General features: G+C 60.2%; 37 protein-coding genes and 1 pseudogene (1 of these 38 cut by a window edge). 32 read left to right on the top strand and 6 right to left on the bottom strand.

Going from position 1 to position 45,917, the window contains the following annotated elements; translation table 11 throughout:
- Nucleotides 1-79: 79 nt before the first annotated feature.
- The 5 genes from rlmM to H7A19_14580 form a co-directional block, all read right to left on the bottom strand.
- Nucleotides 80-1,348, bottom strand: coding sequence for a 23S rRNA (cytidine(2498)-2'-O)-methyltransferase RlmM (gene rlmM / locus H7A19_14600; GenBank protein ID MCP5476058.1), 1,269 nt, complete (start codon nucleotides 1,346-1,348; stop codon nucleotides 80-82).
- Nucleotides 1,349-1,551: 203 nt separating this feature from the next.
- On the bottom strand, nucleotides 1,552-3,345 hold the full coding sequence (locus H7A19_14595; GenBank protein MCP5476057.1) for an acyl-CoA dehydrogenase C-terminal domain-containing protein: 1,794 nt from the start codon (nucleotides 3,343-3,345) through the stop codon (nucleotides 1,552-1,554).
- Nucleotides 3,346-3,412: 67 nt separating this feature from the next.
- Complete coding sequence (locus H7A19_14590; GenBank protein ID MCP5476056.1) at nucleotides 3,413-3,922, bottom strand: hypothetical protein; 510 nt, start codon at nucleotides 3,920-3,922, stop codon at nucleotides 3,413-3,415.
- 12 nt (nucleotides 3,923-3,934) lie between these two features.
- Entirely contained in the window at nucleotides 3,935-4,330 is a 396-nt protein-coding gene (locus H7A19_14585; protein MCP5476055.1) for an MAPEG family protein, read from the bottom strand.
- Nucleotides 4,331-4,338: 8 nt separating this feature from the next.
- Nucleotides 4,339-5,724: a DUF839 domain-containing protein gene (locus H7A19_14580; GenBank protein ID MCP5476054.1), complete on the bottom strand. Its 1,386-nt coding sequence runs from the start codon at nucleotides 5,722-5,724 to the stop codon at nucleotides 4,339-4,341.
- 722 nt (nucleotides 5,725-6,446) lie between these two features.
- Here H7A19_14580 and H7A19_14575 point away from each other — a divergent pair.
- The 21 genes from H7A19_14575 to H7A19_14475 all read left to right on the top strand — a co-directional run bounded on the left by H7A19_14575 (nucleotide 6,447) and on the right by H7A19_14475 (nucleotide 33,711).
- A complete protein-coding gene (locus tag H7A19_14575; protein MCP5476053.1) occupies nucleotides 6,447-9,125 on the top strand; it encodes a TonB-dependent receptor in 2,679 nt (892 codons plus the stop codon).
- Between the two features lie 977 nt (nucleotides 9,126-10,102).
- On the top strand, nucleotides 10,103-10,585 hold the full coding sequence (locus H7A19_14570; GenBank protein MCP5476052.1) for a transcription/translation regulatory transformer protein RfaH: 483 nt from the start codon (nucleotides 10,103-10,105) through the stop codon (nucleotides 10,583-10,585).
- 171 nt (nucleotides 10,586-10,756) lie between these two features.
- Nucleotides 10,757-11,212: a MarR family EPS-associated transcriptional regulator gene (locus tag H7A19_14565; GenBank protein MCP5476051.1), complete on the top strand. Its 456-nt coding sequence runs from the start codon at nucleotides 10,757-10,759 to the stop codon at nucleotides 11,210-11,212.
- A 69-nt stretch (nucleotides 11,213-11,281) separates the two neighbouring features.
- Complete coding sequence (locus H7A19_14560; protein ID MCP5476050.1) at nucleotides 11,282-12,730, top strand: O-antigen ligase family protein; 1,449 nt, start codon at nucleotides 11,282-11,284, stop codon at nucleotides 12,728-12,730.
- Entirely contained in the window at nucleotides 12,723-14,000 is a 1,278-nt protein-coding gene (locus H7A19_14555; protein MCP5476049.1) for a nucleotide sugar dehydrogenase, read from the top strand. The genes H7A19_14560 and H7A19_14555 overlap by 8 nt, the downstream gene beginning before the upstream one ends.
- Nucleotides 14,001-14,282: 282 nt before the next feature.
- Entirely contained in the window at nucleotides 14,283-16,007 is a 1,725-nt protein-coding gene (locus H7A19_14550) for an ABC transporter ATP-binding protein (protein ID MCP5476048.1), read from the top strand.
- A 250-nt stretch (nucleotides 16,008-16,257) separates the two neighbouring features.
- The gene (locus H7A19_14545; GenBank protein ID MCP5476047.1) at nucleotides 16,258-17,079 is read left to right on the top strand and encodes an FkbM family methyltransferase; all 822 of its coding nucleotides are present in this window, start codon (nucleotides 16,258-16,260) and stop codon (nucleotides 17,077-17,079) included.
- Nucleotides 17,080-17,164: 85 nt separating this feature from the next.
- Nucleotides 17,165-18,559 (top strand): MBL fold metallo-hydrolase, encoded by a 1,395-nt coding sequence (locus H7A19_14540; GenBank protein ID MCP5476046.1) that lies wholly within the window; start codon nucleotides 17,165-17,167, stop codon nucleotides 18,557-18,559.
- A gap of 173 nt (nucleotides 18,560-18,732) precedes the next feature.
- Nucleotides 18,733-19,395, top strand: coding sequence for a class I SAM-dependent methyltransferase (locus H7A19_14535; protein ID MCP5476045.1), 663 nt, complete (start codon nucleotides 18,733-18,735; stop codon nucleotides 19,393-19,395).
- Nucleotides 19,395-21,179: an asparagine synthase (glutamine-hydrolyzing) gene (asnB, locus tag H7A19_14530; GenBank protein MCP5476044.1), complete on the top strand. Its 1,785-nt coding sequence runs from the start codon at nucleotides 19,395-19,397 to the stop codon at nucleotides 21,177-21,179. The genes H7A19_14535 and asnB overlap by 1 nt, the downstream gene beginning before the upstream one ends.
- A complete protein-coding gene (locus H7A19_14525; protein MCP5476043.1) occupies nucleotides 21,113-22,390 on the top strand; it encodes a glycosyltransferase family 4 protein in 1,278 nt (425 codons plus the stop codon). The genes asnB and H7A19_14525 overlap by 67 nt, the downstream gene beginning before the upstream one ends.
- Nucleotides 22,387-23,415 carry an SDR family NAD(P)-dependent oxidoreductase gene (locus tag H7A19_14520; GenBank protein MCP5476042.1) on the top strand — a complete coding sequence of 343 codons (1,029 nt, stop codon included), beginning with the start codon at nucleotides 22,387-22,389 and terminating at the stop codon, nucleotides 23,413-23,415. Before H7A19_14525 ends, H7A19_14520 begins: the two co-directional genes overlap by 4 nt.
- A gap of 4 nt (nucleotides 23,416-23,419) precedes the next feature.
- The gene (locus H7A19_14515) at nucleotides 23,420-24,268 is read left to right on the top strand and encodes an ABC transporter permease (protein ID MCP5476041.1); all 849 of its coding nucleotides are present in this window, start codon (nucleotides 23,420-23,422) and stop codon (nucleotides 24,266-24,268) included.
- 133 nt (nucleotides 24,269-24,401) lie between these two features.
- Complete coding sequence (locus H7A19_14510) at nucleotides 24,402-25,703, top strand: ATP-binding cassette domain-containing protein (protein ID MCP5476040.1); 1,302 nt, start codon at nucleotides 24,402-24,404, stop codon at nucleotides 25,701-25,703.
- A gap of 116 nt (nucleotides 25,704-25,819) precedes the next feature.
- Complete coding sequence (locus H7A19_14505; protein ID MCP5476039.1) at nucleotides 25,820-26,857, top strand: aminotransferase class I/II-fold pyridoxal phosphate-dependent enzyme; 1,038 nt, start codon at nucleotides 25,820-25,822, stop codon at nucleotides 26,855-26,857.
- A complete protein-coding gene (locus tag H7A19_14500; GenBank protein MCP5476038.1) occupies nucleotides 26,854-27,594 on the top strand; it encodes a hypothetical protein in 741 nt (246 codons plus the stop codon). The genes H7A19_14505 and H7A19_14500 overlap by 4 nt, the downstream gene beginning before the upstream one ends.
- Before the next feature lie 309 nt (nucleotides 27,595-27,903).
- The gene (locus tag H7A19_14495) at nucleotides 27,904-28,926 is read left to right on the top strand and encodes a glycosyltransferase (protein ID MCP5476037.1); all 1,023 of its coding nucleotides are present in this window, start codon (nucleotides 27,904-27,906) and stop codon (nucleotides 28,924-28,926) included.
- Nucleotides 28,927-29,233: 307 nt separating this feature from the next.
- Complete coding sequence (locus tag H7A19_14490; GenBank protein ID MCP5476036.1) at nucleotides 29,234-30,274, top strand: glycosyltransferase family 61 protein; 1,041 nt, start codon at nucleotides 29,234-29,236, stop codon at nucleotides 30,272-30,274.
- A 77-nt stretch (nucleotides 30,275-30,351) separates the two neighbouring features.
- Nucleotides 30,352-31,704, top strand: a complete 1,353-nt coding sequence (locus H7A19_14485) for a glycosyltransferase family 4 protein (GenBank protein ID MCP5476035.1) — start codon at nucleotides 30,352-30,354, stop codon at nucleotides 31,702-31,704.
- Nucleotides 31,705-31,721: 17 nt separating this feature from the next.
- Nucleotides 31,722-32,597 carry a glycosyltransferase gene (locus tag H7A19_14480; GenBank protein MCP5476034.1) on the top strand — a complete coding sequence of 292 codons (876 nt, stop codon included), beginning with the start codon at nucleotides 31,722-31,724 and terminating at the stop codon, nucleotides 32,595-32,597.
- A gap of 16 nt (nucleotides 32,598-32,613) precedes the next feature.
- Entirely contained in the window at nucleotides 32,614-33,711 is a 1,098-nt protein-coding gene (locus H7A19_14475) for a hypothetical protein (GenBank protein ID MCP5476033.1), read from the top strand.
- Between the two features lie 81 nt (nucleotides 33,712-33,792).
- On the opposite strand, the pseudogene H7A19_14470 reads toward H7A19_14475, so the two are convergent.
- A pseudogene (locus tag H7A19_14470) lies at nucleotides 33,793-34,755 on the bottom strand (IS1595 family transposase).
- A 93-nt stretch (nucleotides 34,756-34,848) separates the two neighbouring features.
- Here H7A19_14470 and H7A19_14465 point away from each other — a divergent pair.
- From H7A19_14465 to H7A19_14415, 11 genes are all read left to right on the top strand, one after another.
- Nucleotides 34,849-35,334, top strand: a complete 486-nt coding sequence (locus H7A19_14465) for a transposase (protein MCP5476032.1) — start codon at nucleotides 34,849-34,851, stop codon at nucleotides 35,332-35,334.
- A gap of 579 nt (nucleotides 35,335-35,913) precedes the next feature.
- Entirely contained in the window at nucleotides 35,914-37,023 is a 1,110-nt protein-coding gene (locus H7A19_14460) for an acyltransferase (protein ID MCP5476031.1), read from the top strand.
- Between the two features lie 839 nt (nucleotides 37,024-37,862).
- On the top strand, nucleotides 37,863-38,759 hold the full coding sequence (locus H7A19_14455; protein ID MCP5476030.1) for a glycosyltransferase family 2 protein: 897 nt from the start codon (nucleotides 37,863-37,865) through the stop codon (nucleotides 38,757-38,759).
- Nucleotides 38,760-38,765: 6 nt separating this feature from the next.
- Complete coding sequence (locus H7A19_14450; protein ID MCP5476029.1) at nucleotides 38,766-39,740, top strand: glycosyltransferase family 2 protein; 975 nt, start codon at nucleotides 38,766-38,768, stop codon at nucleotides 39,738-39,740.
- The gene (locus H7A19_14445) at nucleotides 39,737-40,717 is read left to right on the top strand and encodes a glycosyltransferase family 2 protein (protein ID MCP5476028.1); all 981 of its coding nucleotides are present in this window, start codon (nucleotides 39,737-39,739) and stop codon (nucleotides 40,715-40,717) included. The genes H7A19_14450 and H7A19_14445 overlap by 4 nt, the downstream gene beginning before the upstream one ends.
- The gene (locus H7A19_14440; protein ID MCP5476027.1) at nucleotides 40,710-41,588 is read left to right on the top strand and encodes a hypothetical protein; all 879 of its coding nucleotides are present in this window, start codon (nucleotides 40,710-40,712) and stop codon (nucleotides 41,586-41,588) included. Before H7A19_14445 ends, H7A19_14440 begins: the two co-directional genes overlap by 8 nt.
- A gap of 281 nt (nucleotides 41,589-41,869) precedes the next feature.
- The gene (locus tag H7A19_14435; GenBank protein ID MCP5476026.1) at nucleotides 41,870-42,574 is read left to right on the top strand and encodes a polysaccharide deacetylase family protein; all 705 of its coding nucleotides are present in this window, start codon (nucleotides 41,870-41,872) and stop codon (nucleotides 42,572-42,574) included.
- A gap of 3 nt (nucleotides 42,575-42,577) precedes the next feature.
- A complete protein-coding gene (locus H7A19_14430) occupies nucleotides 42,578-43,513 on the top strand; it encodes a glycosyltransferase family 2 protein (GenBank protein ID MCP5476025.1) in 936 nt (311 codons plus the stop codon).
- 59 nt (nucleotides 43,514-43,572) lie between these two features.
- Entirely contained in the window at nucleotides 43,573-44,715 is a 1,143-nt protein-coding gene (locus H7A19_14425) for a glycosyltransferase (GenBank protein MCP5476024.1), read from the top strand.
- Between the two features lie 69 nt (nucleotides 44,716-44,784).
- A complete protein-coding gene (locus H7A19_14420; GenBank protein MCP5476023.1) occupies nucleotides 44,785-45,573 on the top strand; it encodes a glycosyltransferase family 2 protein in 789 nt (262 codons plus the stop codon).
- Nucleotides 45,570-45,917 carry the 5' end (the start) of a carbamoyltransferase gene (locus tag H7A19_14415; protein ID MCP5476022.1) on the top strand. The gene runs 1,410 nt beyond the window's last position, so only the first 348 of its 1,758 coding nucleotides appear in the window; its start codon is at nucleotides 45,570-45,572; its stop codon lies off the right edge, out of view. The genes H7A19_14420 and H7A19_14415 overlap by 4 nt, the downstream gene beginning before the upstream one ends.

Raw genomic sequence — 45,917 nt, 5'->3', positions numbered from 1 at the left:
TTAAGCCTGCACCAGCCCGATGACAACCGCCTAACGGTTCTGCGTCAGCGTAGAAGACCGAGGGAGGTGCAAGAATCTTTCAGCGCTTGCCGCGCGGCTTGCGCGAGCCTGACGACGGCGGTTTCCTGCCGGCGGCGGCTCTGGCGCCTGCAGGGGCTGCCTTGCGGCCGCTGGCTGGCTGGCCCGACTTCAACGGCGGAGCATTGGCCGCGGTCTGGCGTGGGCCTTTCCCGGGCCGTGTCGCTTTGGCGGCTGCCGGCGGCTGCGATCGGGTCGCTCGATCCGACAGACGGCTGGCGGCCGCCTCGCGCAGCTTCGGCAGCTGAATCTGAGCGCCGGGAATCACGGCAACGGTCAGTTCCTCACGATCGTGATAGAGCTGACGCGCCCGCACCGAAAAACCCATGCGCTGCAGCGGGCGCAGCACTGCCCTGGCCTTGTCCCAGGCGTCAAAGCGCTTCTTCATCGGCAGCTTGAGATTGAAGATCGCCGCCTTGCACCAGCCCGATTGCAGCCAGCGCGCCATGAGTTCGGCTACCTTGCCCGGTTTCTCGACCATGTCGCAGACCAGCCAATCCACCGGGCGCGGCGGGCGATAGCGAAAGCCATCCTCGCGCAGATGCTGCACCAGACCGCTGTGCATCAAGGCCGGCGCCATGGGGCCGTTGTCGATGGCGGTCACCCGAATCCGGCGCGCCACCAGTTGATAGGTCCATCCGCCCGGCGCCGCGCCCAGATCGACCGCAGTGCCGCCAGCGACCAGCCAGCGTTCGCGTTCGTCTGGACTCATCAATACCTGGAAAGCCTCTTCCAGTTTCAGCGTGGATCTGGATGGCGCTTCGCGCGGGAACTTGAGGCGCGGAATGCCCCCGGAAACGGGGGCGGCGCCGGCCGGCGGTGAAGGTCCGACCAGCGCATGCGTACCGGCCAGCATCCAGACTTGTGCCCGCCCTGTTCCGCCCGGACGGACCAGGTCGCCGAGTCGCGCCTGGAGCGCGCCCACGAGCGGCGCCAGTGGTTTGGTGGCCTCACTGTCGGGGGTGAGCACTGTCAGTGAGGAGAGCGGCCCCAGCGGCCGCAGAGCAGCGGAGATCGGACTGACCCGATCCTTCACGCTGAGATCCCTGAGCTCGGCTGCCACCTGTATCAGATCCCGCGCGAACACCAGATCCGCCAATCCCGGATGCGTGCCGGCGGCGCGCACCCGAACCACGGCCGACTGCTCGGAACGGACGCTCGCTGCAACCCCCTGCACCGCGAACCAGGCCGACAGCTCGTCCATCAAGTCGGGTTCGAAGCCGACCCGGCAGAGCAGGGCCAGCTCCGGCAGAGCAGATGTGTCCGTCATCGGTATCCATGCCGTCGTTGGCGGCCGTGCAGTTGCCGCAAGGGGAATGATTGTGCCGCAGCGGGCTACGTGACATCGCGAGGCCTGCCGTCACGTAGGCCCTGCGGGCCAACGTGACCTACGGACAAAAGCCATCGCGGACAGAGTCCGCTCCCACAGCCACCCCGCCACTGCAGGAGCGACCTCGCGTCGCGACCAGGCCCTCAGGCCAACGCAGCCTCGACGCTGGTGGTCAGCGACTCGGCGCCCGCGCGCACGCCGGCGGCGTGGGTCAGGGTGCGCGGCAGCAGGCGGTCGAAGTAGAAGCGCACCGTCGCCAGCTTGGCTTCCTTGAACTCGGCGGTACCGGCATAGCTGGCGCGAGTCGCGGCTTCAGCCTCGCGGGCCATGAAATAGGCCATGGTGACGTAGCCCGAATAGAACAGGTAGTCGACCGCCGCGGCGCCGATCTCCTCGGCATTCTGCGCGGCCTTCGTGCCGATTTCGCGGGTCAGGGCTTCCCATTCCTTGGCGTGCTTCGCCACGCTGGCCACGAAGGGGGCGATGGCGGCGTTGTCGCTGTGGGCCTGGCAGAAAGCGCCGATCTCGCCCAGGAAGTGGCGCAGACCGACGGCCTGCTGGCCCATGATCTTGCGGCCCAGCAGATCCAGCGCCTGGATCTGGGTGGTGCCTTCATAGATGGTAGTGATGCGGGCATCACGCATCAGCTGCTCCAGACCCCATTCGCGGATGTAGCCGTGACCGCCGAGCACCTGGATGCCGTGGCTGGTGCACTCGATCGCCAGCTCGGTGAGCATGGCCTTGCTGATCGGCGTGAGGAAACTCAGGATTTCGTCGGCGCGCTGCTTGACGGCCGGGTCGGTGTGCCTGGACACCAGATCGACTTGCAGCGCCGAATAGAAACAGAGCGCGCGGCCGGCTTCGCCGAAGGCTTTCTGGGTCATCAGCATGCGCCGCACGTCCGGGTGCACGATGATCGGATCGGCCGGCTTGTCCGGGCGCCGCGGTCCCGACAGCGCACGCATCTGCAGGCGGTCCTTGGCGTAGGCCAGGGCGTTCTGGTACGAGATTTCGATCAGGCCCAGACCCTGCACGCCCACGCCCAGGCGCGCCGTATTCATCATGGTGAACATGGCATTCAAGCCGCGGTTGGGCGGACCGATCAGATAGCCCTCGGCCTCGTCGAAGTTCATCACGCAGGTGGCCGAGCCCTTCAGGCCCATCTTGTGTTCGATGCTGCCCGGGGCCACCGGATTGCGCTCGCCGACGCTGCCGTCGCGTGCCACCTTGAACTTGGGCACGATGAACATGCTGATGCCCTTGGTGCCCGCCGGCGCATCCGGCAGGCGCGCCAGCACCAGATGCATGATGTTCTTGCTGAGATCGTGATCGCCCGCGGTGATGAAGATCTTGGTGCCGGAAATCCGGAAGCTGCCATCCTCGTTGGGCTCGGCCTTGGTGCGCATCAGGCCGAGATCGGAACCGCAGTGGGGCTCGGTCAGGCACATGGTGCCGGTCCATTCGCCGCTGAGAATGCGCGGAATGAACACCTCGCGCTGCCATTCCTCGCCATGATGGGTGAGCGCATCCACGGCGCCAGCGGAGAGCAGCGGATAGGTGCCCCAGGCCACGTTGGCGGATTCGATCATCTCCTTGAAGACATAGCCGACGCTCTCGGGCATGCCCTGGCCGCCATACTTCGGATCTCCGCACAGGCCGGTCCAGCCGCCCTCGACGAAGCGGTCATAGGCCTCCTTGAAGGCCTTGGGCGTGGTGACCGAGCGGCTTTCCTTGTCGAAATGACAGCCTTCCTCGTCACCGATGACATTGGTCGGCGTGAGTACCTGCTCGCAGAACTTGGCGCCTTCCTCAAGGATGGCTTCGACCAGTTCCCGGCTGACTTCTTCGCCGCCGGGCAGTTGCGCATAGATGCTGGGGGCATCGAGGACGTCAAACAGCACAAAACGCATATCGGTCAGCGGAGCGGTGTAGTTCATGAGTCTTTCCTTTCAGGAGCAGGCTTGAAGTTGGGTTTGGCAGATCGGGGGCAGTTGCGACAGGCTGCTAGCGGAAGGATCCGGGCTTGCCCGGCGTGGCTCGCAGTCGTCCGTCGTAGCGCAGATCGAAGCGGACGTTGGGTTCCGAGCACTTGAGCTCGCCTTCCAGCACATAGGTCATGGTCGAATCGGTGGTGAGCGTGGACAGTGCCGGTAGCGAGTCCACGCTGCCGAGATCGATGCGGACGATATCGCCCGAGATCGGCGGCAGGGTCTGGTCCAGTGGCTGGCTGCCCTTGGCCGCGGCGGTCTGATCCAGGATCAGACGCCAGTCGAAGCGTTGCAGCGTTACCGCCATGCTCGACGGGCTGTCGAAGCGCACCCGCGCCACGTATCGCCCGTCGACGGTTTCGATTTCCTGCAGGCTGATGGACGGCGGGCCCAAGACCCGGCGCGGGCCGGCGCAAGCGATCAGCGCCAATGCCAGCAAGGCCAACGCCGCCCAGCCCAGGACACGGCGAAGCTGGCCGGGTGCTTTCCAGCGAGTTTCGATACCAACACGCACAGATTCAGTCATGGCTACACCGCTTCAGTGGAACAGGGGTCGGATCAGCAAGGTCAGCGACAGGCCGAGAATGACCAGCCAGGTCACCAGTACGCCGTAGAAGCGGCCGACACTGTGCCCGGCGCTGGTGCTCATGCCCCAGGCGTGCAACAGCCGGGCAATGAACAGTGCCGCACCAGCCACATGGATGAAGACTGCTCCGATGCCGCCGGCCTCGGCCAGCGCCAGCAGGATCAGCGCGATCGGCACATATTCGCTGGCGTTGGCATGGATGCGCACCCGCCGCTCCAGCAGGCGGTTGTCGGAGACGCCAATGCCGATCTTGGCCGCGCGCCGCACCTGCACCACGCGAAAGGCCAGCACCAACAACAACAGTCCGCACAGCCCTGCATAGATCGATGTAATCGGAAACAAGCTCATATTGATCCTCAGCTACTCAGCCAATCTTCCCACGGCCCGGTGATGGCGACCGTGAATCCCGGTCGCTGGATGTTCGCGAACAGCCAGCGACCATCGGGTGATACGCAGCAACCGGCCCATTCAGAGGCGCCGAAGTCGACGCCTTTCACGCTGGTGTGGTTCTCGGCGATGGTGCGCACCCGCCCGTCGCGGCCCAGCCAGTTGAGCTTCATGTGCTGGCGCAACTTGCTGTCTTCGCAGACCACCATGCCGCCGCCCGGGCCTTCGCCGATATTGTCGGGGTAATCCATCAGCGAACGGTCGCTGACTTCGTACATCAGTTCCAGTTCGGCACTGCGCGGATCGTAGCGCCAGACCTGGCCGCCGCCGGCATCACCGCCGGAGGTCGAGGTGAACCAGATGCCGTCGCTACGTCCGAGGCAACCCTCAAGGCGCAGGAACAACGATCCGCCGCCGGCCAGTCCCTGGCTGAGTACGCCGCCCTGGTCACGGGTGCCTGGCGTATGTCCCAGCAGTGGATCGGCGATCGGTGCCCAGCGCACGCGCCAGCGCTGGCCCACGCGAACGCCGCGCCGCAGATCAGGACCGCCCTCGGCGCAGAGCATCTCCAGTGTGCCGCCCGCCGCCAGATCGCCCGGCTTGCGCGGCGTGTACCGATAGAAGCCGGCGGCGACCTCGCGATCTTCGGTCAGATAGGCCTGCCCCGTGTCGGCATCGAATGCCACTGCCTCATGCCTGAACAAGCCCATGTCGTAGATCGGGCGCGCCTGCGCCGGACCGCTGGCGCTGACTTCGAAGGCCAGCCCGTGGATCTGCCTCAGCCTTCGGGCGCGCACACTACTGCTCGCCGGCACTACCTGATCGCGGTCGATCACGATCTCCTCGCCGCTGATCCAGGTGCCCCAGGGGCTCACACCGCCGGAGCAGTTGACCAGCGTGCCAGTCAGCGCCGCCTCGGCGCCGAGCAGGCGTTCCTGGGCCAGATCCACGATCAGGCGCACGCAACCACCGCCGCAGTCGGCGTCATAGGCCGCATCAGGAGCGGCGAAGGCACCGTTAGCGTCCACCACCTCCTGGTTTCGAATCAGGGTGATGCGATCGCCGTCGCTGGCGACCACCCCCATGCCATCGGCGGCCGGCGGAATGCGGCCGCCGCCGTTCAGCGCGTCGCCGGTCCAGGCAAAGGAGAAATAGCGGAAGCCCTTGGGCAGGCGCAGCAAGGGCAATCCAGTGGTGGCGTCGGTAGCGCGCACCAGAGAATCGCCCGCCGACATCCCCCGCAATGGCGGATTACGGTGGCAGGCCTGCAGCGCGCCGAGTCCGCCGCCCAGAGTCGCGGTAAGGCCGAGTCGGAGGGCATGACGAAGGAACTGGCGGCGCTGAGCGGCGGGCATGGGCCTCGGAGGAGATACGCGAGAGTATGGAGAATACGACAGCGGGCTGGCCCTCAGGGCAACGGCACGCAGTCGATCCACATCAGCGGGACGCTGGCCGGGCGCGGTCTTGATGGACTTCGGCTATCCGCATCGCCGCTGCTGGCAGCTGCTGCAGAGCAAATCGCCATCGCCTGGAGAGTCGAGCTGGTGCCCTCAGGCGCTGAAAGACCGCCGACGAGGACGGGGGAAACATTAAATTTTTGCTGTGAAGGCTTAAATTCGGCGGTCGAAGGCTACCTCTGATCGGCAAATCATCGGCGACACCGACAGCGTCCCATGGTCCCCTTTGCGCAGGTTCAGCCTGCCCCATGTTGGCCCCGCTCATCCGCCGGCCGCTGCGATCGGACCCGATCGCGAGGCGCGGAATCGGCGAAAGCGCGGGGCCACGCATTTGTTTCGTAACACATTTTTTGCGCCACGTCGGGCCTTGTCGGTGGCAGCCATCCATACGATCGAAGCGCCGACTGCAGCAGATGCCAAGGACTGAGCAAGCATCCTGAGCACCCGGGAAGGCCAATCAGGAGAAATGTTGCAAAAACACAACAGCACGAAGGCACTTTTGCAACCGTTAGCTTTTTGTTAGTGTCCCCCTCGCTCAGGGATGGGGCTAGGACGAAAGTCCTGTCAGGAAGGCAAAAAGTCCCGAGAAGTATCCGTGAAGTCTTTTTGGAGAGTGCTAAATGAGCTTGCAACTTCGTGAACTGAATCGCGCCATCACCGCCGCGCTGGCGTTTGGCTCGGTGGCTGCCCTGACGGGAGTCCCGGCTTTCGCGCAGGACGACGATAGCGACACCGCACAGATGGAGACCGTCGAGGTCACCGGTTCGCGCATTAAGCGCACGGATGCCGAAGGCTCCGTTCCGGTCACCGTGATTGATCGTCAGGCGCTGGAACTCAGCGGCGACGTGTCGGTTGCCGACTATCTGCGTAACACCACTTTCAACTCCTTCGGCTCGTTCCGCCCGCAGTCCGGTTCGTCGGCGCAGTCTTTCGCCGAACTGTCCCTGCGTGGTCTGGGCGGCGCCCGTACCCTGATCCTGATCGACGGCCGTCGTGCACCGACCGCCCCGCAGGTGGGTCAGGCACAGGATCTGAACACCATTCCGCTGGCCGCCGTCGAGCGCATCGAGATCCTGACTGATGGCGCATCCGCCATCTACGGTTCCGACGCCATCGGTGGTGTGGTCAACGTGATCACCCGTCGCGACTTCACCGGTGTCGAAATGACCATCGGTGCCAGCGACCCGAAGAACTCGGGCGGTGAGACGGAAGAAGGTTCGGTGATCTTCGGTGCAGCGGGCGACCGCGGCAGCGTCATCGCCGGCGCTTCCTACAGCAGCCGCGGCATCATCTTCCAGGGCGATCGCCCCTGGTCGCAGGGTGGCGCGTCCACCTTCTCGAACAACCTGATGGTCGCCAACCCGGCACCGGGCACGCTGTACGGCTTCGTGCCGGGCGGCTTCGTGGCCAACCCGACCAACGGTTCGGTCCCGGGTAGCGCTGCCTGTAATGCACCCGGCTTCTTCACCGGTGGTTCGGGTTCGTCGCAGCGCTGCTTCTACGACTTCACCTTCGTCGCTGCTGACGAAGCGGAACTGCGCAACCAGTCGCTGTTTGCTCGTGCCAACTACGAGATCAACGAAGACTGGTCGACCTACATGAACGCGAGCGTGAGCCGCGTCAAGTCCTTCGGTCGTTATGCGCCGGTGCCGTCCTCGCCGTTCCCGGGTGGCCAGCCCTTCATCCCGGTCGGTTCCCCGAACCATCCGGCGATCCGTCTGCCGGGTCAGGGCTACAATCCGGATACCCCGTACTTCCTGCGTCACCGCTTCGCAGCACTGGGTAATCGCGACACCTCGACCGATGCCAACACCTACTACTTCGAACTCGGTTTCGATGGTCGTATCGGCAACTTCGACGTCAACTTCGGTGGTCGTCACGTCGAGTCCAAGTATCTGGAACTGGGTCGCAACTACGTTGTCGGCGCCATCGCCGCGCAGTTCATTGCCGACGGTCGCTATGACATCTACAACCCGTTCGCCAACCCGCGTGACGTTCTGGATTCGATGATCGCTACGATCAACCGCGAAGGCGGCACGATCATCGAGGAACTGTACGCTCAGGCCAACGTCGATCTGTTCGAAATGAACGGCGGCGTGGCTGGTCTGGCCTTCGGTGCCGAGTACCGCGACGAGTCCTACGAGGACATCTTCGACACCCTGCAGTCCTCGGGCCAGATCGTCGGTTCGGCCGGTAACTCGGCTGCCGGTGGTCGTTCGGTCAGCGCTGCTTATGTCGAAGCGCTGTTCCCGGTGCTGGACAACCTCGAGTTCAACCTGGCGGCGCGTTATGACCGTTACAGCGACTACGGCACTGACACCTCGCCGAAGATCTCGGTGCGCTACACCCCGATCGAGAACCTGGTGCTGCGCGCCAGCTACGGTCAGGGCTTCCGCGCTCCGACGCTGGACATCCTGACCCAGCAGCCGTCGTTCTCGGCTGACACCGTCACCGACGCCGCGACCTGCGTTGCATTCGGCCTGCCGGCCAACTGCTCCACGCAGATCAATGCCTACGTGATCGCCAACCCGAACCTGTCGTCCGAGTCCTCCGACCAGTGGTCGGTGGGTCTGGCGTGGGACGCGACCGACTACTTCAACATGTCGCTCGACTACTACGACATCAAGATCGACAATCGCGTGTCGAACGTGTCGTCGCCGACCATCGTCAACTGCCTGCTGGGCGCGCAGACCAACTGCCCGCCGGGACTGGGTAACCTGCCGACCAACGTCAATCCGCCGAATCCGGCTCTGGGTCTGGGCGTTGCCCGCGCCCCGGGTACCGGCGAAATCCTGTACATCCAGCGCGGTGCGGTCAACCTCGGTACCATCGAGCAGACCGGTCTGGACGCCAACTTCCGCACCAACTGGGATTTCGGCGACTACGGCAACATGCGTAACCAGTTGACGATCAGCCGCACCTTCCACTCCAAGATCGACGGCGGTGCAAATGGCGTCGACACCTGGAGCCAGCCGCAGGATCGCGCAGTGTTGACCAATGAGTACACCATTGGTGACTTCAACTTCGCCTGGACCATCAACTACATCGACGGTACGCAGTCCTTTGCCAACAGCGTTGGCGATCCGGACTACCCGCAGCGTCTGCCGGCATGGGTCACCCATGACCTGCAGGCCACCTGGAGCGCTCCGTGGAATGGTCGCTTCACCCTGGGTGTGACCAACGTGGCTGACAAGGATCCGGTGCTTGATCCGTATCAGCCGACCGGTCGTCCGTTCGACTTCGGCCTGTACGATCAGTACGGTCGCGTCCCGTACTTCCGTTACACGCAGACGTTCTAATAACAAGCTGTATCTGTAGCACTTTCGAAGGGCCCGGCAACGGGCCCTTCTTTTTTGGACGAGACCCTGGAATCCCGGCTCTAGTAGCCCGTTGTGCGGCGCAGCCGCTCAGCGGGGCTCTTCGCGTCACCTCCCGGACAGCGCTGGCGCGCAGTTCGGGCTACAACGGCCAAGCAGCTGCTCTTGTAGCCCGTTGTGCGGCGCAGCCGCTCAGCGGGGCTCTTCGCGTCGCCTCCCGGACAGCGCTGGCGCGCAGTTCGGGCTACAACGGCCAAGCAGCTGCTCTTGTAGCCCGTTGTGCGGCGCAGCCGCTCAGCGGGGCTCTTCGACGCGCCTCCCGGACAGCGCTGGCGCGCAGTTCGGGCTACAACGGCCAAGCAGCTGCTCTTGTAGCCCGTTGTGCGGCGCAGCCGCTCAGCGCAGCTTTTCGCGTCACCTCCCGGACAGCGCTGGCGCGCAGTTCGGGCTACAACGGCGCAGGCTCTTGTAGCCCGTTGTGCGGCGCAGCCGCTCAGCGGGGCTCTTCGCGTCACCTCCCGGACAGCGCTGGCGCGCAGTTCGCGCGGCCAAGCGCGCAGTTCGGACAGCGCTGGCGCGCAGTTCGCGCCAAGCAACGGCGCAGCCGCTCAGCGGGGCTTTTCGCGCGTCACCTCCCGGACAGCGCTGGCGCGCAGTTCGGGCTACAACGCTGCTCTTGTAGCCCGTTGTGCGGCGCAGCCGCTCAGTGGGGCTCTTCGCGTCGCCTCCCGGACAGCGCTGGCGCGCAGTTCGGGCTACAACGGCCAAGCAGCTGCTCTAGTAGCCCGTTGTGCGGCGCAGCCGCTCAGCGGGGCTCTTCGCGTCACTTCCCGGACAGCGCTGGCGCGCAGTTCGGGCTACAACAACCGATGCGCGCTTGCGATTGTCGCCAAGCACGGGCTATCGTGTGTTCAACGATTGAACGGGCAACTCTGCGCTTGCTTTCCTGGTTTGCGGTCATGACCAAACCCCGTGGCGAGGCCGAGGCACAGATGTGCCTGATGCGGCAGGGTTTCGAGACCCTGTTCCCGCGCACCCGGCGCACGGTGAGAGCCGCTTCCGGCATGGTGGTCCGCACCGAATCGCTGTTCCCACGTTATGTCTTCATCCAGACCGATCCGGCGCTGCAATCGCTGGAGCCGGTGCGCAGCACGCGTGGCGTAAGCACCATCGTGCGTTTCGGCGGCGAACCGGCGCGGGTACCCGATGCCGTCATCGAGCAGATCAAGTCCCGAATCGATCTCTACGACGGTTTCGTCAGGCTGGCGGCGCCAGATCTGGCGCCCGGTACACCGGTGAAGATCAACGAAGGCCCATTCAGCGGGCTGAACGCCATTTTTGCGGCGGCACACGGTGACGACCGGGTGCGGCTGTTGTTGACGATGTTGGGTAGCGAGCGCGAAGTCGTGCTCCCCCGCAGCGTGCTCGGCGCCCGCATCTAGGCGCACCGACAACCCGGCTTTGTGGCCATGCGGGCCTACACCGCAGGGCGGCAGCGTGGGGGGTCTGGTTCAAGCAAGTCCCCAACGCCGCCCCACCTGTGGGAGCGGGCTCCGCCCGCGATCTTCGCCTGCAAGCCGGACAGAGTTCGCGGACAGAGTCCGCTCCCACAGATGCGCATTGCGCGCGATCCACGGGGCAGGCTGATTCAAAAGCAACATCCGGCACATCTGCCAAGCGCTCAACCCAGGAGCCCGTTGGACGACGACACCCGCTACCGCTTGCTGCGACTGCTCACCGAACATCCGGAGCTGTCGCAGCGCGAGTTGGCCAGCGAGCTCGGGATGTCGCTGGGCAAGACCAACTACTGCCTGCGGGCGTTGATAGGCCGCGGCTGGATCAAGGTGCAGAACTTCCGCAACAGTGACAACAAACTGGCCTACGCCTATGTGCTCACGCCCGCCGGCGTGGGGGCAAAGTTCCGTGCCACCGCAGAATTTCTTCGTCGCAAGCAAGGCGAGTACGCACGTCTGGAGCAGGAGATTGCTGCACTCAGACGGGAAGTCGCGGAACAGGCTGGTGAGGATGAGTCGTTCCAGAATCTGTCCGAGACGGGTCAGTCAAGCTGAGATGCCCGCTCGGGACGCCATGGATGGGCCCATCAGCTGACTAGCGCGCTTCCTCGTCAGGAGTTTGAAGTGCAGGCCAGCGGCCGTCGTCGCCGATCCCGCCGACGGCGAGCCGATGCCGCCTCCGCGGTGCGGCTGCCGTCGCAGCGGCCAGCAGGTATCACCGCCCTGTTCATCCTTCTGCTGGCCATGCTGCTCGGCGGCGGTACGCGCAACGATCTGATGTCCGATCTGACCGTGCAACTGGCGTCATCGGTGGTGCTGGTCTGGGGTTTGAATCGCCTGTCCTGGGCCCAGATAAGTGTGCCGACAAGGCACTTCCTGCTGCTGGTTCTGGCGGTGGCGCTGTTGCCGCTCATCCAGTTGCTGCCCTTGCCTACAGTCCTGACACATGCCATGGCGGGTCGGGATGTGCTGTCCGCCGGGCGTGAGTCTCTGGGACTTGGCAGCCCGATGTTTGCGCCCTGGTCGCTGGATCCCAATGCCACTTTGGCCGCCCTGCGTGGGCTGTTGCCTGCTGCAGCGCTCGCAGTGATCGGCTGCCAGCTCAATGCCATCTGGCTGAAGCGTCTGTCCCTGGCGGTGGTGGCAATTGCGCTGATGATGGTTCCGCTGGGTATCGCCCAGGTCGCCCAGGGACCGCACAGCGAACTGCGCCCCTATGTGCCGACCAATGTTCACGATGCCGTCGGCCTGTTCGCCAACCGCAATCACTACGCGGCATTTCTGGCGACCGCGCTGGCGCTGGTCATGGCTCATCTGGTGCGCAGCGGATATCGCCATCTGCCCCGATCGACGGGTCACCTGATTCGGGTGGGGTGGATCCTTGCCGGCGCCATGCTGCTGCTGGGGATCGTGCTGTCGCGATCGCGCGGTGGTGTGGGCATTGCCGGGCTGGCGATGCTGGTCTGGCTGGCAGTTGCTTTCATCCGTCGCCGCCGCGACAAGGAAACTTATTATTGGCTGTTGGGTTTCGCCTGCATCAGCGGTCTGCTGGCCTTCCAGTTTGGCTTTCTCGCCATTGCCGATCGCCTGAATCAGCAAGGCGATATCCGCATCGATGTCTTTGCCGATGTCATGGCCCTGAGTGGCCGCTTTGGCTGGCTGGGCACAGGGCTCGGCAGTTTTCAGGCCATGTATGCGGCCTACGAGCCCCTGGAACTGGTAGGAGCCAAGATTCTCACGCATGCGCACAATGACTGGGCGGAGCTCTGGGTGGAACTCGGTCTGCTGTTGATTCCGGTGACCCTGGCCTTCGGATACTGGTTCTGGAAGCGTTTGCAGGGCTTGCGTGGGCGCGGCTCGCACCATGCTCTGCACCTCGGCGGTGCGCTGATCGTGGTGATGCTGTGCCTGCACTCGCTGGTGGACTACCCGCTGCGCACCACCGCAGTGTCGACCATGTTCGTTCTGGCCTGCCTGCTGCTGGTTAGTCCCTTGCCGCCTCGTCAAGAGGGCGAGCCCGGCCCGGGCATCAGCCCGCGTCCGCCAGAGTTGGCACGGGATCGCCATGATTGAGCTCCCACAGGCAAAGCCTGCCGTGATCGGTCTGGGCTATGTCGGCCTGCCGCTGGCGCTGGCCTTTGGCCGACTGCGAGACACAGTCGCCTTCGACATCAACCCGGACCGCATCAAGGCCTTGCAGGCGCGACAGGACAACACCGGCGAATGCAGCCCCGAGGACGTGGCAGCCGCGGCAAGGCTGATCTTCACTTCCGACAAGGATGATCTGCGCCACGCCAATGTCTACATCGTGGCGGTGCCGACGCCGGTGAATCAGCACAAGTGGCCCGATCTGACGCCGCTGATGGCTGCCACCGTGACCGTCGCCGATGTACTCAAGGTTGGCGATGTCGTCATCTTCGAGTCAACCGTCTATCCCGGCGCGACCGAAGAGGTTTGCGTACCCATTCTCGAGCAGCACAGCGGATTGCGCTTCAACGAGGACTTCTTTGTCGGTTACAGCCCGGAGCGCATCAACCCCGGTGATCGCCAGCGCCGTCTGCCCGACATCGTCAAGGTCACCTCCGGCTCTACGCCCGAAGCCGCCGAACTCATCGACGCGCTGTATCGCGAAATTGTTCCTGCCGGCACCCATCGTGCGCCTTCGATCCGTGTGGCCGAAGCCGCCAAAGCCATCGAAAACACCCAGCGTGACGTCAATATCGCCCTGGCCAACGAGTTCGCCCAGTTGTTTGCACGACTTGGCATCGACAACGAAGCGGTACTCGCGGCAGCGGGCAGCAAGTGGAACTTCCTGCCCTTTCGCCCGGGTTTGGTGGGCGGGCATTGCATCGGCGTGGATCCCTACTACCTGGTGCACAAGGCCCAGGCAGTGGGCTACCACCCCGAGTTGATCCTTGCTGCCCGACGCATCAACGAGGGCATGAGCGAGTACGTCACTGCCGAAGTGCTGAAGCTGATGGCGCAACATCGAATCAACATTGTCGGCGCGCGGATACTGGTGCTGGGAATCACCTTCAAGGAAAACTGCGCCGATGTGCGCAACACCCGCGTGGTGGAGATCGTCCGCGCGCTCATGGGCTACCACGCGCAAGTGGATGTGCATGATCCCTGGGCCGACAGCGAGGAATGTCAGCGCGAATACGCCATCACGCTTTGCCAGCAACCAGAGCCTGCTGGCTACGATCTGATGCTGCTCGCCGTCGCCCATCGACAGTTCGCCGAGCAGACCCGGGATGAGATTCGGCGGTACCTGAAGCCGGATGGCCTGCTGCTCGACCTCAAATACGCCGCTGCACGCGGGAGCGCCGATGCCAAGCTCTGACCGCCCCGGCTGTTGTAGAGCGGAGCTTGCTCCGCTGCCTCTGCCTGGCTTCCATGCAGCCCGCAGAGCAAGAACCGCACACCCTGCCGAGCAAGCTCGGCACTACCAAAGCCTCGTACGCCGCCGCTCCCATGCGGAAACGGCAACGGCGCTGATGCAAACATTGATCCCGTGCTGAGCATCAACGGCGCCCCGGCCGAAAATTCGGCGAAGCACGCCGAGGCCCCGCTGGAGGGGCTCGGGTCTTACCTGCGCACCTTCCGGGAGTTCATCGGCGGGCGCATGTATCTGGTATTCGCACTGATGCTGGTCGAAGCGCTGCTGGAAGGCGTCGGCATCGTCATGTTGCTGCCGCTGTTGCAAACCTTGGACAGCGGCAGCGCCGCGCCAGGACGTTTCGCCGCATGGATCACGGAGGGGCTGACGGGCCTGGGAATCCAGGGTGCGGTACCGGTGTTGTGTCTGGTCGCCGTGGTGTTTCTGGTCAAGGGTGCGATTGCCTTCGCCGCCAGCGGCTACGGTGGCTTTCTGCGGGCGCAGCTGCAGAAATCGCTTCACTCCAAGCTCTACGACGCCTATTCGCGGATGAGCTATCGCTATTACACCTCGCGCGACACGGGCTATTTCTTCAACCTGTTCGGCCAGGTCTTCTCGTTGATCAGTGCCTTCCAGAGTTTTTCGGGTTTCATGGTCGGCCTGATCAAATCAGCGGTCTATCTGGGCATGGCCGTCATCGTCGCCTGGCGCTTCGGTCTGGCAGCGCTGGCGGTCGGCTTTGGTCTGTTTTTCCTGTTTCGCCAACTTACGCGGCGCATTCGCGACCTGTCGCGCGAATCCGCCGAGCATATGGGGTCGGTGTCCAGCACCTTTGTCCAGACCATCCAGGCCTTCAAGTATCTGGCCGCCACCCATACCGCCGAGCCCTTGCGCAAGCATGTGCTGGCCAATGTCGAGCGCACCGGTGATCTGGGCGCCCGATTGAATCTGGTCATGGCCTTCACCAACGCTGCGCGCGAGCCCATTGCTGTGCTGGTGATCATATTGATCGTGGTGGTCCAGCTCTCGGTGTTCGAGCAGCCGCTGGCACCCATCATGGTATCCATCCTGTTGTTCTATCGCGGCATCAACGCCGTACTCGGCGTGCAGGCCAATTGGCAGAGCGTCCAGGCGCAGGCCGGCGCGGTCGAAGTCGTTCGCGACGAGTTCCGTCGCCTGGCCAGCGAGGCCGAGCCGAACGGCATGGTGAGCGCTGCACTCCTGCGTGAGGGTATACGCTTCGATCAGGTGTCCTTTGCCTACGACAGCCGCAAAGGTGATGTGCTCTCGCAGGTGTCCTTTGCCATCCCGGCGCGCTCCACGGTTGCCTTGGTTGGCGCCTCCGGGGCCGGCAAATCCACCGTCATCGACCTTCTGACCCTGTTGTTGCCGCCGCGCACCGGCGAAGTACGCATCGATGGCATCCGCGGTACCGAACTCGAGAAATCCAGCTGGCGCCGCCAGATCGGCTACGTGCTGCAGGATGCGGTCATCTTCGACGACAGCTTTGCCAACAACATCTGCCTGTGGAGCGGCGACCCCAAGACCGATCCGGCGCTGATGGAGCGAGTACGCAATGCCGCCAGAAGCGCACACCTGCTCGAGTTCATCGAATCCTCGCCGGACGGCTTCGATTCCCTCGTCGGCGACCGCGGCATCCGCCTGTCCGGCGGACAACGCCAGCGCCTGTTCATCGCCCGTGAACTGTTCAAGGAGCCCAGCCTGCTGATCCTGGACGAAGCCACCAGTTCACTCGACAGCGAGGCCGAGCGCGTCATTCAGCAGAGCATCGACGAGCTGCGCGGCCGCATGACCGTGGTGATCATCGCCCACCGCCTCGCCACCGTGCGCACCGCCGACCAGGTGCTGGTGTTTGACCAGGGTCGACTGGTGGAGCAGGGCGACTACGCCAGTCTGCGGGAGCGAGAAGGATCCCGCTTCAGCGCCATGGTGGCGGCGCAGGCGTTATGAGCAGGAATCGATATCCACTCCGGAAGGTCGCGATTGCAGTAGTGCGCCCGACCGTATGTGAAGTTGCTCGAAGCCCCGTAGGTCACGTTGTCCGCGCAGCGGACTACGTGACAACAAACTTCCACACAGTTTCGCGGCCCGGCCCAGCCCGGCCCTCAATTCACACACACGAAGTGCGCGCAGTCACTTGAGCACCCTCGCACGAATTGCGCGGCACCCAGCCAATCAGGGCCGTGTGATCCCAGCCGTCATGCGCTATTTCGCATGGCAATTGGCCAAGAGAAGTTTCGCCGACCATTGGGACATTCCCTATCACGGCCTCACGCTACGCTGTCACCGAAACAGCCATTCGGCCAGCGCCGCGCTGTACTTCAACGGTCTCCCGGACTTCCGCGAGATGAGCTTCATCAGGCGCTATCTGCGCCCCGCCGATACGTTCGTCGACATCGGCGCGAACGTGGGCGTGTACACCCTGCTGGCCGCCGCGCTGGTCGGAGCGCAGGGCAGAGTCCATGCCTTCGAGCCCGGTACCCAGACTCGAGCGCAGCTGGCTGAGAACGTGGCCTTGAATCGATTGTCCTGTGTCAGTGTCCACGCCTTCGCGGTATCCGACCGAGCAGGAAGCGCGTCGCTGACCGCGAACGTCGACGATTGCGTCGCCAGTCTGGTGCCGGCGGATGCAGGGGCTGATACCGCGCATGTCGAGCAGATCACCTGCGTGACCCTGGACGAATTCCTGCCCGACGAGGATTTCGCCATGGCCAAGATCGACATCGAAGGCGCCGAACCCCTGGCTGTCCGCGGCGCGCTCGGTCATCTGGGCCGCGGCAATCCGCCGGTACTGCAGATCGAAATGGACGGATACAGCAAGAAATTCGGCGTCGAAACCCACGACTTCATCGCCGAACTCGATCAGGCCGGTTATGACGTCGGCATCTACGATGTGGCCAGCAATTCGATAGAGTTCACTCGCACCCCTTGGCTCAGCGGCGTCTTGAACGTGCTCGCGGTCAGTCGCGCTCGCCGAGATGAAGTGACGGCGCGCCTGGCAGAGAAGCGGTCGCAGCCATGATCGTCAGGAATCCCGCCACCCGTAGGCCGAGTGCGTCGCGCAGCGGCTCACCGGCGCTTTTCCGTCCAGCGTAACGGCAAGCCCCCTGAGCATTACCCACCACGGCGCAGTTCAAGGCACCACCGGCAGCTGCCACCGCCTGCAACTCGACGCCGACAACGCCGTGCTGATCGATTGCGGCCTGTTTCAGGGCGCGGAGACCAGCGGCGGCAACGAATCCAATCAACATCAGATCGAATTCAAGCTCGACGACGTGCGCGCGCTGGTCGTCACTCATGTGCATATCGACCATGTGGGCCGCATTCCTTATCTGCTCGCGGCTGGATTCCGCGGCCCGATCATCTGCACCGCACCTTCCGCCATCCTGCTGCCGCTGGTCATCGAAGACGCGCTCAAGGTCGGTTTCACCCGCGACCAGCAACTGATCGATGCCGCGCTGACGCTCATGCGCAAGCAGATCGTCGCGGTGGATTACGGCAACTGGCACACCGTCATCGATCGGCAAGACAATCCGCTGCGTCTGCGCTTCCAGCCCGCCGGCCATATCCTCGGCTCGGCCTTTGTGGAGTTCGACATCGGCACCGGCCCCAAGAGCCAGCGCATCGTCTTCTCCGGTGACCTCGGCGCGCCACACGCACCCTTGCTGGCCGCGCCCAAATCGCCCGCCCGCGCCGATGTCGTGGTGCTGGAAAGCACCTACGGCAACCGCAAGCACGAAGATCGCCGCAGCCGTCAGCTGCGGCTCAAGAGCGCCATCGACCACGCCATGAAAGACGGCGGTACCGTGATGATTCCGGCCTTCAGCATCGGCCGCACCCAGGAGTTGCTGTACGAGTTGGAGGGCCTGATCCACAAGGCCAGTGATTCTGGCTGGCGCGAACTGGCGGTGATCGTCGATTCGCCCCTGGCGGCACGATTCACACAGGCCTACCAGAAGCTCAAGCCCTGGTGGGACGCCGAAGCCCACCGGCGCCTGCGTGCCGGCCGCCACCCGCTGTCATTCGAGAATCTCATTACCGTCGACAGCCATGAAGACCACCTCAAGCTGGTTGATCATCTGGTCAAGACCCGACGCCCAGCTGTAGTGCTTGCCGCCAGCGGCATGGCCGCCGGGGGCCGCATTGTCAATTACCTCAAAGCCATGATCGAGGACCCACGTCACGACGTGCTCTTTGTCGGCTACCAGGCCGCCGGCACACCCGGCCAGCAGATCCAGAAATACGGCCCCAGGCATGGCTATGTCGAACTCGACGGCAAGCAATACACCATCCGCGCCCAGGTCAGCAGTATCAGCGGCTACTCAGCCCATGCCGGACAGGACGATCTGATCAACTTCGTACGCCGCATGCGCAAGCTGCCGCGAGAAGTCAGATTGGTGCATGGCGACAACGATGCCAAGCACACCCTGCGCGAGCGCTTGCTGGCGATGGCCACCGCGAAAGGTCAGCCCATGCAAGTCACCATCGGCAGCGCGCATTGAACAGCACTGCCGCCCCCTGGGATCGCCGAGTTGCACTCGGCGCTGCCTTTGGTATCGCCGAGTTCAACTCGCCGATCCAGGCGCTGCCGGCTACCAGAACTACAGACCGGCAATGCGAACCGCAGGTGCGCACTCGGGCGCTCGCCACCAAGATGACCCGCCAGAGATAGCCGATGAGCGAGGTTACGTCTAGGTACCGATACACCAGCGCTGGGCCAAGCTGGTCCAACAACTACTTGTGGCGACCCTTGCTGAAGGTGTTGACCGACCGACTCAAACCAGGCGACTCCATTCTGGATGTCGGTTGTGGGTCCGGTGCTACCGCTGGGATGCTTGCCAAGCGTGGATACCAACTTGTGGGTATCGATCCGTCTGAGTCAGGAATCGCGCTCGCAGAAGAGGCGTTTCCGGACGTCAGATTCGCGCAGCGATCCGCCTACGACGACTTGGCTGGCGAGTATGGGCAGTTCGACGCAATCGTCAGTCTTGAGGTGGTCGAACACTGCTTCTCGCCACGCGTCTACGCAGCAAATCTTTACTCAGCGACTAAGCCCGGTGGAATCGTCGTAATCTCGACTCCTTATCATGGTTATTGGAAAAACCTGGCCTTGGCATTGGCAGGAAAATTCGATTTCCACTTTTCCCCGCTTTGGGACGGCGGGCACATCAAATTTTGGTCCGCGAAGACAATCACTTCGCTGCTGAAAGAGGCAGGGTTTGTTGACATCCGTATCCAGCGAATAGGGCGAATACCGCCGTTGGCGAAATCAATGTTGATCGTCGCAAAACGACACGTGAGAAAGGCCGACGAAGCGTCCATCGGCGCGACGCCCTGATGTGTGGAATTGCAGGCCAACTCTTGTTGATCGATTGCGCAGCTCGAGTCGATGGCGTTCAGCTCACCCGCGTACGCGACCACCTGCGCACCCGCGGCCCAGACGGTGCAGGAACCTGGATTTCCAACGAGGGTCGCGTGGGATTGGCCCACCGCCGCCTCTCCATCATCGACCTCTCCGCGCGCGGTGCTCAACCCATGCACCAGGGCGATCTGTCGATCACGTTCAACGGCGAGATCTACAACTATCAAGCCTTGCGCCGCGATCTTGAGGCCCAAGGCGAGCGCTTCGCTTCGGACTCCGACACCGAAGTCCTGTTGAAGCTGTATGCACGACACGGAACCGCCATGTTCCAGTACCTGCGCGGCATGTATGCCTTTGCGATCTGGGATGCACGCAAGCGGGAACTCACGCTGGCGCGTGATCCTTTCGGCATCAAGCCACTTTATTACGCCGAGCAGGACGGCCAGTTCTGGTTCGCCTCGCAATGTCGCGCCCTGGTGGATACGGGCGTGATCAGTGCGCGGCCGGATAGCCGTGCCTGGACACAGTTCTTGCTGTGGGGGAGCGTGCCGGAACCCCGCACCGCCTACGAGGCCGTAAGGGCCCTGCCGGCCGGTTGCTGGATGACGGTCAGTGCTGCGAAAGGCGTATCAGCGCCCGTTGCCCATTTCGACTTGAACGCGACTTACGCCGCTCAGGCAAACAGGGCGAGCGCCGAAGAAGTGAGGGCGGCGGTTCTGGACAGCGTGCGCCATCATCTGATTGCCGATGTGCCTGTCGGAGTCTTTCTATCCGCGGGTATCGATTCCGCGGCTGTTCTGGGGCTGGCGAAAGATGCAGGCGCGCGGCCGGAATCAGTCACCCTGGGCTTCTCGGAATTTGCCGGCAGCGCCCGCGACGAGACACCGTTGGCAGTCGAACTGGCGCTGCGCTATCAGTCCAAGCATCACATCCGTAGGGTCGATCGTAGCGAGTTCGAGAGCGACTTGCCGAGCATCCTCGCAGCCATGGACCAACCCAGCATCGACGGGATCAACACGTGGTTTGTCGCCAAAGCCGCCAAGGAACTGGGCTGGAAAGTCGCGCTCTCGGGCCTGGGTGGCGACGAATTGTTCGGCGGCTATCCCTCATTTCGCGATCTACCCCGCTGGACAACCTGGCTGGCCTGGGCAAAGCATGCCCCACGATTGGGCGAGTACGCCGGTCGACTGATTGGAAGACTGGCCAATCACCCCAAGGCGCAGGGGTTGCTGCGCTATGGCGGAACCTGGTCAGGCGCCTATTTCCTGCGCCGGGGCTTGTTCATGCCGTGGGAGATCGATGCCGAAAGGCCGAGTTGGTTGCCGCAGGATCCCGATGCCATCATCGAATCCTTGAAGTTGCTGGAATCTCTGTTGAACCCAGATCCCGCAAGCGACCACGCCCGAGTGTCGGTGCTTGAGACGGCCGCCTACATGCGCAATCAACTGCTCCGCGACAGCGATTGGGCCAGCATGGCGCACTCGATCGAAATGCGGGTGCCGCTCGTGGATAGCGAACTGGCTCGACGCATTGCGCCGAGAATGCCGGCGGCCGTGCCTGGCCTGGCAAAATCAGCACTCGCTCTCGCGCCCTCGCTGCCGCTCCCCCAGGCCATCATGACCAGACCCAAGACCGGGTTCGAGACACCTGTTGGGTCGTGGATCAGATCCACAGGGCCAATGCATCGCGAGCCTTGGGCGCGCACCTGGGCCAGACAGATCCTCCAGCAGAACGCGGCCGCCATGCCCTCTGCCGCATGACAACACAGAGCAAGTCAATCCTGATTACCACCATCGCGGCACGCCAGGGCGGTGTGCCGGCCATGTTGCGCTTCGCCATTGATGCGTTACGCCGCAATGGCTGGGATCCTCACCTGGCCTACTATGAACCCTACAGCCAGAGCCCCGAGCTTTCGGTGCCCGTCCAGGCACTGGTCAGGAGAGCGGTGAGTTCGCGGCGGGAGGAGGGCATTGGTGGCACAAAAGCGACGGCCGTAGGCGCTTGGCTTCCGGAACTCGAGTTTACCCACTACCGACCCAGTGCCCAGTGGCGCGAGCTTATCGCCGGATTTCCCATGCATCTGGTGATTTCCGGAACGGCCATCGCCGGCGCCGCGCTCGCCAGCCTGGGAAAGCCCTTCGTTGCCTGGCTGGCAACGGATCTGGAAGGCGACCGATGTGATCGTGTTGGCACCTTTCCTTGGTACCGGCGCATGCTGGATCAGGGACTTAACGTCCATGTCTTGCGCGCGCAAGAACGCCGTGTGATCCATCGTGCGCACGTGCTTGCACTGAGCAAACATACTGAGGGCGAACTCAATCGAATTGCAGGCCGCAAGGTGGTGCGCGAAGTTCTGCCTGCCCCGATCGATACAAGAATCTTCAAACCCAAGGCCGGCTTCACCACGGCAGGGCGAATTGGCTTTTCCGGTCGCCTGGACGACCCGCGCAAGAACGTGGCACTACTGCTGGATTCCATGGTGGATCTTGCGCACTCCTGCCCCGAGAGCGAGTTGGTCTTGATTGGCCATCGGCCGGGCACACCATTGGAGGCCTGGATCGCAGCTCGTGGCCTGGACGCGCGGGTGAAGCTGCTCCCTTATGTCGCACCAGAACAGTTGCCCGAGATTCTGGCTGAACTCGATGTGTTCGCTGTTCCCTCGCATCAGGAGGGCCTATGCATCGCTGCCCTGGAAGCCATGGCATGCGGTGTGCCGGTCATCAGCACACGCTGTGGTGGTCCCGAAGATTTCATAAGCGACGGGCACAACGGATGGCTGGTCGAAGTCAACGCCCGCGACTTGGCGGAAGCCCTTCGCCGTGTCATCAAGGACCGCGCGTCTCGTCTATCCATGGGCATCGCAGCGCGAAGGACCATCGAATCGCATTACAGCATCGGTAGCGCCGAAAAGATCTTGATGGGCGCCCTCAATCAGACCTTCCCCAATCAAATCAGGAGCCTGTGCGCGTGAGCACTGTACTCATCACCGGCGGCGCCGGATTCATCGGCGTCAATGCGTCATTGCACTTCGCCCGCCAGGGGTGGCAAGTCGTTATCGCTGACAACCTGAGTCGACGAGGAACTGCCGACAATCTTGCATGGTTGCAATCCCAGACAGCGGTAGCCTTCGAGCGCTGTGACATCCGGGATGCAGCGGCGATCGCCGAGGTCGTCCGCAAGCACCAGCCCGACCTGTTGATCCACCTTGCGGCTCAAGTCGCTGTGACAACCTCGGTGGTCAACCCCCGAGAGGACTTCGAAATCAACGCACTCGGGACCTTCAATGTGCTTGAGGCCATCAGGCTGAATTCGCCGCAGACCTTCGTCATCAACGCCTCAACAAACAAGGTGTACGGAAAGTTGGCGCATCTGGGCGTAGTCGAGCGCAACGGTCGCTACGAATACGCCGATCATCCCAATGGGGTTGCTGAAACCGAACAGCTGGATTTCTACTCCCCTTACGGATGTTCCAAAGGCGTTGCCGACCAGTACACCATCGACTACGCACGAATCTATGGCCTCAAGACGGTGACCTTCCGCCAGAGCTGCATCTATGGCGAGCGCCAGCTGGGCATTGAGGATCAGGGCTGGGTAGCATGGTTTGCCATCGCAGCAACGCTGGGCAAACAACTGACCATCTACGGCGACGGCAAGCAGATCCGGGATGTCCTCGATGTGCGAGATCTGGTACGCGCCTATGAAATGGCATATGCCGCTCGCGATCAGGTTTCAGGCCGAGCCTTCAACATCGGCGGTGGCCCCACCAATACGATGAGCCTGCTTGAACTACTGGCGCATTTGGAAAAGGTGACTGGAAAGCCCGTCCCCCGTGCGTACGACGAACCACGCCCAGGCGATCAGCCGGTTTTTGTCTGCGACATTGCGGCCGCCAAAGCCGGGTTCGGGTGGGCGCCGGAGATTGGCGTGACCGATGGCGTCCACAATCTGATTGACTGGGTGGGCGCAAACCCCGAATTGTTCGCGTGGATGAAGTAACGCAATGACCCACGGCAGCGAACGCATAACCATACTCGAACCGCCAAGGTCCCTGTTCAGCATGAGGCTGGGTGAGTTGTGGGATTACCGCGATCTGATCTACCTGCTTGTCCGTCGAGATTTCGTTGCGCAGTACAAGCAAACGATGCTCGGGCCGGCCTGGCATGTGATTCAACCGCTGTTCACCACCATCATCTTCACACTGGTCTTCGGGACCATTGCCAAGATCTCCACGGATGGCGTACCACCGTTTCTGTTCTACATGGCGGGCACCACACTCTGGGCCTACTTCTCCGGCGTGCTGACCACAACTGCAAACACCTTCATCGGAAACGCCAGTATTTTCGGCAAGGTGTATTTCCCGCGGTTGGTGGTGCCAGTCTCGAACCTGATCTCGAAGCTGATCGGTTTCGCCATCCAGATGGCGTTTTTTCTCGCCTTCATCGGTTGGTATTGGTTGCGCGGTGCTCCCATCGAGTTCCAGCCAACCATCCTGCTGTTCCCCTTGCTCGTACTGATGATGGCCTCATTCAGTCTGGCGCTCGGAGTCATAATCTCGGCGCTGACCACCAGGTACCGTGACCTGGCTGTGGTTCTGACCTTTGGCGTTCAGCTCTACATGTACGTCACCCCGATTGTCTATCCGGTATCGACCCTGTCACCCGATTGGCAGACTTGGGCCATGGTCAACCCAATGGCTCCGATCGTCGAGACCTTCCGCCACGGAATTCTTGGTGCGGGAACGTACGATCCGTTCGCACTCTTGCTAAGTGGAGCAACGATTCTATTGACACTGCTTCTGGGCGTCGCGCTTTTCAACCGTGTCGAACGAACCTTCATGGATACGGTGTAATGGAAATGCGAAGCAACAATGCGTGTGAATTGCTCGGCGACTCTGCCGCAAATAGTAATTTTCAACGTCAGAAGCAGATCACCCCGCAATCAATAGATCTTGAGGCGCCGACCGGATACGACGGAGCAAGGGCATGAGTACTCGCGTCGTCATAGAAGTCGAAAACCTCTCGAAGTTCTACAGACTTGGAATGATTGGCGGGGGCACCTTGCGCGAGGACCTCTCGCGTTGGTGGGCAAAGGCCAGAGGCCGTCCCGATCCGCTGCTCAAGATCGGCGAGCATGACCACGGCAACCGCGAAGGGGAACACTTGTGGGCGCTACGGGACGTCAGCTTTCAGGTACAGGAGGGCGAAGTCCTCGGGGTCATCGGACGCAACGGGGCGGGTAAGAGCACTCTGCTCAAGATTCTCTCAAGGATTACAGCGCCTACATCAGGGCGGGCCGTGATCCGCGGACGCGTGGGAAGCTTGCTAGAGGTAGGAACGGGTTTCCACCCGGAACTAACGGGTCGTGAAAACATCTACTTGAACGGCGCAATCTTAGGGATGAAGCGTGCGGAGATTACGCAAAAGCTCGACGAAATCATCGATTTTGCTGAAATGGGCCGATTCATAGACACACCGGCAAAGCGCTACTCGAGCGGTATGACAGTGAGGTTGGCCTTCGCAGTTGCAGCGCATTTAGAACCAGAATTACTTATTGTTGATGAGGTCCTCGCGGTTGGCGACCTCGGGTTTCAGCGCAAGTGTCTAGGGAAGATGAAGGACGCCGCCGGCCATGGTCGTACTGTTTTGTTTGTCAGTCACAATATGAGCGCAGTTACGTCATTGTGTTCCCGCTGCATCCTATTGAATGGTGGGGCTTTAACCAAGTCGGGCAACGTCGACGAGGTGGTTCAGGCCTACCGGGATAGCGCGCGCGTGCACGGTTGCGAACGAGTGTGGACAGATCCCAATTTGTCGCCCGGAAATGAGCACTTTAGACTTGCTCGGATCGCTGTACAATTGCCTAATGGATTAGGCGAAGCAGGCCCGACCGTTGTGTCCGGCTTCGATATTGTTATTGACTACTGGAATCTCTCGGATCAGGCGCGGTTGAATCTGAGCCTTCACGTGCGAAACCAGGATGATGCTATGGTATTCAATGCCGTCCCCATTACAGATCATGAATGGCTTGGCAAGCCACACCCCATCGGTCTATACCGCGCTCGTGTTGAAGTCCCGCCTCGACTCGTGAATTCGGGGCAACACTCCATCGAATTACTCGCGGTGCACGACCAAGCGAGAGTGATGTATTCACTTGCGGAAGCGCTTGTATTCGAAGTTAGTGAGGTCGCGGAACCCGAGCTAGCGTGGTTCGGGCGCCTGCCAGGCGCTGTGCGCCCTCGCCTAATGTGGATGACCCAGTATCTTTCCGAGCGTAAGGTCCCGTGAGCGACGAACTGAAACGAAATCCCAAGCCGGCGATAACCCAAGAGCCTCACGAAACAGTCCACGTGGGTCGTCCCAACATTGGCGATCGCGAGACGTTCATCAGACTAGTCGGAGAAATGTTCGACCGTCGCTGGCTCAGCAATAACGGACCCCTCGTCCAGTCCTTCGAAGCAAGAGTGGCCGAATATTTAGGGGTGCGAAACTGCGTCGCCATGTGCAACGGCACGATTGCTCTCGAAATCGCAATCCGCGCGCTTGGACTTCAAGGGGAAGTCATCGTGCCTTCCTATACGTTCATTGCCACGGCGCACGCACTGCATTGGCAAGGCATTACTCCCGTCTTTGCCGACATCGATCCCAATACACACAACCTAGATCCTGAATCTGTTCGGCGCATGATCACGCCGAGGACTACCGGCGTGATCGGCGTACATCTTTGGGGACGTGGCGCACCCATCGAGGCTCTCGAGGAGATCGCGGACCAATATCGGCTCGCCTTGATGTTCGATGCCGCTCATGCCTTCGGCTGCTCATACAAGGGAAGAAAGGTCGGCGGATTTGGTCGAGCAGAGGTCCTGAGTTTTCACGCGACCAAGTTTTTCAACACTTTTGAAGGTGGCGCGGTGGTCACAGACGACGATGCGCTTGCTGAAACCATGCGTTTGATGCGAAATTTCGGCTTCGCCGGATTCGACAATGTTATCCATCCAGGGACCAACGGCAAGATGGTAGAGGCATGTGCCGCAATGGGTCTGGTGAATCTTGACAGCATCGAAGACGTAATCACCGCAAACTTTCAAAATTATAAATATTATCGAGAGGGCTTGGCGGGAATTCCGGGGCTCCGTTTGATGTCATATGATGAATCAGAGCTCAACAACTTCCAGTACATAATAATCGAAGTTGGGCCTGAGTGTAGATCCACGCGTGACGAGATCGTAGATGAGCTACATAAAAACAATATCCTCGCGCGGAAGTACTTTTGGCCTGGATGCCATCGAATGAAGCCATATCGAGACCTATATCCGCACGCAGGATTGGTTCTGCCGATTACCGAAGAAGTGTCTTCGCGGGTGATAGTGTTGCCCACTGGGCCAACCGTAACCGGACATCTCGTACGGATTATTGAAATTATCCGAGAGATCGCAGGATGACCTCAGAATCAAAGTTGCGGCGAACGCTTGTATTAACGGATAACCCAAGGATTGCTGATGCGATCGAGCGGATAATAACAGTAAATGATTTGGAAGGAACTATCAAAGTAGCCAAGTCTCCCAACTCCCACTCTGCGCTACTCGCTCGGTTCGAATTGCCTGTAGTTTCAGTCAAGAATGATTTGGATTCAATACTGAAGCGCTATGAGTTGGTGATTTCTGCGCACTGTAAGCAGATATTCCCGGAGGGTCTTCACGATGCAGTTGAGTGCATTAATATACATCCCGGGCTCAATCCAGAGACTCGAGGTTGGTTTCCCCAAGTCTGGGCTATCCTAAAGGAGCTTCCGCTGGGATTTACTGTTCACCGAATAGACAGGCGGTTAGATCACGGCGATATAATCTTTAGACGCGAGCTGCCATTGTACGCATGGGATACCTCGGGCAGCGCCTACGCGCGAGTCCTTGATGCTGAAATAGGGTGGCTCGGTGAAAACTTGCTGCAAATTCTGCGGGGGAATTACGACGCGTTTCCCATGTCCGGCGACGGAAATATGTTTCGGAAGCGAGATTTCGATGAGATATTGCGTCTAGATCTTAATCGGTTCGGACAGTTTCGGGACTTCCTTTCGCTGTTAAGATCGACGACTTTTCCGGGATACAAAAATGCTTGGTTTTTAGATGAGCTGTCCGGGAAGCGGATTTATGTCACTGTGGCGCTGGAGCCGGAGGAATAAGCACGTTCGTTTGAGAAGCCTAGCAAGGCGCACACACGATACTATGAGCAATCCGCAATTTACCAATATGGCTGTTTAGGCGACCGAGCCAGTGCAAGGGTCGACGCCAGCGGCCCCTTGCCTCAGAACTCAGCAATATTTGGCGCAATTTGTACCCCGTCGGTGTTCTTTTCACCTAGGCAGGTTCGTTGGTCCGCCTCAGTGTTACCGCGGTGGCGATGAGGGTCGAGTCGCAATTAAATTCCTTCAGCATAAACAACTCGCAATATGACGTCACGCCCAATCGTTGTTTTGGCCAAAGAGAGTCACTTGACGGACGTTTCTCCAGGTTATGAAGTGCCACTGATATCGGTGGCGGTTTTGACATTCAATCACGAAAAGTTCCTGGCGCGTGCGTTGGAATCCGTCTACGCGCAGGAAGTACGTGCGCCGGTCGAAGTGATTATCGCCGTTGATGCATCGGACGACTCGACATTAAGTATCGCAAGAAAATTTGCCGTGGACGCTCAATTCCCCACGCTGGTACTAGAGTCCGACGTTCGTTTGGGGATGCAACTCAATGCACGTCGATTGATGGCTGCAACTCGAGGCAAGTATATCGCGCTCCTGGAAGGGGACGATTACTGGCTTGGGACCAATAAGCTTGAAATGCAAAGTACATTTCTTGAGGAGTTCCCTCATGTTTGCGGATGCGCTACCTTTGCTCAAGTCTTGATTGAACCACCGTTGCGGCGCGAAGATATTAATTGGTTAAGCGAGAGAATCCCGAATGTTTCGGAAGGGGAAATATCAATTGCGCATCTTGCGACTATGCGAGATATGATCCCTACGGCCTCTCTGATGGTCAGGGGTGACCGTTTCCGTTTGCTGCCAGAGTGGCTCCAAGATCTTCCCATGTTCGACTGGTATTTCTCCATCGGCTCGGCAGCTTGGGGTGGACTGACACTCTTGGGGGCCGAAACTAGCGTGTACAGATTACATACTGCTGGTGCAACGCTTACGACTGATTACATTCGTTTTGCAAGCGGTTTTTGCGCGATGCTTACTCACCTCTGCGACGAAACGGAAGGCCCACGGCGAGCGGAAATATTTGATGGACTTCGTGAGTTCACCTGGTATATGGCGAGTAGAGCGGAAAACTTCGGAGATGGTCGCGCATGGGAGATTCTGAATGATCTTTCGGTAAAGGAAAGAAAGTTCCTTGGTTCGGTTTCGAGAAAGACTCGCAGGTGGCGACTGAGGTTAAGGTTTCCCGTCGCGTATTCAGTAATTCAGAAGTTTGCTAAGGTTTTTGCTCGGCGGTTCACAACATCTGCAGAGATTAGAAATTGAGTTCACTTGCCAGATAGGATCAGCTTAAGTGGTGTCGAGGATTCCGGGATCTACCCCTCGCAGATTTCTGAATTGATTCTCCCGATCCTTTTCGATGTGAATTAGTTCGATCGCAAACAATCTGCGATATATGTCGCTCAGTAGGTTGTGCGTGTATAGAGGATAATTGGATTTTCTCAGGAGACTTTGCATTAGCGACATTCGGCGATCGCTCGGCAGAATAATATATAACGTTGCTGCGAACCTGGGGAGCCTTTGGTCGCCGCTCGGTAGCTACGCTTCGCGCCGGATCCTAGAAGCGCTCGCCTTGTCTACCGGGAGTATTGAGGCGTCTACCTGGATTGGCTTTTCAACGGAGCGTACCTCGACATCGTCTGGTTTTGATCCGATCTGTGGCCGTTGGCTCGATGAATACTCGCGTGAAATTCAGAGAAAGATTCTTATTGATGCCAAGCCCGACTGGGCGCCGCAGTTTACAGTCATTGGTCGTGGCTACGCGACAAATAGCGGGTTGATCACTGATGAGTTCGGGCGGCGAGTAGCGATGGAGCAACTCGATCAGCCGCTGGACGGGCGGGAGACGGGCTACTTCAGACCAGTATGGACGGAAGAGCCGCGTCGCTGCTGGTTGCTGACCCATCGTTATCAAGCGAATTATTTCCACTGGCTTTTCGAGGTTGTTCCAAAGCTCTTGCTTGCTGAAAGGGCATCCAATGCCGGTGATGTCTTCTATATTGATCAGTCGCAGGAATTTCAGCGAAGCATTGTGAACTACGTTCTTGGCGATGGGATGCGGGTTCTAAGCGCGACGCAACGGTCTCACCTACGATTCCTGCAAGGTCTCGCGCTCCGACACTGGGATGCGTTCTCCGGCATCCCGCAGCCAGTGGTTGATATGCTCAGGAGTCAGTTTGGGGTACCGGCCGGGCCGCCCCGCAGGATCTACGTGTCGCGTGAGGGGGCGCGTGGCCGGCGAGTCCTGAATGAACAAGCCGTTCTTGACATTCTTGTGCCCGCCGGCTTTGAAGCGATCAATCCGTCGAGGCTGTCTTGGTCCGAGCAGGTCGAGATCTTCGCTTCGGCGGAAGCGGTGTGTGGCCCGCACGGTGCAGGGTTGAGCAACGCCGTGTTTTGTTCGCCCGGTACGCCGTTGATCGAGTTGTCCGCGCCACGCTACATATTCCCCTGTTGGCTGGACCTTAGCCGGAAGTGCAAACTCCAGCATCGGCTGGTGCCTGGCGTCGGCACCGATTTTGCGGTCGATCATGGCTGGAAGTATCAGTGGGAGGATTTTGAAGTAGATCTGGATCGCCTTCGCTCGGCAATACACGACCTTGGTTTTTCTTGACGAACTGTCGCCCTAAATCGATTGCTCTTCTCAATCGTGGATGCCTGGAACATCATTTCATATTTTAGCCTGAAAAGATGAGATTCTCTAATCCCATTTCCGTTCTTTTCCTGGCACCATCGGCCTACCCGCTCGGGGGCGTAGCAGTCTGGCTCGATTATCTGGTCCAGGGTCTGCGTGATTTGGGATTTTCCATTGAGGTTGGTCTTGTTTCGGGCAGATTTCACGATGTTGCGCGGTATCTGCGATCGTACCCGGCGCTTGACGGTTTTCCAGTAGCGAATGCAACCGGCAGTGCGCAGGGGCGTCGCAATGCGCTGGCAACAGAGTTGAGGCGCCGACGCCCTGACATTGTCTGCGGTGTGAACGTGGGTGACTTGTACGGTGCTGTCCGGCAGCTGCGACAGGTGTCGAGTTTCGAAGGGCGCGCGGTTATGACCTTGCATGCGATCGAAAGCGATCTTTTTGCCGAGGTCCGGGCCAACGCGGATGTGCTCGACAGCGTTATCGCGACCAATCGTCTGAGTTGTCAGCTGATTCCCGCGCTGTCAGGGTATGAGTCGACGCGTGTTTTGTACGCGCCCTACGGGGTTGAGCTTGACAGTGATTTGGGCCAGCGACAGGCCACGGTTCATCCCGGGGCATTGACGGTTGCGTGGGTAGGGCGACTGGAAGAATCACAAAAGCGGATTTCTGTTCTACCCAGGATTGCCGAGGCCTTGCGTCGCTTGGGTGTTGCATTCGAGTTGGTAGTGGCTGGGGATGGCCCAGATCGCGAAAGCTTTCTAGCGGCCATGGAGCATGCATGCCCCCGCGGGAGTTTTCGCTATCTAGGTGCGTTGTCCGCAACGGAACTTTCCGATCGCGTTTACGCAAAATCGGATGTGCTCTTGTTGACGTCAAGTTGGGAGACGGGGCCAATTGTCGCTTGGGAAGCGGCCAGTCATGGACTTGCCATTGTCACTTCAGATTACGTCGGAAGACGTCTCGAAGGTGCGTTGGTCGACGAAGAAACAGCGTTGGTGTTTGATGGCACCGATGCTGACGCAGGTGCCAGGCAGCTGTCTCGGTTGCGTGATGACGGCTTGCGCTGTCGAATCGGGCGCGCCGCAATGCAGATGGTCATGTTGCGCTACTCGAGGGCGACTTCTGTTAGCGCGTGGGCCGAGGCGCTTTGTGCCGTTGAGGCCTTACCGCGGCTCGGATCTCCAGGCGAGTCGGCCCCGATCGCTCGCTCTGGTCGACTCGACCGCTGGCTTGGCCCGGTGCGGGCCGAGACAGTTCGGCGACTGGTGGGGAGGAAGTTCACTCACAGGGAACCCGGCGGGGAATGGCCGCATGCAGTGTCAGGTGTGCAGGAGGCACTGGATGTGCTGGCGATTGGCCGTCAGATTGAAAGGGACTCATCCAGCAGAGGGCGCCATACATAATGAGGAAAGCTGTAGATTTGTTCGTTGGCGTGACGAGTTGGAACAGCGCAACTTTTCTCCAGCGCTCGATTCCGGCGATCTTCAAGAATACTTGCGGTCTTTCGCTCGACGTCTGTGTGCTTGACAACGCCTCGGACGACCGCTCGGCATCGATCGCCCAGGAGCTTGGTGCGAGAGTTATCGTGCGCCGCTGCACGCAGCCGGATGCTCTCAATGTATTGGCTGCTGAAGCACGATCTGAGCATGTTTTGTTGATGCACTCTGACGTAGTTCTTCTCAGCCCACAATGGTATTCCGTCTGCGCCGGCAAACTGGTTGGAGACTGCGCGCTGGTGTCGCCTGAGGACATAGGTTGCGGCCCCCTGACTCGACCATTCGGGCGGGGAATGCCCGAGAGCTCGTTCATGCTGTTTCGCCGCGATGCGCTGATGAAACTTCGTGAATGGCGTTGGCCTCGACGACTTGGTGTTCCTTTTCCCGAGCGAAGCCTCGACTTCAACGGTGAGCATGTTACACACAGGCTGCCGATGCATCTGAAGTCGCGAGGCTATTCCTGGCAGCAAATGTCGGTACTGATTTCCCCGACAGTTTCAACTCCGTCCTATGTACCGGATTGGGCGCCGCCAGTATGGGACCCAGAGCTTTCGAATCTGCGTTACGGACTTGGAAACTTCTATTCCCTGGATGGCGTCGTGACGCACTATCACAACTGGTATGACCGGTCGCTTTTAGACGTCAGTCCGGATTCCAGGTTAACCACCGGAAAGCGCGGACAGGGGTTCCCGCTGGCCTACCTGGCGGATTACACGCGGAATTTTCTTTCAGATTATGACTGCGGACAACTGATACTGCCCGATCCGTCGCCGTCATTGCGGGAACCCAGATGTTTATGATAGCGGAGATGGAATCGTGAAAGACCTCCAGCGTGCAGCCCACTTTGTTCAGAATCGGGACATCATCGGGTCGCCGCCGAATGCCGCCATAGTTGCGGCATTGACGGAAATGGGTCTTTGTGTCGACATATTTGCGCCAGGCGCATCACAGGCAGACAGTGTCTATGGTGACACTGTTCGAATTTTCGATGCGCAGTACAGCAGAAGCTGGCTCTTGCGAGCACTGCCGTCTTCACGTTGGAGGGGCTATGTGCATTATTCCGCGTCGGCAGAGGATGCGTTGGTTGTTGCGGGCGTTCTTGCAAAGTGGTCCAGACGCCCGTTCTGTGCGAGCGTAGATGAAATCAAATCGGGTACCTACCGCGGGAATGCACCCGAGGTCTGGAAGCGAATGGCGCGTTGGGCCATCCGCAGCGCGTATCATGCAGTGGTCAACGATCAATCCCGGGTAGCCCTCCTGCGCGACTATGCGCATCGGAATGGGCAAATTGGCGTTTACCCCGGATGTTTTCACCAAGTCCCAGCACCCGCTGACCGAGATAGTCTCAGAGCCGCATGGGGAGTGCCTTCCGGTGCGGCTGTGATCGGCGTATCGGGTGGATTCAATGAGACCGGTGGTGCTGACTGGATCCTCGATACGGTTCATGCCGATGCGGGGCTCTTTCTGGTTCTGCAAACCGTCAATGCCAGCGAGTTCGAGAAGATCCTCCTCGAGCGCGTTACTTGCCGAAAGGGAATGTACATTGAGCCGACGCGGCTGTCATGGCAAGAGGCATGGGCGAGCGCCGCCGCCTTCGATATGGGGGTTGCGATTTATCACAACCCCGCCCCCCAGTTTCAGAACATGGGCATCAGTTCCAATCGACTGTGCATGTTCCTTGCGATGGGCGTGCCTGTGATCGCGAGTCGACAACCAAGCTTTGAGTTCCTGGAGCGGTACGACTGCGGTCGTATGGTCGGCTCGGCCAAGGAGTTCGCAGCGGCAGCGGCAGAGATCGCCGGACGTCGCGAAATCATGCGGACCAATGCGTTGCGGTGCGCCGTTGAGTACATTCAGGCACCGCAGCGGTACCGCGAGTTGTACCAGACCCTCTCGCAGTCGGTGGCCATCTGATGCTGTCGCTTGCCCTGTGTACCTTCAATCGAGAACGATTGCTTGCACAAGCGCTTGCGAGCACCTGATTAGCGTCGAACCTCAGTTGACGAAATTCGACGTTAGCCGTAGCCGGGAGTCCGGGTTTAGCTTGCAGTTGATCATCGCATGAACGAGCCGCGGGAGGATTTCTCTGAGGTGGAATCTGCGGTTGAAGCGATATGCGGCCTCACCGAGGTAGCGACGAGCGTACTTGGCCTGGCGAATTGAATGGTAGACCCCACTGATCGAGCGCTTCACGTTGGACAGCACGATGTTGACCGATCGCGCCCCTTGCGCTTCGGTCGCTGCGCGCCCGCCGCCAGTTTCGAGGACGGTTTGCGCATGACCGGCGTCGATAAAGCGACGAAAAGCGAACAATCCGTCAGTGTAAACCTCGGCATCCGGGAGCAATTGTCGCTTCGCCCAGTCATTGATAGAAGCATTGTCAAAGCGACGGAACGGCTCGATGACGGCATATCTGGGGCGTTCCAGATCGTCACCAGTCTCGACCGCGACAAGGAACGCTTGCTTGTTCTCGGGGCCACGGCCGACCTTGCCGCCGTTGCGTTCGCCGCTCAGGTAAGCGTCATCGATCTGCACCAAGCCATTGAGTTTCCTCGATTCTTCCCGATCAGTCATGGCGTGCATCACCTTGTGCTTCAAGCGCCAAGCAGTTCGGTAACAGACAACCAGTTGCCGCTTGAGCTCAAGCGCCGACAGGTTCGTCTTCGCGCTGGACAGCAGATGGAGGGCCAAGTACCAGATAGTCAGCGGCAACTTGGTCGCCTCAAAAAGGGCGCCGGCGAGCAACGTGGTTTGATGCCGACAGCCAGAGCACTGGTAGTACGTCTGGCGCTCTCGCCTGAAGGTCGAGTACACAGCACTTTCGCACGCCGGGCAGCGAAATCCGTCCGGTCAGCGAGTACGAAAGAGCGCGGACCTGCACTGCGCTTCTGTTCCAAGCTTCGCCATGAACGCCGGCAACGACATGCCCGCCTGGAACTGCACTCGATTCATCGCCATGACCCACCTCCGGTTCGGTTGTGGGCCTACCATCGCCGCCGCTCGTCTCAGATCACGAGACCCACGGCTGAGGTTCGACGTTAATCAGGTAACTTGTTGCTGCGGAGGGCGAATTCGCTGCTGAATGATCGCATTGATCATCTGCGGAATTCGATACGCCAGGTTAAAGCGACTTGGCCGTTTCGGATTGATGCGAAGGTGGTGCTGCCGGGGCATTGGTACGCCATATGGACGCTGCCACCGGGCGACAAGAGTCTTGGCCTGCGATTGGGCCAGATCAAGTTGCGATTTTCGCGCGTGATACCGACTGGAGAATTTCTACGTGAGAGCCGGGTGTGGCGTGGCGAGCGCGGTATCTGGCAACGGCGATTTTGGAAGCACCAAATTCGCGACGAGGTTGATCTGGCCGCGCACATCGACTACATTCACTACAAGCCGGTAAAACATGGCTGCGTGGCAGGCGTTCGCTATTGGCAGTATTCGACCTTTCACAGATATGTCGCCAAGGGCTGGTATGGAATCGACTGGGGTTCGTCGCCGAACGAGGATCAAGTTTATTCAGGAGAGCAAGGCTTGTAACAACAGTCGATGCGGTTCGTTCTTCACCGCATCCTGCAAGGGCTGAGCAGCAACCTATCCGACATCAACGGTGGCGATTGAAAAAGACCGCCACCCGCTAGAGGCCAGTGCGCAAGGTCGCCGCTTGAAGAGTGCTCAGTGCGACGCCCGAACCTTCTCTTCGCCTGATCCGCCTTCATGGCCTGCGCGGCTCACCATGGCGTGTGCCCTCATGGGCGAGCGTGGGGCCGGGCAGAGCAGAGGCCTGTGTCATGACGTCCTATTGCCTATCACGTCATAGTTGCTTCCTTCGGAGCGACCTTCTGATGATCTTTTTCGCAGAAACGATTGATTGACAAACAAAATTCTCGCTAGATTGTGCTGACTCGATAGTCCATCGCGCCTCAGACGTGACGCATTGCCTGTGTTTAGTACCTCACAACTGACGTCTACCTGTGGCCAGAATTTGGAGGTCGACTCGTTAGCCCGACTTGATAAAGGCAAGTGTCCTAGAAGGCCGCTGAACGATTCGAGATTGCAGTTCAATTCCCCGCCTTGGGTAATGCTAAAATTATCCCATCTTTCCTGCTAGAGTACAAAATGCAAGAACCGGGCGCTGTGGAGGAGATTAGTAAGTTTGACTATATTGATGCGCTTAGAGGCTTTGCGATCATTGGCGTAATAATGGTGCATATTGGGCAGTGGATTCCCCCCGACTCGTTCCTAATTGGTGCCATCGCGCAGGCTGGAAAGTTTGGGGTGCAGTTATTTTTTGTTGTAAGTGCATTCACGCTAATGATGTCATTGGAGTCGCGTCGGAATATTTCAAAGAAATGGATGTTGGAATTCTTCGTGAGAAGGTTTTTCCGCATCGCTCCAGCATTCTATCTGGCCATTTTGTTCTATATATATGTTTGGGGAACCGGACCGTCCTATTGGGCGCCAAGTGGCATCGACACCTGGCAAGTGTTGCTAACAATTGCATTCTTGCATGGCTGGCATGTTGAATCCATTAATGCAGTTGTTCCAGGTGGTTGGTCGATCGCTGCGGAGGTTATGTTCTACATCACACTGCCGTGGCTGTACTTAATGTTAAGGACCATCCACCGCACCGCATTTGCTTTATTGGTTTCAATTGTTTTGGCTGCATTATTGCGAATCGTCCTGAAGAGAGCGTTGCATGAGTGCTACCTAGAGCCGAACAGTTATTTGCTGAGCGCGTTTCTAGAGTTTTTCTTCTTGACTCAGCTCCCTGTGTTCTTAATTGGAATCTTGACATTCCAACTGGCCGTCAAATGTCCTGGCACTCAATCGTCGCCTGCCATGACGATGGGGTACTCACTTCTGGTTTGTGCGTCCGCCCTCACTGCTCAGACTACAGGAAACCTGTTGCCGCAGAGTTTACTCTTCTCAGTTGGATTTTGTCTCTTGGTGCTGTCGCTGAATCAGAACCCCATTCGGTTGATGGTTAATCCAATGAGTACATTCCTGGGAAAGATCAGTTTCAGCTTGTACCTAGTGCACTTCTTTGTCATTGGTTTGTTTAGAGAAGCTGAGGGTCTTGAGGAGATGCGCGGAAATTTGGGCTTTCTTATGAGCTTTCTGATCGTACTTGCGGCGTCATCCGCGTTCGCGTTTGTGCTCTATCGATTCGTCGAAGTTCCTGGGATTGCCTTGGGAAAAAGAGCTATCGATTACATCCGAGGCTGAAATGATCAGATTTCGAGCCTTGGCGTGGGATTGAACGGGCAAGAGCTCGGCCGTTACTGTGCTGCGCAAATTCTAACCATGCATTCAAGCAGACCGCGGATCTGGCTCTTCGCCCAAACCAATCTTGCGGCCGCGGCCGCTTAACGCGGCGTTAGATTCGCGGTGGAAGCTGGTGGTACACTGATGCCATGAACACCAAGCACATTGAGACAGAAGAAGCGTGACTCTGGAGGTTTTGGCGTTCGGAGGGAGATTGGACTCGGTGTCGAGCTCTAGGGTCCCGGACTGTCTTTGAGCAAAGGGTGGTGGAATCGGGACATGTCCGGCCGAGTTCGGATATCTTTGGATGCTGCGTAACGCCTGGTTGCTGCGATGGAGTCGAAACAAGCCAATTGCTGGCACTGCGGAAGGTCCTTGGCTGGGTGATCGTCTTAATACATTGATGATCCGCGATCGTGTTGTCCGACGAGATCAGTTCGGGCGGCTATTCCGGAAATCGAAGAACGAGATGGAAGGTGCTATGCAGATGGCGCATGAACTGTGTGAGCTTGAAGTACGTGAACGAGGAAGAACAAATCCGTTTGCTGAGGGACGCGGGACCGGTGCCGAAAAGCTAGTCCGGGTATATGCGGGTTGTTTCCGAAGTCTGCCGGACGCGCTCGATGGCATTGCTCTTCGGCGTGACCGCACGACTGCCGAGTATGCGTCGGTTAGTTCGATGGTAGAAAAGGAGCCCGTTGAGGACGACTCGATCGCGTATGAGGCCTTCTATCCAAGTCGAGTCCGACCTTGCGACTTTCTCAGTTGAATTTGCTGCACTTGATCACGATTTCGCAGAAATGAAGCACAGCAAATGTCGATTGTCCGTCGCTGTTTGCACCTATAACCGTTCGGCCAGCCTTCGCTTAACGCTCGAGTCGATTGAAAAGGCCATGCCACCGCCGCAAGCCTGGGAATTGTTGGTGATCGATAATAACTCCAGCGACGATACAAGGCAGATTGTTCAATCATTCGAACAGCGGCTGCCTATCCGCTACCTGTTCGAGTCCACGCAAGGCCTTTCTGCGGCGCGCAACAGGGCCCTCCAGGAATTCGAGGGTGATTGGCTGATCTTTACCGACGACGATGTCACTGTGGATTCGGCATGGCTTGATGCCTATGCAGATGCGATTGCAACTTTCCCCGAGGCAGGCTTCCTGGGTGGTCGTGTCGTGCCAGCGTGGCCGAGCCAGCGCCCAGCTTGGCTCGGCGACGCCCCGATAGCGCTCCTTGATGGACTCCTGGTCTGGTTTGATCGGGGTACGGATACGCGCACATTCGCCGCGCAGGAGCCGTTACCCTACGGCGCGAGTTTTGCGCTGTCGCGTGATGCAATGCGCACAAACGGAGAATTTCGTCTGGATTTGGGAGTGAAGGGTAGCGTCGTGGGTCGCGGTGAAGAATCCGAGTATATGGAGCGTATACGCAGCTGCGGAGGCTTGGGTGTCTACGTCGGCAAAGCCGTTGCGAATCACATGACGGATATGAAGCGCCTTCGTCTCGGCTACCTCTATCGCTACGGGATTCAGAAGGGGATCGCTGAGCGACGCTTTGGAAGCGAGCAAACGGGCAGCACACTTCGAGCCTGGTTTTACATCCTTCGGGGGATCGCGCAGTGGGTGCGGGGACACGGCGATCGCTTTCGGCAATGCATCATCAATGCGGGCATCGAGCGCGGCTTGATGCGCGATGGCTGAGGTGAAATGAGATCCGTCGGAGAGCATCCGCTGGTTTCCACTGTCATCCCGGTCTTTAACCGCCCGCTGCGCCTGCGCGAGGCTGTGGCCAGCGTGCTTGCACAAGACTGGCGGTCTCTCGAGATCATCATCGTGGACGACGGTTCGACAGATGGCGGTGCGACATGGAGCGTCGCTGAAGCGCTCATCGCCGAGAACCCGGGTTCGGTTGTCGGTTTGCGACAGGCCAATGCAGGCCCCGGTGCTGCGAGACAACGCGGTGTGTCCGCCGCTCAGGGCGAGTTCCTTCAGTTTCTTGACAGTGACGATGTTTATCACCCCCAAAAGACCTCGCGGCTGATGCGCGCGCTGGAAAAAGCACCTTCCGCTGGGATCGCCTATTGCGACAGCGTCCGCCGATCTTCGAACGGTATTGTCGGCCCCGATACCGGGCACCGCGGAAGCGAGACGCACCACACTATCTTCCCCGCGCTGTTGGAGGGGCGCTTGTGGCACACGAATGCGGTGCTGTATCGACGCTCCGTCGTGGAGCAGGCTGGCGGCTGGCCAACGCTCCGCCAATGCGAAGATTGGCTGTTCGATGCGACCGTTGGTGCCACCGGCGTCAGGCTGACCCATGTTCCTGAGGCGTTGGTGGAGCTTCGGAGCCACGCGGATTCCGGCGAACACCTGGGCCACGCGTGGCGCCGCAATTCGGACCGACATCGCGAGCGGTGTGAGGCGCTGCTCGGCGTACTGACTCAAGCGCAACGAGTTGGAGTGCCCCGCGCTTCGAATGAGATGAGGCGCTTTGTGAGAACGCTCTTCTTCGAAGCACGGCTGGCTGCAGTAGCTGGGCTGGAGCCTGAGGCGCAACGAATGCTCGCCGCAGCGGAGCGTCTCGCAGTAGAGATGGGCTGGCAGCTGTCTTTATTTCGAATGATGGCAAGCGTCATCGGTTGGTCGCGAGCAGGTCGATTGGCGAGCGCAGCCTTCGGATGAGCGATACCGGGGTGAAGCGGTCAGGCCTGTTCGGTACTCCGGATGTGTCGGTACTCATGGGCGTGTACAACGGCGGCAGCGACCTTGAGCCGACGATGCGGAGCGTGCTCGATCAGCAGGGCTGCGACTTCGAGTTCATTGTGATCGACGATGGTTCCAACGATGGCACGGCGCCGCTGTTGGACCGGCTGGCGGCAACGGAGCCCCGCCTGCGTGTCGTGCACCAGCAGAACCAGGGCCTCACCAAATCCTTGATCAAGGGATGTGCACTGGCGCGCGCGCCTTTCATCGCTCGTCAGGACTGCGGAGACCTGTCGTATCCGGGGCGACTTGCCGCACTCGCGGCGTGGTTGCAGGTTCACGCCGATGTGGTTCTGGTAGCGAGCGCCTACCGGCATGTCGGGCCGCGTGGCGAATTGCTGGAACGCGTCGGGCCACGCAACACCCATGAGGAACTGCGCGAAATTCTGAGAGCTGGAGACCCAACGACACTCTATGGGCCTCATCATGGAAGTGTGATGTTCCGACGCAGTGCATTGGATCGGGCCGGCGGTTACCGAGAGGCCTTTTATTTCGCTCAGGATCTGGATCTTTGGACGCGGATGGCAATGCTCGGCGAAATTCACATCCTGGCTGATGAACTCTACGAAGTGCGCTTTACCCAAGGGTCAATCACCGCACGGCAAACCGCGCGGCAGGCGGCCTTGCGTCAGCTCATTGCCGAGGCGACGCGTGTTCGTGCGTCGGGTCAGTCGGACGCGGGTGTATTGGCTCGTGCCGCTGCCGTGCGTCCAAGCAACGAACGACCCTCAACGCAGGGTTTGGCCGATATTGATTACTTCCTGGGAAGCTGTCTGGCCAGTCGCGGCGACCCCGCCGCGAGGGCTTACTTCCTGCAGGCGCTGCGACGACGGCCATTCATGGCCAAGGCGTGGGCCAAATTGATCCGCTCCAGCCTGGGACGATTCGGTGGCTGAACCAGCTGACAAGAATATCCGTGTGCTGCTCCTCTGCTGCGATGGCCTGTTCCAACGTGATCTGGCTCGAGCGCTGCACGAACGCTATCACCTGACAGGCATCGTCAAACTTGTCGATCCCGCCGTGCGTGGTTCGTTAATGCAACGATTCAGGCGGTACCTCAATCCCATTCGTGCGATTCGGCATGTTCTGGCCCGTGCTCACCAGCGAGGCGCGCACAGAGCGGCTTTTCCGCTGCTCGCAGAGCTGTTCTACCGAGACGGCGAGTCGCCAGCGTATCCAACAGGTGTCCCGGTGCTTGAGGTGGCCAACATCAACGATGCCGCCGCCGTCGATTTTGTCCGCGAGCATAGCCCCGATATTGTCTGCGTGAATGGCACCAACCTGCTGCGCAAGCCGATGCTGGATCTGGCAGCGGGAATTCCCCACGGCATCATCAACCTGCACACCGGCCTGTCTCCGTACACTCGCGGCGGCAACTGCAATCTGTATGCACTGCGTGACGGACATCCCGAGTGGGTGGGTGTCACCGTTCACTACATCGATCCGGGTATCGACAGTGGTGAACTTATCCGCACCGCTCAGGTACCGATGCATGCGGATGATCTGTTCGATCATATTGACGTTCGCACCTTTCGGCTCGGCAATGATCTGCTCGTTGATTCGGTCGCCGAGGTGGTGGGCGGTCGTGCCATGCGGATCAGGCAATGGGAACCTGGAAAGCTGTACCTGAAGCGCACGGGCTATGTCTACGAGCCATGGCATTGGTACCAGGTGAATCGGATGTTGCGGGGCGGACTGGTTCGTCGGTATCTGGCGCATCGTGCCGAGGCCGATGCAGCAGTTCGTCTGGTGGGGGGTGGGCCTTGAGACGACTGGCCGGACGTTTGGGCAATCGTGCGCTCGACATCTTGTTCCTTCCGGGCTCCCAGCGTTTCTGGAAGCAGCGACTACTCGGTAAGGTCATGGCGCTTCTGTATCACCGAGTTGCGCCCGCGGGTGAACACGGGTTCTTGTCAGAGGGCGGGGCTCCAACCATCACACCCGAGGAATTTCAGCGAGATATCCGGTTCCTTGAAGACATCGGCGCGCGTTTTCTCAGTTTCTCGGACTTGCGCCGCGGAGACTTCCCTTCGAGCCGCGAGTTTGCGGTGACCATCACCTTTGACGACGGTTTCAGAGACAGCTACGAGCGCGGTTTGCATTACCTGGACTCGCGCAGAATCCCGGCCACGGTATTTCAATCGAGCGCCATGCTCGGCGACGGCCGACTTGTTGCCGAACATGCGCTTTATTGGCATGCCAGCCAATCTGGTTCCTGCTCGGACCTCATCGGCTTCGCCCGTGCGCGTGGGTGGGTGGGGGCCGAGGGCGAGAACCCCAGAACCATGGTGGGGCGATGGCTGCAGGAAGTGCCGGCGGCGCAACTCGACGAGCTCCTGCTGACTCTGGAACCGCGAATGGAAGACCAGGCAGCGCTGGCCCGCGCGCTGTATCCGGCACCCGAGCTATTGCGCAGGGCGAAAAAGGCGGGACATGAGATCGGCAGCCATGGTCATGGCCATTACCACCGTGAGACCCTCGGCGCCGTAGAGTTCGAGGCCGACGTTCGCACGTCCATTGCCCGTCTTGGCGACGTGCTGGGGCAGGCGCCGACCAGCTTTTCCTACCCTTTCAATGCGCGTGTCGAGGGTGATCAAGAGACCTGCAGCAAGTACTTCCAGCAGATCGCTACCGTCGATGCGCAACTCATCGATCGAGATTGCAACCCGCTGGCCTTGCCCAGATTTACCTGGCCCGGCCAGGCCCGTAATGGGCTACGGCATCGGCGTTGGCTGCTGACCGGGCGCATCTAGGGAATGAGCCCGCTCTCGAAGTCATGCGTCTCGTCGCCGTCGGTGACCTTGACCGTCGCCATTCCAACCTACCGCCGCGAGCGTGTCTTGCTTGAAACCGTCAGCTACTTGCGGTCGTTGGCGGTGCCGCCCGGGGAAATTCTCCTGCTGGATCAGACGCAACAACATGATCCGGAGACGGAATCTGCCCTCGGAACCATGGCCGACGCGGGCGCCATCACTTGGGTCCGGTTGACCATCCCCAGCATTCCCCAGGCAATGAACCAAGGGTTGGTCCGGGCGCGACACGATCTGGTGCTGTTTCTGGACGATGACATTCGGCCCGATCCGGAGTTGATAGCGGCACATCTGCGGGCACACCAGGAGTCGCCCGGAGGAATAGTCGCTGGTCGAGTGCTGCAACCCTGGCACGGCGGCAAGGCGGATCCGGCCGATGCCAGCCGATTCGGCTTCAACTCCGAGTCGTCTCGCGAGGTGGACGAGTTCATGGGCGGAAACTTCTCGGTAAATCGCCACGATGCGATTGCGCAGGGTGGCTTCGACGAGAATTTTGTGCGAGTCGCCTACCGCTTCGAGGCTGACTTTGCCTTGCGATGGCGGCGCGCCGGCGGCCGAATCCGCTACGCGGCCGGAGCATTGATCCACCACCTGAAGGCCAGCGATGGCGGAACCCGGGTATTTGGAGATTATCTCCGAACCGCTATTCCGGCCCATTCGGTGGGTGAGTACTACTTTGCCCTGGTCAACCGTCCCTCTGGTTGGCTGCGTACCGTCTTCGGCCGGCCCATGCGTGCGATCGCCACCCGACACCACCTGCGACGTCCCTGGTGGATTCCCTCCACGCTGGTGGCGGAAGTCGGCGGGATTCTTTGGGCGCTGGTGCTGATGTTCCGCGGACGCCGATTGATCTCGAATGTCGCCGATGCGAGTCGAAACTGAGCGCCTCGGTCCGCGAGCTGGATTGGACGAATCGCAGCGATCCTTCGGCGAAGCTGCGAGTGTTGCATGTGGTACCGACCTATTTTCCCGCAGCTCGCTACGGTGGCCCCATTCATTCCGTCCACGGCTTGTGCAAGGCCCTGGTTCGCGCCGGCCATCGGGTAGATGTCTGCACCACCTCCGTCGATGGTGCCAAGCGACTGGATGTACCGGAAGGGCAGGCCGTGGATGTGGACGGTGTCTGCGTGCGCTATTTCCGCAGTCGCTTCGATCGACTCTACTGGTCACCGGCGATGTCGGGGTTCTTGCGAAAGAACATGGCTGGCTATGATGCCGTGCACCTGCACTCGGTCTTTCTCTGGCCCACGGCTTCCGCTGCTTTCTGGGCGCGCCGAAGGCGCATTCCTTATGTGTTGTCCCCGCGCGGGATGCTGGTGCCCGAGCTGATTGCGGCCAGGAGCGGCTTGGTCAAGCGTGCCTGGATTCAACTGATCGAGCGAGGGAATCTCTCGTCCGCGGCGCGCATTCATGTGACGAGCACGCAGGAAGGTGATGATCTGAGTCGCTGCGCTTTGGCGCTGGCGCCAGTTCTCGATCTGCCCAATGGCGTCGATTTGCCAGACACTTTCCAGCGGTCGGTCATTCCTGGACAGATCCTCTTTCTCGGCCGCTTGTCCTGGAAGAAGAATCTGGAGGCCTTGATCGATGCGCTTGCGCGCTTGCCCTCGGCATCGCTCATCCTTGCCGGCCCGGATGATGAACAACTGGCTGCAGGCTTGATGGACCGCGCCGGGGCTTCGGGTTGCGCCGCTCGAATCAAACTGCTGGGCACCGTCGACGCGCAGCAGAAACATGCCTTGTTTTCCCAGTCGGCCTGCACTGTACTCCCGTCCCTGAACGAGAATTTTGGCAATGTCGTGGTCGAAGCGCTGGCCCATGGCTGTCCGGTCGTGGTCAGCCCCGGTGTTGGCGCGCGCGGAATCGTGAGCGCGAGCGGTGGCGGCGTGGTGGCGGCGTCTGCAGATGCTGAGGCCTTGCGGGCTGCCATCGCGCAGCTGCTCGATCATCCCGAGAGGTCAGCGCAGCGAGGAGAAGCGGGAGCAAGCTATGTACGGCAACATCTGTCCTGGGACTCGGTGGCGGTGAAGATGGCAGACGCGTATCGGCAAATGGCGGTGCAATGCGAACTCGCGGGTCGATGATCGCCGAGCAAAGGGATGACGGCCGGATTGCCGTACTGGCCGCCCACGCCTGCGCTATGGTGAGCCCCGATGCTCGCTGAGATCACACCGGTCGTCATCACCTACAACGAAGCCCCTAACCTGCAGCGCACCTTGCAGGCGCTCAAATGGGCTCGCCGGGTCGTCATTCTGGACAGCGGCAGCACCGATGAATCAAAGGCGATCGCCAGTGGTTTCGCCAATGTGGATTGGTTCGAGCGCCCCTTCGACGACCATGCTCGACAGTGCAATTTCGCCCTGGACTCACTGGTGCCAAGCGCATCGTGGGTGTTGTTCATGGACGCCGACTATGTGGTTACGGACGCATTGCGAGAGCAATTGGCGACACTTCGGCCCGGCCCGGAGACCGCTGGCTATTCGATTCCCTTTCGCTATTGCATTGACGGACATCCTCTGCGCGGCACGCTCTATCCGCCACGGGTATGCCTTTTCCGGCCGACGTTCGGCCGGTATCGACAGTACGGGCACATGCACTGGCTGGAATTGGCGGGAGACACCTTGCACCTTCAGCATGTCATGCTGCACGACGATCGGAAGTCCTCGGAAAATTTCATGCGGCGCCAACGTCGGTATGCCGACCTTGAAGCGCGATATCTGTGGTCGCAACGATGGGTCACCCTGAATTGGCGAAAACGCCTGCGGCGCCTATTGTTCATCGCCCCCTGGGCCGCGCCCGCCTTTGCACTGTTTGGAAAGGGCGTTGTCCTGGATGGTCTGCCTGGGATCAAGTATGCGTGGGAACGCGCTCAGGCTGAGTCGCTGATTGCGCTGGCCCTGCTCCGGCAGATGCTCAACTTCAACAAGCAAAGTACCGAATGATTGTTCTTGGATTGAATGCCTTTCACGCCGACTCTGCGGCCGCATTACTGGTCGACGGACGACTGGTGGCTGCTGTGGAAGAGGAGCGCTTTCGACGCATCAAGCACTGGGCCGGGTTCCCGAGCCAAGCCATTGAATGGTGTCTGCACAGCACCGGCAAGACATTGAACGATGTCGACATCATCGCGGTGAACACCGATCCGCGCGCAGGTCGTCTCGCGCGAGCCGCCTACGCCGTTCGGCATCTACCCTCGCCGGCCATGGTGCTGGATAGATTTCGAGCTCGGCGCAAGCGCATGTCCATCGAGCAGCACCTGGCCCGAGCCTTTCCCGGGCAGCCATTC

The sequence above is a fragment of the Rhodanobacteraceae bacterium genome (genome assembly GCA_024234055.1).
Classification (GTDB): domain Bacteria; phylum Pseudomonadota; class Gammaproteobacteria; order Xanthomonadales; family SZUA-5; genus JADKFD01.
Note: the sequence above shows the minus strand (reverse complement) of the source record. Positions and strands in the feature narration are given on the sequence as shown.

What these genes read in the sequence shown, in the direction of transcription:
- rlmM (MCP5476058.1), bottom strand. Translation starts at nt 1,348, where the DNA reads ATGACGGACACATCTGCTCTGCCGGAGCTGGCCCTGCTCTGCCGGGTC.
- H7A19_14595 (MCP5476057.1), bottom strand. Translation starts at nt 3,345, where the DNA reads ATGAACTACACCGCTCCGCTGACCGATATGCGTTTTGTGCTGTTTGAC.
- H7A19_14590 (MCP5476056.1), bottom strand. Translation starts at nt 3,922, where the DNA reads ATGACTGAATCTGTGCGTGTTGGTATCGAAACTCGCTGGAAAGCACCC.
- H7A19_14585 (MCP5476055.1), bottom strand. Translation starts at nt 4,330, where the DNA reads ATGAGCTTGTTTCCGATTACATCGATCTATGCAGGGCTGTGCGGACTG.
- H7A19_14580 (MCP5476054.1), bottom strand. Translation starts at nt 5,724, where the DNA reads ATGCCCGCCGCTCAGCGCCGCCAGTTCCTTCGTCATGCCCTCCGACTC.
- H7A19_14575 (MCP5476053.1), top strand. Translation starts at nt 6,447, where the DNA reads ATGAGCTTGCAACTTCGTGAACTGAATCGCGCCATCACCGCCGCGCTG.
- H7A19_14570 (MCP5476052.1), top strand. Translation starts at nt 10,103, where the DNA reads ATGACCAAACCCCGTGGCGAGGCCGAGGCACAGATGTGCCTGATGCGG.
- H7A19_14565 (MCP5476051.1), top strand. Translation starts at nt 10,757, where the DNA reads ATGCGCATTGCGCGCGATCCACGGGGCAGGCTGATTCAAAAGCAACAT.
- H7A19_14555 (MCP5476049.1), top strand. Translation starts at nt 12,723, where the DNA reads ATGATTGAGCTCCCACAGGCAAAGCCTGCCGTGATCGGTCTGGGCTAT.
- H7A19_14550 (MCP5476048.1), top strand. Translation starts at nt 14,283, where the DNA reads ATGTATCTGGTATTCGCACTGATGCTGGTCGAAGCGCTGCTGGAAGGC.
- H7A19_14545 (MCP5476047.1), top strand. Translation starts at nt 16,258, where the DNA reads ATGCGCTATTTCGCATGGCAATTGGCCAAGAGAAGTTTCGCCGACCAT.
- H7A19_14535 (MCP5476045.1), top strand. Translation starts at nt 18,733, where the DNA reads ATGAGCGAGGTTACGTCTAGGTACCGATACACCAGCGCTGGGCCAAGC.
- asnB (MCP5476044.1), top strand. Translation starts at nt 19,395, where the DNA reads ATGTGTGGAATTGCAGGCCAACTCTTGTTGATCGATTGCGCAGCTCGA.
- H7A19_14515 (MCP5476041.1), top strand. Translation starts at nt 23,420, where the DNA reads ATGACCCACGGCAGCGAACGCATAACCATACTCGAACCGCCAAGGTCC.
- H7A19_14510 (MCP5476040.1), top strand. Translation starts at nt 24,402, where the DNA reads ATGAGTACTCGCGTCGTCATAGAAGTCGAAAACCTCTCGAAGTTCTAC.
- H7A19_14505 (MCP5476039.1), top strand. Translation starts at nt 25,820, where the DNA reads ATGTTCGACCGTCGCTGGCTCAGCAATAACGGACCCCTCGTCCAGTCC.
- H7A19_14500 (MCP5476038.1), top strand. Translation starts at nt 26,854, where the DNA reads ATGACCTCAGAATCAAAGTTGCGGCGAACGCTTGTATTAACGGATAAC.
- H7A19_14485 (MCP5476035.1), top strand. Translation starts at nt 30,352, where the DNA reads ATGAGATTCTCTAATCCCATTTCCGTTCTTTTCCTGGCACCATCGGCC.
- H7A19_14460 (MCP5476031.1), top strand. Translation starts at nt 35,914, where the DNA reads ATGCAAGAACCGGGCGCTGTGGAGGAGATTAGTAAGTTTGACTATATT.
- H7A19_14455 (MCP5476030.1), top strand. Translation starts at nt 37,863, where the DNA reads ATGAAGCACAGCAAATGTCGATTGTCCGTCGCTGTTTGCACCTATAAC.
- H7A19_14450 (MCP5476029.1), top strand. Translation starts at nt 38,766, where the DNA reads ATGAGATCCGTCGGAGAGCATCCGCTGGTTTCCACTGTCATCCCGGTC.
- H7A19_14445 (MCP5476028.1), top strand. Translation starts at nt 39,737, where the DNA reads ATGAGCGATACCGGGGTGAAGCGGTCAGGCCTGTTCGGTACTCCGGAT.
- H7A19_14430 (MCP5476025.1), top strand. Translation starts at nt 42,578, where the DNA reads ATGAGCCCGCTCTCGAAGTCATGCGTCTCGTCGCCGTCGGTGACCTTG.
- H7A19_14420 (MCP5476023.1), top strand. Translation starts at nt 44,785, where the DNA reads ATGCTCGCTGAGATCACACCGGTCGTCATCACCTACAACGAAGCCCCT.